Annotated in this window: 39 protein-coding genes, 3 tRNA genes and 1 pseudogene; 19 read left to right on the top strand and 24 right to left on the bottom strand. The window is 58.9% G+C overall.

Annotation, left to right across the window (positions count from 1 at the left end):
• Nucleotides 1–373: 373 nt before the first annotated feature.
• The gene (locus ACX80Q_RS14535) at nucleotides 374–751 is read right to left on the bottom strand and encodes a phage holin family protein (protein WP_459331244.1); all 378 of its coding nucleotides are present in this window, start codon (nucleotides 749–751) and stop codon (nucleotides 374–376) included.
• Between the two features lie 295 nt (nucleotides 752–1,046).
• Nucleotides 1,047–1,129, bottom strand: a tRNA-Leu gene (locus ACX80Q_RS14530).
• Between the two features lie 387 nt (nucleotides 1,130–1,516).
• Here ACX80Q_RS14530 and ACX80Q_RS14525 point away from each other — a divergent pair.
• From ACX80Q_RS14525 to pknB, 7 genes are all read left to right on the top strand, one after another.
• Entirely contained in the window at nucleotides 1,517–2,320 is an 804-nt protein-coding gene (locus tag ACX80Q_RS14525; protein ID WP_459331243.1) for an FhaA domain-containing protein, read from the top strand.
• Nucleotides 2,317–2,802 (top strand): FHA domain-containing protein FhaB/FipA, encoded by a 486-nt coding sequence (locus tag ACX80Q_RS14520; RefSeq protein WP_459331242.1) that lies wholly within the window; start codon nucleotides 2,317–2,319, stop codon nucleotides 2,800–2,802. The genes ACX80Q_RS14525 and ACX80Q_RS14520 overlap by 4 nt, the downstream gene beginning before the upstream one ends.
• A complete protein-coding gene (locus ACX80Q_RS14515) occupies nucleotides 2,799–4,520 on the top strand; it encodes a PP2C family protein-serine/threonine phosphatase (protein WP_459331241.1) in 1,722 nt (573 codons plus the stop codon). The genes ACX80Q_RS14520 and ACX80Q_RS14515 overlap by 4 nt, the downstream gene beginning before the upstream one ends.
• Nucleotides 4,517–5,911 carry an FtsW/RodA/SpoVE family cell cycle protein gene (locus tag ACX80Q_RS14510; RefSeq protein ID WP_459331240.1) on the top strand — a complete coding sequence of 465 codons (1,395 nt, stop codon included), beginning with the start codon at nucleotides 4,517–4,519 and terminating at the stop codon, nucleotides 5,909–5,911. Before ACX80Q_RS14515 ends, ACX80Q_RS14510 begins: the two co-directional genes overlap by 4 nt.
• Nucleotides 5,908–7,377, top strand: a complete 1,470-nt coding sequence (locus ACX80Q_RS14505) for a peptidoglycan D,D-transpeptidase FtsI family protein (RefSeq protein WP_459331239.1) — start codon at nucleotides 5,908–5,910, stop codon at nucleotides 7,375–7,377. Before ACX80Q_RS14510 ends, ACX80Q_RS14505 begins: the two co-directional genes overlap by 4 nt.
• On the top strand, nucleotides 7,374–9,149 hold the full coding sequence (locus tag ACX80Q_RS14500; protein WP_459331238.1) for a protein kinase domain-containing protein: 1,776 nt from the start codon (nucleotides 7,374–7,376) through the stop codon (nucleotides 9,147–9,149). Before ACX80Q_RS14505 ends, ACX80Q_RS14500 begins: the two co-directional genes overlap by 4 nt.
• Before the next feature lie 69 nt (nucleotides 9,150–9,218).
• Nucleotides 9,219–11,108: a Stk1 family PASTA domain-containing Ser/Thr kinase gene (gene pknB, locus ACX80Q_RS14495; RefSeq protein ID WP_459331237.1), complete on the top strand. Its 1,890-nt coding sequence runs from the start codon at nucleotides 9,219–9,221 to the stop codon at nucleotides 11,106–11,108.
• A gap of 35 nt (nucleotides 11,109–11,143) precedes the next feature.
• On the opposite strand, the gene ACX80Q_RS14490 is transcribed toward pknB, so the two are convergent.
• The 3 genes from ACX80Q_RS14490 to ACX80Q_RS14480 are packed head-to-tail and all read right to left on the bottom strand — an operon-like array spanning nucleotide 11,144 to nucleotide 12,799.
• Nucleotides 11,144–11,782: an anthranilate synthase component II gene (locus tag ACX80Q_RS14490; protein ID WP_459331236.1), complete on the bottom strand. Its 639-nt coding sequence runs from the start codon at nucleotides 11,780–11,782 to the stop codon at nucleotides 11,144–11,146.
• A gap of 1 nt (nucleotide 11,783) precedes the next feature.
• The gene (locus ACX80Q_RS14485) at nucleotides 11,784–11,948 is read right to left on the bottom strand and encodes a hypothetical protein (RefSeq protein WP_459331235.1); all 165 of its coding nucleotides are present in this window, start codon (nucleotides 11,946–11,948) and stop codon (nucleotides 11,784–11,786) included.
• Nucleotides 11,948–12,799, bottom strand: a complete 852-nt coding sequence (locus ACX80Q_RS14480; RefSeq protein WP_459331234.1) for a class E sortase — start codon at nucleotides 12,797–12,799, stop codon at nucleotides 11,948–11,950. The genes ACX80Q_RS14485 and ACX80Q_RS14480 overlap by 1 nt, the downstream gene beginning before the upstream one ends.
• Before the next feature lie 193 nt (nucleotides 12,800–12,992).
• Here ACX80Q_RS14480 and ACX80Q_RS14475 point away from each other — a divergent pair, with 193 nt between their 5' ends.
• Complete coding sequence (locus ACX80Q_RS14475) at nucleotides 12,993–13,247, top strand: cell division protein CrgA (protein WP_459331233.1); 255 nt, start codon at nucleotides 12,993–12,995, stop codon at nucleotides 13,245–13,247.
• 3 nt (nucleotides 13,248–13,250) lie between these two features.
• Here ACX80Q_RS14475 and ACX80Q_RS14470 read toward each other — a convergent pair whose 3' ends face one another.
• Entirely contained in the window at nucleotides 13,251–13,523 is a 273-nt protein-coding gene (locus ACX80Q_RS14470; RefSeq protein WP_459331232.1) for a hypothetical protein, read from the bottom strand.
• Between the two features lie 417 nt (nucleotides 13,524–13,940).
• Nucleotides 13,941–16,604: a helix-turn-helix transcriptional regulator gene (locus ACX80Q_RS14465; RefSeq protein ID WP_459331231.1), complete on the bottom strand. Its 2,664-nt coding sequence runs from the start codon at nucleotides 16,602–16,604 to the stop codon at nucleotides 13,941–13,943.
• A 545-nt stretch (nucleotides 16,605–17,149) separates the two neighbouring features.
• On the opposite strand from ACX80Q_RS14465, the gene ACX80Q_RS14460 reads away from it, so the two are divergent.
• Nucleotides 17,150–17,698 carry a flavin reductase family protein gene (locus ACX80Q_RS14460; protein WP_459331230.1) on the top strand — a complete coding sequence of 183 codons (549 nt, stop codon included), beginning with the start codon at nucleotides 17,150–17,152 and terminating at the stop codon, nucleotides 17,696–17,698.
• A 69-nt stretch (nucleotides 17,699–17,767) separates the two neighbouring features.
• Here ACX80Q_RS14460 and ACX80Q_RS14455 read toward each other — a convergent pair whose 3' ends face one another.
• Nucleotides 17,768–18,472, bottom strand: a complete 705-nt coding sequence (locus tag ACX80Q_RS14455) for a rhomboid family intramembrane serine protease (RefSeq protein ID WP_459331229.1) — start codon at nucleotides 18,470–18,472, stop codon at nucleotides 17,768–17,770.
• 244 nt (nucleotides 18,473–18,716) lie between these two features.
• The gene (locus ACX80Q_RS14450) at nucleotides 18,717–19,259 is read right to left on the bottom strand and encodes a peptidylprolyl isomerase (RefSeq protein WP_459331228.1); all 543 of its coding nucleotides are present in this window, start codon (nucleotides 19,257–19,259) and stop codon (nucleotides 18,717–18,719) included.
• Between the two features lie 139 nt (nucleotides 19,260–19,398).
• On the opposite strand from ACX80Q_RS14450, the gene ACX80Q_RS14445 reads away from it, so the two are divergent.
• Nucleotides 19,399–20,409, top strand: a complete 1,011-nt coding sequence (locus tag ACX80Q_RS14445) for a hypothetical protein (RefSeq protein ID WP_459331227.1) — start codon at nucleotides 19,399–19,401, stop codon at nucleotides 20,407–20,409.
• Nucleotides 20,410–20,506: 97 nt separating this feature from the next.
• Here the strand turns inward: ACX80Q_RS14445 and ACX80Q_RS14440 are convergent, their stop codons facing one another.
• From ACX80Q_RS14440 to dnaA, 12 genes are all read right to left on the bottom strand, one after another.
• Nucleotides 20,507–21,379, bottom strand: a complete 873-nt coding sequence (locus tag ACX80Q_RS14440; RefSeq protein WP_459331226.1) for a DMT family transporter — start codon at nucleotides 21,377–21,379, stop codon at nucleotides 20,507–20,509.
• A 74-nt stretch (nucleotides 21,380–21,453) separates the two neighbouring features.
• Nucleotides 21,454–21,529: transfer RNA gene (locus ACX80Q_RS14435), tRNA-Ala, on the bottom strand.
• 40 nt (nucleotides 21,530–21,569) lie between these two features.
• A complete protein-coding gene (locus ACX80Q_RS14430) occupies nucleotides 21,570–21,689 on the bottom strand; it encodes a DLW-39 family protein (RefSeq protein WP_459331225.1) in 120 nt (39 codons plus the stop codon).
• Nucleotides 21,690–21,725: 36 nt separating this feature from the next.
• Nucleotides 21,726–21,799: transfer RNA gene (locus ACX80Q_RS14425), tRNA-Ile, on the bottom strand.
• Between the two features lie 120 nt (nucleotides 21,800–21,919).
• Entirely contained in the window at nucleotides 21,920–22,468 is a 549-nt protein-coding gene (locus ACX80Q_RS14420) for a DUF3566 domain-containing protein (protein ID WP_459331224.1), read from the bottom strand.
• Complete coding sequence (gene gyrA / locus ACX80Q_RS14415) at nucleotides 22,465–25,110, bottom strand: DNA gyrase subunit A (protein WP_459331223.1); 2,646 nt, start codon at nucleotides 25,108–25,110, stop codon at nucleotides 22,465–22,467. Before gyrA ends, ACX80Q_RS14420 begins: the two co-directional genes overlap by 4 nt.
• A 69-nt stretch (nucleotides 25,111–25,179) precedes the next feature.
• Nucleotides 25,180–27,147, bottom strand: a complete 1,968-nt coding sequence (gene gyrB / locus ACX80Q_RS14410; protein ID WP_459331246.1) for a DNA topoisomerase (ATP-hydrolyzing) subunit B — start codon at nucleotides 27,145–27,147, stop codon at nucleotides 25,180–25,182.
• A 444-nt stretch (nucleotides 27,148–27,591) separates the two neighbouring features.
• Nucleotides 27,592–28,182, bottom strand: a complete 591-nt coding sequence (locus tag ACX80Q_RS14405) for a DUF721 domain-containing protein (protein ID WP_459331222.1) — start codon at nucleotides 28,180–28,182, stop codon at nucleotides 27,592–27,594.
• Nucleotides 28,175–29,395: a DNA replication/repair protein RecF gene (gene recF / locus ACX80Q_RS14400; RefSeq protein WP_459331221.1), complete on the bottom strand. Its 1,221-nt coding sequence runs from the start codon at nucleotides 29,393–29,395 to the stop codon at nucleotides 28,175–28,177. Before recF ends, ACX80Q_RS14405 begins: the two co-directional genes overlap by 8 nt.
• A gap of 21 nt (nucleotides 29,396–29,416) precedes the next feature.
• Complete coding sequence (gnd, locus tag ACX80Q_RS14395; RefSeq protein WP_459331220.1) at nucleotides 29,417–30,304, bottom strand: phosphogluconate dehydrogenase (NAD(+)-dependent, decarboxylating); 888 nt, start codon at nucleotides 30,302–30,304, stop codon at nucleotides 29,417–29,419.
• Nucleotides 30,305–30,357: 53 nt separating this feature from the next.
• Nucleotides 30,358–31,482, bottom strand: coding sequence for a DNA polymerase III subunit beta (gene dnaN, locus ACX80Q_RS14390; protein ID WP_459331219.1), 1,125 nt, complete (start codon nucleotides 31,480–31,482; stop codon nucleotides 30,358–30,360).
• 461 nt (nucleotides 31,483–31,943) lie between these two features.
• Complete coding sequence (dnaA, locus tag ACX80Q_RS14385; protein ID WP_459331218.1) at nucleotides 31,944–33,380, bottom strand: chromosomal replication initiator protein DnaA; 1,437 nt, start codon at nucleotides 33,378–33,380, stop codon at nucleotides 31,944–31,946.
• A 566-nt stretch (nucleotides 33,381–33,946) separates the two neighbouring features.
• Between dnaA and rpmH the strand changes: the two genes are divergently transcribed.
• From rpmH to ACX80Q_RS14340, 9 genes and pseudogenes are all read left to right on the top strand, one after another.
• Complete coding sequence (rpmH, locus tag ACX80Q_RS14380) at nucleotides 33,947–34,084, top strand: 50S ribosomal protein L34 (RefSeq protein WP_044569795.1); 138 nt, start codon at nucleotides 33,947–33,949, stop codon at nucleotides 34,082–34,084.
• Between the two features lie 55 nt (nucleotides 34,085–34,139).
• On the top strand, nucleotides 34,140–34,565 hold the full coding sequence (gene rnpA, locus ACX80Q_RS14375) for a ribonuclease P protein component (RefSeq protein WP_459331217.1): 426 nt from the start codon (nucleotides 34,140–34,142) through the stop codon (nucleotides 34,563–34,565).
• Nucleotides 34,562–34,957: a membrane protein insertion efficiency factor YidD gene (yidD, locus tag ACX80Q_RS14370; RefSeq protein WP_459331216.1), complete on the top strand. Its 396-nt coding sequence runs from the start codon at nucleotides 34,562–34,564 to the stop codon at nucleotides 34,955–34,957. The genes rnpA and yidD overlap by 4 nt, the downstream gene beginning before the upstream one ends.
• 18 nt (nucleotides 34,958–34,975) lie before the next feature.
• On the top strand, nucleotides 34,976–35,938 hold the full coding sequence (gene yidC, locus ACX80Q_RS14365) for a membrane protein insertase YidC (RefSeq protein ID WP_459331215.1): 963 nt from the start codon (nucleotides 34,976–34,978) through the stop codon (nucleotides 35,936–35,938).
• Nucleotides 35,938–36,474, top strand: a complete 537-nt coding sequence (locus tag ACX80Q_RS14360) for a Jag family protein (RefSeq protein ID WP_459331214.1) — start codon at nucleotides 35,938–35,940, stop codon at nucleotides 36,472–36,474. The genes yidC and ACX80Q_RS14360 overlap by 1 nt, the downstream gene beginning before the upstream one ends.
• Nucleotides 36,475–36,558: 84 nt before the next feature.
• Nucleotides 36,559–37,197: a 16S rRNA (guanine(527)-N(7))-methyltransferase RsmG gene (gene rsmG, locus ACX80Q_RS14355; RefSeq protein ID WP_459331213.1), complete on the top strand. Its 639-nt coding sequence runs from the start codon at nucleotides 36,559–36,561 to the stop codon at nucleotides 37,195–37,197.
• A gap of 116 nt (nucleotides 37,198–37,313) precedes the next feature.
• Nucleotides 37,314–38,327, top strand: coding sequence for a ParA family protein (locus ACX80Q_RS14350; protein WP_459331245.1), 1,014 nt, complete (start codon nucleotides 37,314–37,316; stop codon nucleotides 38,325–38,327).
• Nucleotides 38,328–38,413: 86 nt separating this feature from the next.
• The gene (locus tag ACX80Q_RS14345) at nucleotides 38,414–39,424 is read left to right on the top strand and encodes a ParB/RepB/Spo0J family partition protein (protein ID WP_459331212.1); all 1,011 of its coding nucleotides are present in this window, start codon (nucleotides 38,414–38,416) and stop codon (nucleotides 39,422–39,424) included.
• A gap of 2,718 nt (nucleotides 39,425–42,142) precedes the next feature.
• Nucleotides 42,143–43,147: pseudogene (locus ACX80Q_RS14340) on the top strand (IS256 family transposase).
• A 1,348-nt stretch (nucleotides 43,148–44,495) separates the two neighbouring features.
• Here the strand turns inward: ACX80Q_RS14340 and ACX80Q_RS14335 are convergent.
• The 3 genes from ACX80Q_RS14335 to ACX80Q_RS14325 form a co-directional block, all read right to left on the bottom strand.
• Nucleotides 44,496–44,678 (bottom strand): hypothetical protein, encoded by a 183-nt coding sequence (locus tag ACX80Q_RS14335; protein ID WP_459331211.1) that lies wholly within the window; start codon nucleotides 44,676–44,678, stop codon nucleotides 44,496–44,498.
• 665 nt (nucleotides 44,679–45,343) lie between these two features.
• A complete protein-coding gene (locus ACX80Q_RS14330; protein ID WP_459331210.1) occupies nucleotides 45,344–45,541 on the bottom strand; it encodes a hypothetical protein in 198 nt (65 codons plus the stop codon).
• Nucleotides 45,542–46,232: 691 nt separating this feature from the next.
• Complete coding sequence (locus tag ACX80Q_RS14325) at nucleotides 46,233–48,290, bottom strand: HNH endonuclease signature motif containing protein (protein ID WP_459331209.1); 2,058 nt, start codon at nucleotides 48,288–48,290, stop codon at nucleotides 46,233–46,235.
• Nucleotides 48,291–48,644 lie beyond the last annotated feature (354 nt).

Genomic DNA, 48,644 nt, shown 5'->3' with positions numbered 1-48,644 from the left:
GCGGCAACAACCAACCAAATAACCAATTCAATATAAATAAATTGGTATCAATAAAACTTGGCACACTATTGAGTTCTCAAACAACAACCACACCCAGCCAACACACCCGAACTCAAACTCGTCCGCAATGATCAGTGCCGAGGCAACTTTTCAAGCTTACCCACAATGATTCCGAAAAGCAAATCCACCAAACAGCGAACCAACCAATCAAAACACCACAAAACACCGGCAAAACCGGGACCTTGTTGGGGGTTTTTCGTTCCCCCAACGAGCGGGGCAACTCGAAAAACAATACACACCTTTTGGCGAACACGCAAACCACAGAACCCCTCCAGCCAAGCAGCCCAGCGAAGCAACCGCCGGAGAGAGCCCTCTAACTGGCTGCGGATTCCTTCAGCACGTACTTGGGCACCAGGACCGCACAAAGACCTGTCACTGCCCAGATGATGACAGCAGCGATAATCCAGGTAAAGAATCCGCGGACGTTGATGCCGCCAAAGCCGAAGTTGGCAATGAGGAGCGCCAGAAAGGTTGAGATCAACGATGCAATACCGGCAAGCGCTGGCGTGTACTTAGTGGCCAGCTTGGCCACGAGCCCCACCAGCAAGGACTGCGCAATGGTGAAGACGATGATGGCCGTGAGGAACCCCGAGAACCGCAGATGGAACCCCGGCAGGAACAACGCTGCAAGAATAATGGCCACGGCCGAACTGCCCAGCTGGACGCCAATGCCTATCAATAGTTTCTTCATTCCCCGAGCCTAGTGGCTGAGCGGCGCGAAGGGGAGGGTTCGCGCCAGGCTAAGACTGTTGCAGCCCTAAGACTGTTGCTGCCCTCAGATGGGTGGCACCACCCATCCAGCCCTGGCTACACTGCACTCATTCATGGCGCAGGGGTGGAGTCGATGCCCGCACGTGGAACTGCCTCTTGCGTGCACCTATATAAGGCCGCCTATATAGTGCGGTGTGGATCGGGGCGGGAACAGGGCACAACAAAAAATCCCCAGCGGAACCATTGGTTCCACCGGGGATTCTTTATCAAAAACGTGCGCGAGGGGGGATTTGAACCCCCACGCCCTTTCGGACACTGGCACCTGAAGCCAGCGCGTCTGCCGTTCCGCCACTCGCGCGTTTTTCGCAGTCCCTCAAATGTTTTTCAACATTCAGTGGAACAGCGAGATCAAGCATATAGGAGACTTTCGGAAATAACAAAACGAGCATCCCTACGCGGGTCCAGGCGCCGCTACGCGTGGAGTTGACGGCCCCAGATTTCCCTATTTCTAGGGTTTTTTGCTGACTTTTCCGGCAGGAGCCCTGACCCCTACCCTGGTAGGAAATCCGCCACATCCTCCGCCAGCAATGGGGATATTCCAAGACTCGCGCAGTAGTATCAAGCTTGAACCAGGTTGACCGCGCTGCGGGCAGCTCGGCATCCGCGCCCTTACAACGCGCTGATATCGGCCAAGTTTGCTGCCGCCGCACTGCGTCGGCAAGACAGAAAAAGGAGAGGAGAGCACATGGGATTGTTTGACAACGTTGAAAAGGGCATTGAAAAGGCAGTTCGTGGCGCCTTCTCCCTCGGCTCGAAGCAGCTGCAGCCCGTGGAGATGGCCAGTGCCCTTCGCAGGGAACTCGACGACAAGGCAATGACCTTGGATGCGGGACGAACTTTGGCCCCCAACGTATTTAACATTCAATTGGGCGATGCAGATTTTGAACGGGCCCGCGCCTGGGGCGTGACCCTTGCCGAGGAATTGTGTGACGTGGTCATTAACCACTCACGCAGTCAGGGCTATGTGTTGCAGGGGCCCGTCCGGGTCGCCTTCAACCATCTTCCCGAGCTCCGTGCGGGACAATTTGAGGTCCTTTCCGCGACGGAGAAGGAATACGGCGCCCCGAGTGTTCCTGCAGCCAGCCCGTCCCGACCGCCGGCAAGGCCCAGCCAGAATCCGGCCTCGGCACAGCCTGCTGCTGCTGCGCCTGTGTACCAACGCCAGCCAGCGCCGTCGCCCGTCCAGGGGCAACCAGTTTTGGACATTGACGGCCAGCGGTACTCCCTCAATGCCAAGTCCATTATTTTGGGCAGGTCAACTGATGCAGACATCTTGATCGATGACACCGGCGTCTCACGCAAGCATTTGGAGATCCGCACCCAAGGCAGCGCCACAACGGCCGTTGATCTGGGTTCAACCAACGGCAGCTACGTTGACGGACGCCGCGTCAACGGAACGGCGCCGCTGCATGACGGATCCACCATCACCATGGGGCACACCCAAATAACTTTCCGTATCTTGCCAGCCCGAGGCGGTATTCAAGGATGAACGATCTCAGTCTTGTAGTCACCATCATGCGGTTCGGCTTCCTAGTCTTGATGTGGATCATGGTGTTTGCCGTGGTGGCGGCCATGCGACGCGATCTGGTGATTGGGCGTAAAGCCAAAGTTGGTGCCCCCACTGCCCGCCAGGCACGGAAACATCCGGAGCTGGTTCAGGATGCCCCACCAGCAAAGATTCAGGCCCGCCAATTGGTGGTCACCGAAGGGCCTTTGGCCGGCACCACCTTGGAACTGGACGGCACGCCCATCTTGTTGGGCAGGGCGCAGGAAGCCACCTTGGTGTTGGAGGATGACTACGCTTCAGGGCGCCATGCGCGCCTGTTTCCGCAGGGCACACGCTGGTTCATTGAAGATCTGGGTTCCACGAATGGGACCTATTTGGGCGGCACCGCGCTGACACGCGCACTCCCTGTGGAACTCGGGGTTCCGGTGCGGATCGGCAAAACGGTCATCGAATTGAGGCCATGAGTATGGCCAAACACCCACTGATTCTGCGCTATGCCGCCCGATCACATGTGGGCATGGTTCGAGCCAAGAATGACGACTCTGCGTATGCAGGCAAGTACTTGGCCGTAGTTGCCGACGGCATGGGCGGTCACGCCGGCGGCGATGTGGCCAGCGCCTCCACCGTCCTGGACTTGATCCATCTCGATCACAACCACCACGACGGCGATGCTGGCAGCCATCTTGCCGACGAGATCCAAAGCGCCAACTCGCTGCTCTCAGAGCTTGTCCACGTCAATCCCAAACTTGCCGGCATGGGCACCACGGTCACTGCCCTGCTGCTGTCCGGTGACCGTCTGGCGTACGCGCACATTGGCGATTCCCGCGCCTACCGGCTCAAGGATGGCGCCTTCGAGCAGATGAGCACCGACCACACCTTTGTGCAGCGCATGATCGATGAGGGGCGCATGACCGAGGCCGAGGCCGAGGTGCACCCTCACAAGAACGTGCTGATGCGCGTGCTGGGCGATGTCGATGCATCCCCTGAATTGGATTTAAAGTACTTCGACGTCACGGTCGGTGAGCGTTGGCTCCTGTGCTCTGACGGGCTGAACTTTGTTCGCCACGAAATGGTCGAAGAGGTCATCAAGCACACCAAGTCACTGGCCACAGCGGCGGATACCTTGATCGAGCTGACCCTGGCGGCCGGTTCCCCGGACAACGTCACTGTGGTGGTCTTCGACGTTGTTGAAAGCGTTTCAAACACCACCGACACTGCAGCACTGTCCACGGTTGGCGCCACGGCTGCCAACGATGAGGCAGCGCCGGCATCGGCGGGGGATGACACTGACCTAGACGACGCCGGCGACTCACCTGAGCAACAACCGGCAGCCCTGGCGCAAAGCCAGGAAGCTGACGATTCCACGGCCCTTGAGGCCCCCGGTGAGGCAGGCATCGGCGCGTCTTCCACAGGCACGGGCATGGAAGAGGCAGCCGGCACAAAATCCGGAACCAGCACCGATGATGCGGTTGCGCTTGACACACATATCCGGGCCGCGGCAATCCGGCGGGAACTGGCCCTGCGCGAGCATGAGTTGGTGGGCGCGGCAGTGACGGCCAATGCAGAGGGCAAGATCCCGCATCTTCCGCGGCAGCCAGCCACCCAACGCGCCGCAACTGTTCTCACGCACAAAACCAACACAGCTCCGGTTCTTGTTGAGGACACGGAAGTCTCCTTGCCGCGGCTCCGTCAACGTCCATGGGTTTGGGCCATTATCGGCGCACTTACGGCGCTGGCCATCGTGGCAGGCTCCTGGGCCGCCTATGCATGGACACAAACACAGTACTTTGTTGGCGAATCCAACGGCAATGTGGCCATCTTCCAGGGCGTCTCCCAGTCATTGGGCCCCATTCAGCTCTCACACCTGTACCGGGAAACCGGCGTTAATGTTGATTCCTTGCCGAGCTATTCGCAACAGCTGGTTGCGCAGACAGTGCCAGCCTCCACCTTGGACAGCGCCGAACAAATCATCAGCGATCTGCAGTTGGGTACTGGTACCAGCACACCCCCGTGCAATCTTGCGCCAACGTCCGCGCCCGCAAGCAGCTCCGCACCATCAACCGCAACAGCCACGCCAACATCCAGCCCGTCTGCCTCCGCTAAACCAAGTGGGACAGCAACTCCACAAGCGGGCACTACGGCAACCGCGCAAGTCACGTGCATACCCGGAGGTGGACAATGAGCCAACTGCTGACCGTGGCAAAGCCGCGACGCAACACCGAACTGCTCCTGCTGATCCTGGCGCTGGGCCTTGCAACCATGGCCAACGCCCTGGTGAACCTCAATCTGGGCCGCACCTTTGACAACGACTTCTACACCCAAATCGCCATTCTTGCCGTGCTCTCCATCGGTTTCCACATAACCCTGCGCATCAAGGCCAAATATGCCGATCCGGTAATATTGCCTGTGGTGGTTGCCCTGAACGGCATTGGGTTGGCAGTCATTCACCGCCTAGACATCACCTCGGGAGACACCGCGGGTCAGCGCCAGTGGATGTGGACGAGCCTTGCCGTGGTTGCTGCGATGGCTGTGATCTGGTTCCTCCGCGATCACCGGATCCTGCGCCGGTACACCTACATCTCCCTGCTGGCCTCGGTGGTTTTGCTAGTTTTGCCACTCATTCCAGGTATCAGTGCCGGCAACGTCAACGGCGCCACCGTGTGGATCGCCATTGGCCCCTTCACCTTTCAGCCAGGTGAAATTGCGAAGATCACCCTGGCTATATTCTTCGCCGGGTACTTATCTTCCAACAGGGATCTGATCCTGTTGGCAGGCAAAAAGATCGGCAAACTCCAGTTGCCCCGGACCAGGGACTTGGCACCCATGATCGTGGCCTGGCTGGCCAGTGTGGGTGTGTTGGTCTTCCAGCGGGACCTTGGCTCTTCAATCCTCTTCTTTGGCTTGTTCATGGTCATGATCTATGTGGCCACGAGCCGCATCAGTTGGATCTTGATCGGCCTGGCCCTGATCGCCGTGGGTGGCGTTGCCGCCTACCAGATTTTCCCCCACGTGACCCGGCGCATCGATGTATGGGTCCACGCCCTGGACCCCGAGTACATTGGCGCCCCTGGCGGCAGTTTCCAGGTGGTCGAAGGACTTTTCGGGATGGCCAACGGCGGCCTTATGGGGACCGGCTTTGGCCAGGGTTCACCCGACACCGTGCCCCTTGCCAACAGCGACATGATCATTGCCAGTATTGGTGAGGAGCTTGGCTTGGTTGGCCTGTTCGCCGTCCTGTGCCTCTATGCACTGTTCATTTCCCGCGGCTTCCGTGCCGCCCTGGGAACCCGCGACGCCTTTGGCAAGCTGCTCGCCGTGGGGCTGTCCTTTGCCGTTGCCCTGCAGTGCTTCATCATCATTGGCGGCGTCACGCGCCTCATCCCCTTGACTGGGCTGACAACACCGTTCCTGGCAGCCGGCGGTTCCTCACTCCTGGCCAACTGGATCATCGTGGCGCTCATACTCAAGATTTCCGACGCCGCCCGCCGCCCCATAGACGTCTCCCATACGCCCGTAACAACGGCGCCCGGGCAACAAGAAAACGATACGAAACTGGAGGTGACTAAACCATGAATCAAGCCATACGCAATTCCTGGATAGTAGCCATCACCTTGTTTGCCTTGCTTTTTGGCTCCATCTCCTACGTGCAATTCTTCGCCGTGGACTCACTCAACGCGAACCCCAACAACAACCGGCAATTGCTCAAGACTTTTTGCGGCGACCGCGGACCCATCCTTGTTGACGGACAAGCTATTGCCGAGTCGGTTCCCACCAACACCGATTGCAAGTTCCAGCGCAAATACAACGACCCTCAGCTGTATGCGGGTCTCACGGGCTTCTTCAGCAGGTTCTCCGGACAGTCCGGCATTGAATACGCCATGCGAGACCAGCTCACGGGCACCTCGGACGACGCCTTGTTTGACCGCATCGCACAGACCTTCACGGGCAAGCAGCCCCAGGGCCGCTCCGTGGAGTTGACCATTGACGCGAAGATTCAAAAGCTTGCCTATGACATGATTCCCGATGATGTGGCCGGGTCCATTGTGGTCATGAACCCGAAGACGGGCGCCATCATTGCCATGGTGTCCAAGCCTTCCTATGACACCAACCTGCTGGCCAGCCACGACCGGAAGGCCGTCGATGCCGCCATGGCTTCATTGGTGGGAGTTCCAGGAATCAATCTGTATGGTTCCAAGGCCTACACAGGCCTGTATTCGCCAGGCTCCGTCTTCAAGCTCGTTGACACCGCTGCCGCACTGGAGTCCGGGAAATACAACAAGGACAGCATCCTGCCCAATCCTTCCCCCATGACGTTCCCCGGCATCAACTACACCCTCCCAAACTATGCAAACGGCCAGTGTGCAATACGTGACAAGGCGTCCTTCGCCTTTGCCCTGGAGAACTCCTGCAACACACCCTTTGCCAGCATTGCGCTGGATCTGGGCCAGGATGCCCTCACCGCCCAGGCTGACAAGTTTGGCTTCAATGACGGAACCTTGAGCTTCCCCGATAGAGTTGTTGAAAGCCGCTTCCCGGGGAGCGAGGGCATCCTTGATGATCCCTCTTTGGCCCAGAGCGCCATCGGCCAGAAGGACGTTCTCGCATCCCCCCTGCAAATTGCCATGATGACAGCAGCGATTGCCAATGGCGGCCAGCAAATGGCACCCAACCTGGTGGAAACAGTCCGTACCCCTGATCTCAAAACCGTTTCAAGCCTGACACCTGAGGTCCTGCGACAGTCCACCACACCGGAAATTGCAGCGCAGATCACCGACTGGATGGTCAGTGTTGTTGACAATGGCATTGCCTCGGCTGCTGCGGTTCCCGGCGTTCAAGTTGCCGCCAAAACGGGAACCGCTGAACTCGGTGTGGATGAATCCGGCACCATGTTGAACAACGCATGGTTTACCGGCTTCGCTCCAGCGAATGATCCCGAAGTGGTGGTGTCGATCGTCATGCCTGGGGTCGACGTTGCCACCGGAGCACAATTAACTAGTCCAAACGCAAGCAAACTCTTCAAGGCGGTGTTGAATAAGTGAGGCCTATTTCTGGTATCACCTTAGGCGGCAGGTTCCAACTCACATCACGCATTGCCATTGGCGGTATGGGCGAGGTTTGGAAGGCACAGGACTTGGTCCTGGGCCGTATCGTGGCCATCAAAATTCTCAAGGACGAATACACCGGGGACCCCGGTTTTCGGGCCAGGTTCCGGGCAGAGGCCAAGCACACGGCCCTGCTGAACCATGAGGGAATCGCCAATGTCTTTGACTACGGCGAAGAAGATGGTTCCGCCTACCTGGTGATGGAACTGGTTCCGGGCGAGCCATTGTCAGCCTTGATCGAACGTGAGCACGTGCTCTCCGCCGATTGGACGCTGTCCATGATTGCCCAGACCGCCCGCGCCCTGGCAGTGGCACATGCCCAAGGCCTGGTCCACCGCGACGTCAAGCCCGGCAACTTGCTCATCACCCCCGACGGCCGGGTCAAGATCACCGACTTTGGCATTGCACGCCTGGCAGACCAGGTGCCCTTAACGCAGACCGGTCAGGTCATGGGCACAGCCCAGTACCTGGCTCCGGAGCAGGCAACGGGCCAGATCGCCACGGGGTCCTCGGACATATATGCCCTTGGCGTTATTGGATACGAATGCATCACCGGCCACCGCCCCTTCTCTGGTGAATCGCAGATTGCCATTGCTTTGGCGCAGGTCAACGACGCGCCGCCCCCGCTGCCGGACACGCTGCCCACACCAGTACGCGCCCTGCTGATGTCCATGCTCGCCAAGGAACCCAGCAACCGGCCCGCCAATGCGCTGAAACTGGCGGAGGCTGCCGAGGCGATCCGTGCCGGCGACATTCCGGCTGCCCATGCCGCAGTCCCGGGCATGCTGCTGTTTGAATCCACCACGGGCCCCATCACGGCACCTGTTGACATCAACGCAACGGCACCCACAACCGTGGTTTCCAGCATTGCCGAGCCCAGCACCACTGCCCTGCCCGTTCTCGGCGACGACAGCCAAGACACCGCCGCGCATCAGACTCGTGCTGAGATCCTCGGTGCCGAACGTGCCTGGGCGGCCGAGGGTGAAGACCATGACCTCGCCTTGGACGAGGAAGAGCCGCAGGAGCCGGCCAAGAGGGGCCGCAGTCCCTGGACGTGGCCGCTCATTGGTTTGATTGCCCTGTTGGTGTTTGCAGTGGGTGCCCTGCTGCTCCAGGGCGCTGGGTTCTTTGGCGGAGATCCTGCGCCGTCCGAAAGTAAGGCCCCAACCACGGCTACCCGCACGACGACCGCCCCGCCCACTACTTCGCAGGCGCCCGAGCCTACACAGGAGTCTGCCGCCCCCACCACTGAGGCGCCCCAGCAATTCGACGTCGTCAGCAATATGTTGGTTGGCAAGACTTTCGGCGAGGTCGAATCAATCCTGAAGAATGCTGGAATGAGTGTCGTGAGCGTTGAGGAGTTCAGCGATTCAGTGCCCGCGGGACAAGTCGTCTCCGTGAGCCCAACCGGGCTCCAAAATGTTGGCTCCTCTATCAATGTCACAGTGTCGAAGGGGCCGGAGACAGCGACTGTCCCATCCTCTGTTGGCCAGGAAGGGAACGCCTACGACGCCGCCTTGGTCGCCGCCGGCTTCATCCCGGCGCGTGTGGAAGAGGCGTCTTCAACTGTTGCTGCGGGGAACGTTATTCGCACCAATCCGACGGCTGGGACGCGGGCACCTGCCGGCTCGGTCGTCACCTACGTTGTCTCCACCGGCCCTGCCGCTGAAGCCACCACCTCGCCACCGGCGGACGGTAAGAAGCCATAGTTTCACAGAGCCAGCTTCTCCCCACTCTCATTCACCACCCCTTCTCAGTGAAAGGACAACCAGAGACTCATGAGTGTTCCGCGCGTCCTGAATGACAGGTATGAGGTTGGGGAGTTGCTGGGCCGTGGCGGCATGGCCGATGTTTACATGGCGCATGACATCCGTCTGGGTCGCACAGTTGCCATCAAGCTGCTGCGTGCCGACGTGGCAAGGGATTCACACCTACAGGCCCGCTTCCGGCGGGAAGCCCAGGCCGTGGCCGGGCTCAACCACCCCTCCATAGTTGCTGTCTACGACACTGGTGAGCACGTCACCGCCGATCAAACGCGCGACTCTGCTCACCTGCCTTACATTGTCATGGAGTACGTCCGGGGCAAGACGCTGCGGGATTTGATCCGCAGCAAGGACATCAGCATTGATGCGGCGATCGACTACACCCTCGGTGTGCTGGCTGCCCTGGACTACAGCCACCGCGCCGGCATTGTGCACCGTGACATCAAGCCGGCGAATGTCATGGTCACCCAGGACGAGCACGGCTTGTTGGGCCAGGTCAAGGTCATGGACTTTGGCATCGCCCGGACTCTCTCCGACTCCGCAGCAACCATGACACAAACACAAACGGTCATGGGCACGGCCCAATACTTATCGCCCGAGCAGGCGCGCGGCGAAAGCGTTGACGCCCGCAGTGATCTGTACTCCGCCGCCTGCCTGCTCTATGAAATGCTGGCGGGGCGCCCACCGTTCACTGGTGATTCACCGGTTTCTGTGGCATACCAGCACGTGCGTGAACAACCGCCCGTTCCGAGCTCCTTCAACCCGGAGCTGACGGCCGCGCTGGATGCTGTGCTCATGCGTGCCCTGCAAAAGGACCGCAACCACAGATTCCAGGATGCAGCGTCCTTCCGCCGGGCCCTTCGCGCCGCCCGCACAGGGGTCATGCCCACTCCCGGGCCCGGCGTGGACCACTCAGTTGTGCCCGTTGCTCTGCCTGCCCCGGCGGCACTTGTGAGCCCCACCGTTCCGGACGACGACGGTCCTGCCACCCGTGCCATGGCGAAGGTCATGGCGGGGGGAGCCTTGACAACGCCTGACACCTCGGAAGAGGACGTGGAAGACGTCGCCCCAGCCCTGAAACGGCGTCGCAGGGCCTGGATGGCAACGCTGTTTGTCTTGTTGGCCATTGTGCTGGGCGGCGGCGCTGTGCTGGGCTACAACCTACTCAACCCCCGGCCTGTGGCCGTGCAACAGCTTCAGATTCCCTCCCTGGCCGGTTTCAGCAAGGACGACGCCATGACCCAGTTGATTGATTTGGGTGTGGAGCCGCACAGTACCGAGGAATTCTCCGCCACCACCGCGTCTGGGGATGTGACCCGCACCGACCCGGGCAGCGGGGCTTTGGTCAACCCCAAGTCTAGGGTGGAAGTTTTTGTGTCCAAGGGCCCCTCGGCAGTCACCATACCGAAGGATCTGGCGGGAAAGACTGAGTCCGAGGTACGTGACAACCTCGCCGCATTGAACCTGAAGTTCAATTCCAATGACTTCGTCACGGACCCCACCATTGCAGCGAACCTTGTGGTCACCACCGACCCGGCGCCTGGGGCCGAAGTGGCTGTGGGTACCACCGTCACGTTGAAGATCTCCAACGGGCAGGTGATCATGCCTTCGCTGTTCGACCTCACCAAGGATCCGGAAAAGGTCAAGGAAGCTGTCGAGGCAGCACTTAAGAAGGCTTCCCCCTACCTGGAAGCTGAGTGGCAAGAGGCTGAAAACTCTGTTGTCACCCCGGGGATGGTGACAGACCAGTCGGTACCGGCTGGCAGCAAGGTGGCACAACGCACAACCGTTGTCATCACCGTGGCAAAAGCTCCCGAACCGGCCACCCCATCACCGAGTGCCACGCCAAGCCCCACACCGCAGACCCCGCTGAAAACCAGCGAGCCAGCCCCTCCCGAACCCTAAGGGCATAGCTTCGGGCCCATCCGTGCAACTCCGGACTAGCTGTTGATAAGCGGGCTCAGGGTTGCTGCTTTTGCGGCGGCCCCTGCCAAACCCAATGCTTCGAGCCAATTACCCAGCATGAGGTAGCCGCCCTGGGTGAGGACGGATTCGGGGTGGAACTGCACCCCGCACAACGGTGCGTTTCTGTGCGCCAAGCCCATGATCACGCCGTCGGCCGTCTCAGCAGTAATTTCCAGCACGTCCGGGATGGTCTCCCGCACTGCCGAGAGTGAGTGGTAGCGGGTGGCTGTCACGGGGCTGGGAAGCCCGGCAAAGACGCTGCTGCCGTGGTGGAGCACCTCGCTGGTCTTGCCGTGCATGAGCTGTTCGGCGTGGGTCACCACACCGCCATAAGCCTCGGCAAGCGCCTGGTGGCCCAGGCATACGCCCAGCATGGGCTTGGCGCTCCCGCCGCACCACTTGATCAGCTCGATGCACACACCAGCCTCGGCGGGGGTGCCCGGGCCGGGGGAGACCAAAACGCCGTCGCGCGCGGAGGCCAGTTCAATGGCTTCAGCCAGGGTGACGTCATCGTTGCGCACAACAGTGGTTTCTGCTCCCAGCTGCTGCAGGTAGCCCACCAGGGTGTAAACAAAGCTGTCGTAGTTGTCTATGACAAGGATTCGTGTGGCCATCTTAGGGTCCGCCGCCAATCGTGGAGTCGGTGAGTGGGTTGAACTGTGACAACCAGGGGAAGGCATACTGCATCAGTACAAACACGGCGGCCGTGACGAACAGCACGGCGGTGATGATACGGAACCACAGGGGCCCCGGAAGGTGTCTAAAAATCCAGCCGTACATTAGGGGCCTTTCTGGTTCGCGGCAACTTGTGCGGCAATCGCTGCGGGCGGGCCAGCGCTGGCCGGCTGCCACGATTCAAGGATTGAGTAGGCAATAATGCGTTCCTCGGCACCAAACCTGGGATTGCAGCTGGTCATGGTCATGAACCGCTCCGTGGCCTTGGCCTCAGGCTGGGTGGGTACCGGCAACAGGACATCGCCACGGCTGGGCATCACAATCTGGTTGTTGCGGAACACATAGGTGTAGTAGCCGTCTTTGGTTTGGACGTAAATCTTGTCGCCGGGGACAAGGGTGTGGATCGCGTCCAACACAGCGCCGTGAGTTTGCCTGTGGCCGGCCACGGCAAAGTTGCCAACACCGCCTGGCATGGTTGAGCTGTCGTACCGGCCCAGGCCCAGGGTGTCCAGCTGTGCCTGGCCCACACCTTCCACGAGCGGACGGCTGTAATTTTCGCCAAAACGCGGAATATAGGTGATGCCGAAGACTGTGCTGGGCAGTTCAGGGGCGGCCATGACCTTCGGTGGGCCAAAATCGGTGGGCGCGTCCGGCGCCGGGGGAGTTACCGGTCCTTGAAACTCCTGCGAAAACTGCGACACGGCCGCTTGCTGGGCCGAGTTGGCTTCGATGTTGGTCCACCACAATTCCCACACAACAAACAGCAGCAAAATGATGCCGCAGGTGATCAGAAGTTCGCCAATGATCTGAACCAGGGTGCGGAAGAAGCCTTGCTTGGGGCGCTGGGCGCGTTGGCGGCGGGCCGTACGTTTGCGCTGATGCCGCACGTTCTCGTTGCCGGAGATCAACTCATCGACACCCACGGCGGAATCGACGTGGCCTGGCGATCGAACCACGCGGGTCTCCTGACTGAAGTTGAGCGGCAATGTCATGCAATCCGCGGCTGCACTAAATACAGCTAGAATTACGTCAACAATACCGGCAGTTCGCCGCCTTGGAATAATTTGCCCAGCAACATCACGGCTACAAGAACTGCCGCCCACCCACCACGGTGGCCGATTCAATCGACCACCACGTCAAGGAGCTCCTGTGCCCGAGTCAAAATCGCGTCCCCGCCCCACAAAAGGGCCGGCCACCACGCCTTCCAGCAAGACACAGAAGCCCAACGCCGTATGGTTCCTGCCGGTCATGGTCACGCTGATGTTGCTCGGTTTGGTGTGGATCATCACCTACTACATCTCCGACGGCGCCCTGCCCATTCCGAACATCAAGAACTGGAACATTGGCATTGGATTCGGCATTGCCTTGGCGGGGTTCATGATGACCACCCGCTGGCGCAGCTAGCCCCTAAATATTCTCTTCTTCCCCGTGGTCGCTTTGAATGTAGCGGCCCTTGGGGTCTTCTGCGGCACGGCCTGGAACATCTCCGGCCGTGCCGTAGTCAGCTTCAATGAATTGCCCGCGCTCCGCACCGTCGTCGGCACCCTCCGAGCCTGCTGGGCCGTAGTCTCCTTCCACGTAGCGGCCGTCGGTCTCCCCAGCCTTGTGGCCCTTCTCGGAACCGGCCAAGCCGTAGTCCCCTTCCACGTAGCTTCCGCTCTCAGCTTCTTGCTCAGACATGCTGCAGCCCTGCTTTCCACGGCACCGCGCCTGACTGGTTCGGGTGTCAATGCCGTCCTGCTTCTGAGTCTAGGCGGATTACAAACCTGTGCACAGGGCACCAAGCCCTTGGTGGCCGAACAAGGGCCCCTGCCGGGGGCGGCAGTGGCCCTTGCGCCTTTCGGCCCGGCGGTCCAGCTGGGGGACCAGACAGCCGTTGCATCTCCACCGCTCAGCGAGCCCTGGAGAACACCTCCCCGCATCGCAGGGGATTCGTCGGCACAGGGAGACCCGCCGAAGAATCCTCGCCCACAGGACGTGTCTGTTCATGCTAGGACGGCCTTTGGTAGAAAACTCGAGTGGTGACCACTCTAATTTTGGGCAGGCACCACTCTATTGTGGCGGGGATCGCCAAGTATGGCGGAGCGGAACAACGGTCTATGAGTAGAAAACGTCCGAGTCTTGCTCGGAAATTTCCAGTCCACCGTTAATTTTGGCGGCCAATTGCTCCCTTGACTGAATATCCAATTTGATGAACGTCCTGTAGAGGTGCCCTTCAATGGTGCGCAGTGAAACATTCAGCCTGGCCGCAATGGAATTGTTCGATTCCCCCTGAGCCACCAGGAGTGCTATCTGGTGCTCACGGCGGGTCATTTGAGGTTGGTCGATCGCCTGAAAAACCGGTGACACGAGCCCTGGCATTTTTTCACGCATGGCCACGACCTTGCTGGCGGTCTTGCGGCTCTTGTGAACCTTGCCGTGATCATTGAACTTCTTCAGGGCCAGGGTGGCCAGTTCAACGGCAATGAGTTCAAATCCATAGCTCATGGCAGTATTGCTTGCCCGGTCCAGGCCTGCCGGTTCCTGTGACCGCATGGCGCTGGACCATTCTTCGAAGAACGCCTTGCTGCCCGATTCCAACAGGCCCGCCACCTCTGAGAGCCTTTGCACCGCAGCGGCATCACCCACACGCACCATGAGGGATAGCACCGTCAGCTCAATGCCGAGAAAGCCCCGATTGGCGCATTCTCGTTGCAGGTGCCGCAGCCGGGCCAGGCCCAACTCGGATTGACCTGACATGAATTGGGCTGCCGCAGCGTACGCTGCCCCTTCCAAGTAGTAGAACTTGTTGCTGCGCCGATTGAGCGCTGCCAACTGTTCCAGCCGTTTTTGCGAACCGGGAATGTCTCCACGCATCGCAAGACAATAAGCCAACAGCCCGAGTGCCGTGTGCAGCACGGACCAGGGATCGTAGTCAGTCAAGGCCCCCACTGCAGCGTTCAACGCAACAATGGCTTCCTCCACGTGGCCGCGGCGGCACTGCATCATGGCGGCAGCAAGGTCACGCAGCCCGCCGGAAAACAGCATGAGGTCAGGATTGGTGAAAGTCGACGGCTCCAGCGCCCCGCGAACATGCTCCCAAGCGCCGTCGTATATGAAGACGGCAACAGATCTGGCGTAGGCCAGAAGGGCAATATCTGGTCGGGGGAATCCCTCTGGGCGGTTCAGCTCGGCGATGACTTCCATGGCAGTGCGCACCGCCGAACTCATCCGGCCAGTGGCGCTGAGAATCTCGCACATCAATGATTTCAAGGCTGCTTGATCGCTGACGTTGGCTGTCAGCGGATGCCGCAACAACGCCTCAATATTCTCACTGGCTTCCCTGCTGTCCCCTACCGCCACATCCCTTAGGGCGCACAGGATCAGCACCTCAATATCCGCCCGGGAACAGGTGTCCGACAGGACCACCGGTGAAAACCGGTTCTCAAAAAGTTTCAGGGCGCCAGCAAAAATGGCCTCGTAACCCAAGTGGGACAGGTGACTCAGATGGACAGCGCGCAATGCGCTGGCGCCAACATCCGGCGTTGGTGCCAGATCCAGGGCCTGCAGGGCAAGCGACCGTGCAACATCTGTTTGGTTTTGGTTCAGTTGGGCAACGGAGTGCTGCGCCAACAGCGCCGCGGCGTGGTCGCTACCCACCTTGATCGCGCAAAATTGTAGAGCATCCAAGGGGCGCATGAGCTGGTTGGCCCGGGTGGCCGCCAACAGGATTCGATCATCGCCGACAGGTACTCCGCAGTCCAGGGCCCACCTGGTGAAGTTGATGATGGATTCCGGATTGTCATGCTCATCCGGGGGATAGTACTTGGAAACCTCGGCGAGCAGCCGGCGGCTGCTTCCCACCGGAACCGTCGCCCGGATGGGTGCCGCCGTGGCGGCACGAGACAGGCACATGGTCAAACAAGCCCCGGGCACAATCACCACCAGTTCTCGCTGCTGAATATCATCCACCGCTTCGGGGCTGGTCAGGTCAAGGAGCACATCCAACGGCAGTGGGCCACCCAACGCCAGAATTTCTATGATGCGCCGGGATTGCGCAGGCAAGTGGTCCAGGTCCATCTGCAGGTATTCCCACGATTCCGAGCCCAGCCGATCGCCCGGGTGATCCAAAATCCATACATTGTTGACTTTTCGCAGCGAGCCCTCCTCCTGGGCGCCAGCCACGAGGCCGTTCAAAACCAGTGGATTCCCGCCTGAGCGGCTGGTTAGATAGTCGGCAGTTGGGCGCGCCACTTTGCCGCCCAGCAGTCCCTCCAGGAAGTCCTGTACGTCCTCGGGCTTGAGCGGCGCCAGCTCAAAGCGGGACAGGTGCCCGTCACGCCATAGTTCACGCAAATGGCTCTGGTGGCTGCCGTGCTGGTCCACCAGGATCAATTTTGCGCTCGAGGACATGACCACTTGAAGAATGATGGCTGTGCTCTGGGAATCCAGGTGTTCGGCATTGTCAACCATCAACAACACCTGGCCGGTTCCCTTTGCCGAGTCATGGATCTGGTCCATGAATCCATTCAGGACCTCGTAGTAGTCACTGCTGCGGACCACGCTTGTGCCCACCCTGGCATTGACGGCACCAAAAGGTATGGCAGCTAGGGATTTGCTGGCGGAGAGCCTGATTGTTACAACGTCCGGGCCTAGGGCGGCCAAAAGTTGGCCGAGCATCCAGGTTTTTCCCGTGCCTCTTGAACCCACTATGAGGACGCCTTTGGAGGTGCTGTCCGTGAGTAGCTCAACGATTTCCCCAACATTTGCCCCGCGGGCCACGCATCCCCATTTCTTGAACTAAGACCAGCGCTCCCAGCCGAGGCATGACAACACCGCTGCCGTCGCTGGAAACACGTCCAGCCGAGACCGCTACAACTTTCCTTAGTCTAAGTACGTGGTGGTGATTGTGTCGATGGGGGAGCCTTATTGGTCCATCGAAACGAAATATAAGTCACTATCCCCAAGGTTATCCACACTGTGGGTAACTTTTTCCCACAACCCACAGACTTATCCACTGCCGCTGAAAACTCATGCGAACTATCCACAGCCCGTCTTCGAAGCTGTGGTTATCCCTAGTTGTTCACAAGGTTATCCACAGAAGTGGATAACTTTTGGGTGGTTTGGCCTGGAAGTGAGAAAAACTGCCGCAGCAAAGTAATCCACAGCTGTGGAATTACATGTGTGTAACTTATACCCAGTGTGTAAAACCATGGGGATAACTACGTGTTCGATTAGTTTAAAACTACTCGAACTACAGCTCTGTAAGTTATGCCCAGTTGTGGACAGCTCTGTGGACAACTGTGGATACGTGCAACCATTGAGCCATGGAACTAGCCGATCCCCTTGATATCCACAGAGTTTTCCCACAGCACCCTGGACAAGATCAGATTGACGAGTACCGCCGGCTCAGTGCTGAACAAGCTGGTGGTGTGGCCATTATCAGCACCTCCGTGCGCAACCGCGACGTTGCTGCAACGGTGAGTTCTTTCATGTCAGTGTCCTATGACCCTCCGACATTGCTGGTGAGCCTCTATGCGGACTCCCGGATTGCCTTGGCAGTGTTGGAGTCTGGATCCTGGGCGTTGTCGTTGTTGACCGCCGAGCAGAAAGGCCACGCAAACTGGCTCGCCAGCCCGGGAACACCCACAGAGGGCTTGCTCAAACAGATTGATTTTAGGCGCGGCCCACTCACGGGCAACGCGGTGATTGCCGGGGCGCTGGCGTACTTTGAGGTGGAAACCACTGCGGTCCATGAGGCGGCCACCCACGTCTTGGTGGTGGGACAGGTGGTTTCCATGGGTGAAGATGCCCCCTGGAGCAAGGAGTTGTCTCCGCTGCTGCACTACGGCGGGGACTACCGCAGACTCAAGTAGTCCTCCTTAAATGCCCCGGGCCGGGTATGGAAGTCCATACCCGGCCCGAATTACCTCTGGAGGCTAGCCCTAAATGAAGATAGGGAACGTGGACACCTTGTACAGTGTCAGCCCAATCAGCAGCACCAGGACGGCGCCGATGCCGCCCCACTGGATAAGGTTACGGTTCTTCGCCGGAGCGTAGGCAATGGCGACGGCGCACAGGGCACCGGCGATCAACCCGCCCAGGTGAGCCTGCCAGGCGATGCCCGGAATGATGAACCCAATGGCGGCGTTGATGAGCAGCAAAACAACTATTTGCCGAAGGTCACCGCCACGCTTCTTCTGCACCACAAACAGAGCCCCAAACAGGCCAAACACGGCTCCGGAGGCACCAACCACAACAGTGTCCAGCGGAGAGAGCAGCAGCACGCCCACCGAACCGGCAAAGGCGCTCACAAGGTACAGGGCCACATAGCGGGCCCGGCCAAAGGCAGGTTCCAGGGCGTTGCCGAGTATCCACAGGGCATACATGTTGAAGGCGATGTGCATGATGTTGCTTGAATGCAGGAATGCGCTGGTGACCATCCGCCACGGTTCGGATTCGGTCAAGAATGGTGCATAGGCAAAATTCTGGAAGACAAAGCCGTTGGGAATGGCCCAATCCAGGGCGAAGGCCACAACGCAGATGGCCATCATGGTGATGGTGGCCACCGGGCGACCGGTGCGCACCACGCCACCGAAAATGGTCCGCCGGGATGGGGTCGACTTGGCGGATTCCCGCACGCAGTCCACGCATTGAACTCCCACGGCCGCGCTGCGCTGACATTCTGGGCAGGTTGGCCGCCCACAACGCTGGCAGCTCACATAGGAGACCCGATCCGGGTGGCGCGGGCATACGGGAGCTTCGGACGGGGCGCCCGGAAGCGGGAAGGCAGAACTCATGGATTGGGTCCTAACGAGAAAAACAAGGAAGGCCTCAGCCGCCGGATCCCCTATGGGATCCGGCGGCCAAAGCCATGGATGCTACGAGCTTGTATTAGAGCTGTTCAACTGTGATGGAGTTGATGACAACATCTTCACGCGGCTTGTCGCCGGCGCCTGTTGCCACGCCTTCAATGGCGTCAACAACAGCCCGTGAGGCAACATCCGTGACGTCACCGAAGATGGTGTGCTTGCCCTGGAGCCAGCTGGTGTTCACCGTGGTGATGAAGAACTGTGAACCGTTGGTGCCACGGCCGCCCTGAGTGCCGGCATTTGCCATGGCGAACTTGTAGGGGTCGTTGAAGTTCAGATCGGGGTTGATCTCGTCGTCGAACTGGAAGCCGGGGCCGCCAATTCCGCGACCCAAGGGGTCTCCACCCTGGATCATGAAGTCCTTGATGATGCGGTGGAAGATGGTGCCGTTGTAGAGGGGGGCGTTGGTCTTCTCGCCCGTGGCCGGGTGGGTCCACTCGATGGTTCCGGTCGCCAGACCAACAAAGTTGGCCACTGTCTTGGGCGCGTGGTTACCAAAGAGGTTCACCTCGATATCGCCAAGGCTTGTGCTGATAGTTGCTTTTGCGGTTGGGATAGCAGTCATGGCGATATTCTGCCACGATATGCTGGGGATTTTCTTGGTTGACTGGCGCATTCCGCGTCAGGCGAACTGTCTAGGGATAGCAAGCTGGCAGCGGGGGACGTAGGCTAAGCCTTGAAACAGCTGAATATCTGGAGGAAACGTGAAGAAGGTTGACCGCTTTACCCAAGGCTTGGAAGATTCGCTCACAACTGGTGTTGACAATGCCATCGAGTGGGCTTCCCCGCATGTGGAAAATGCCAAGGACTGGACAACTCCGCGCGTGGAGGCTGCCTTGAACTGGGCTGTTCCGCGCATAGAGCGGGGCATTGAACAAGCTTCCCCCATGGTTCAGGATGGTCTTCGCAAGGCTGCCCAATACACGGCCGACGGCGTTGCTGCCGTAACGCCGAAACTCCAGGAAGGCCTCGAGAAGCTTGCCCCGCGCATTTCCGAAGCCGTTGACGGGGCAACCCCACATATTCAGGACGCCTTGGATAAGACCGCTCCGGCCATCACCTCGGCCAAGGACAAAGTGGTGGATGACTTCATTCCCATGGTTTCGTCCAAGCTGGGTGTGGCAGCCCAAGCCGTTGGTTCGGCGCTGGACAGTTCAGTGGTGACCCACCAGGTGGAGATTGCTGCCGCCAAGCTCACGGGAAACAAGAAGGCCCTGGCAAAGGCCGAGAAGGCCGCCGCCGAGGCAAGCAGGAAGCTTGCCGCCGAGTTGCAAAAAGCCGGCAAGACCAAGAAGAAGAGTGGCAAGGGCTGGATTGTGGTGGGCATTATTGTTGCCGCCACTGCCGCTGGTGCTGCCGCGTGGAAGGCGTCAAAACCGGTGGCCGACCCGTGGAAGACCCCGGCACCCGTGGTGCCCGCTGCTGTTCCCAGCTCAGTGCCGGCGCCGGTCCCTGCTGACCGCGACGCTGCCAAGGCCGTGGACAACACTGTTGATGACGTTGTGGAGAAGATCACCGAAGACGTCAAGAACGCAACCGAGACCGTGAAAGACAAAGCGTCTGAGGTGGTTGAGGATGCCAAGGACACTGGCGCCGACGCCGTTGCCAAGGTCAAGGACGCGGCCGCTAATGCCGTGTCCACGGCCAAGCATGCTGTCACGGATGCGTTGGGCGAGGAAGCTCCCAAGCCGAAACCCAAAGGGCCGAAGAACTAGAGTGCAGCACGTGCAGTAGGCACAACAAAAACAGCGGGGGCCCGGATCTTTGGATCCGGGCCCCCGCTGTTTAATGTGTGTCTCATGGGTGGTTGGGTCAGGAATCGCCCTTAATGCCACTGCGGCCCTGGCGCAGAATTACCACTGCCAGGCCCGCCAAAATCAAACCAAGGCCCAAATAGGTGCCCGGTGGCAGGGCTTCGGCGAGGAAGATGGCAGCGAGAATCGCTGCGCCCGGGATCTCCACCAGGATCATCATGGACACCACCAATGGGGAAATGGTGGCCAGCAGGTAGTTAAAGATGGTGTGCCCAAAAAGTTGCGCCGCCACTGTGACGCCCACGATGCCCCACCAGGCCTCGGCGGGGATGTCCAGCAGCGGCTGACCGAACGCCAGGCACATCAGCAGCAGGATCACCGAGCACAGCGCGTAGCACACGCTGGAGTAGACGCCCGTGGACAGGCTTTTGCGGGCCTTGGACCCTGCCAGGGTGTAGACGGCTGCCAAGGCGCCGCCAACAAGCGCCAGAACGTCTCCCACTAGGGCCTCACGGGAAACTCCCATGTCGAAGCCGGTGATGACCACGACGCCCAGCAGGGCGGCACTCAGACCCAACAGGATGGGGCGTGGCGGCTTTGAACCCCTGATCCACTGAAAGAGGGCTATCCACGCCGCTTGAAGGCACACCAGGGCCGTTGCGGCCGCCACGCTTGTCATCTTCACCGATGTGACAAAGCAGGCGAAGTGGAGCGCCAGGGCCGTTGCGGCAATGGCGGTGTACTTGAATTCCTGGCGGGTCAGTGCTTTGACGAACCCGGGATTCTTTATAAGCGCCGGGGTGCCTAGAGCGAATGCGCCCAAAACGTTGCGCCACAGGGCGATGGTCAGTGCGGGGGCTGCTGTGGCCGCCATGATGGGTCCGGAGGCGGAGACGCCCAGAATTCCAACAATGGCCAAGAAAAATATCACCCTTCAAGCGTAGGGGCTTGACCACCTAACTTAAGACAAAACAACCCCGGTCCTAAGACCGGGGTTGTTTCCCATGGTGGAGGCACGGGGACTCGAACCCCGAACCCCCTGCTTGCAAAGCAGGTGCGCTACCAATTGCGCCATGCCCCCATGAGGCTTGTTCAGTATATCTGTTGCAAGTTCAAAAAATTCAATTTACTGAATCAGTTGCCTTGCTCCAGGTTGCCTTCGCAACTTTGGATTCCTGCCACTTCTTATTCAGGACGGCGGCTGCACTGAGAGCTGCGACCAAGATCAACAACTTCTTCACAACTTACCATCCTTGCCTAAGAACCTTTAGGTTCCGTGGGCGCACCAGGACTTGAACCTGGGACCTCTTCGTTATCAGCGAAGCGCTCTAACCGCCTGAGCTATGCGCCCTTCCGGCCCTGTTCGGGCCGAGACAAAACTTTACCGCACACTTTCCTAAAATCCCAAATCGGCGGATCCTGGGCCTGCCCGGACCCGCCGATTCAAGGAAGTTTGGTGCTTTTCTACATGCTAGTCATCGGTCAAGGTGACGCCGATGCCGCCCACCAGGGTGGCGGAGATGTTGTACAAGAAGGCAGAGAGCACCGAAAGAGTTGTCAGCAGCAGCACGTTCACCACAGCCACAATGGTGGAGAATGACGCAACCTGGCCCAGCGACACAATCGTCAGCAGGTCGATGGGGGTGCCACCCTCCTTGCCCTGGATGTCATTGATGAAGGAGTTGACCGTGTCAAACAACCCAATAGTGTCCAGCACTGTCCACAACACAATGGACGCCACTACTGTGACAATGCCTAGCGCAACGGACAGCAGGAATGCCATCTTCAGCACCGACCAAGGCTCAATCTTGCTCACCAAAAGGCGTGCCCTGCGGGCTTTCGCCTTGGGTGCGGGCTTGACTAGCGCCGGCGCCGTTTTAGGCGCAGGCCGCGGTGCCGGGCGCTTTGCCGCAGCGCTGGTGGTGGTTGCCGGAGCAACGCCTGGCCGCTGCGGAGGGCGCGCCGGGGCGCCTACCCTCGGGGCGGAACCAGGCCGCGGAATCGGGTTATTGGCGCTCAATCGGTACCTCCAGTTGTTCCGTCTTCGTCGCTTAACGGTACTTCATCAAGCTGGGGCTTTCCCTCGAGAGCCCCCTCAACGGATCCTTCAGGGACGTCCGTTTGTACCGACTCATCCTCGTCATCAAGGCCCCGCTCACTGTTTCGCGCTACCTCAATGATGCGGTCATTCTTATCCGGTTTGGCGAAGATTACACCCATGGTGTCACGGCCCTTGGCGGGCACTTCCGAGACGTTGGAGCGCACCACCTTGCCGCCGCTCATCACCACCAAAACTTCATCGTCCTCTTGAACAATCAAGGCGCCAACGAGGTCTCCGCGGTCTTCAGCAAGCTTGGCAACCTTGATGCCCAAGCCGCCGCGACCCTGCAGACGGTACTCACTGACGGCCGTGCGCTTGGCATAGCCACCCTCTGTGACAATAAACACATAAGAGTCTTCGGTGACCACGTCGGCGGCAAGAAGCTCATCGAAGTCACGGAACTTCATGCCCGTGACACCCGATGTTGCCCTTCCCATGGGCCGCAGGGCCTCATTGCTGGCCGTGAACCTGATGGACTGGCCCTTGCGGGACACCAACAGCAGATCGTCGCTGTCTGACACCAACTGGGCTGAGACCAGTTCGTCGCCGTCACGCAGGTTGATGGCAATGACACCTGCCGAACGGTTGGTGTCGTAGTCCTCCAGGGACGTCTTCTTGACCAGGCCGTTCTTGGTGGCCAGCACCAGGTACGGGGACTGCTGGTAGTCCTTGAGCTCCATGACCTGGGCGATTTTCTCGTCAGGCTGGAAGGCCAGCAGGTTCGCCACGTGCTGGCCCTTGGCGTCTCGGCCGGCTTCAGCGAGTTCGTACGCCTTGGCCCGGTACACGCGGCCGAGGTTCGTGAAGAACAGCAGCCAGTGGTGGGTGGTGGTGACAAAGAAGTGCTCGACGACGTCGTCGCCCCGCAGTGCCGCGCCCTTGACGCCCTTCCCGCCGCGGTGCTGCGTGCGGTAGTTGTCGCTGCGGGTGCGCTTGACGTAGCCGCCGCGGGTGATGGTGACAACCATTTCCTCTTCGGGAATGAGGTCTTCCATGCTCATGTTGGGGTCGTAGCCCATCATGATTTCCGTGCGACGGTCATCGCCGAACCGGGCCGTGATTTCCGCCAGCTCGTCGCTGACAATACCGCGCTGCACATCCGGGTCAGCCAAGATGCGGTTGAACTCGGTGATCATGAGTTCCAGCGTGTTGTGGCGGTCGGTGATCTTCTGGTGTTCCAGGGCGGCCAGACGACGCAACTGCATGTCCAGGATGGCCTTGGCCTGAATCTCATCGATGTCCAACAGTTGAATCAAGCCGTCGCGGGCCTCTTCGGTTGTTGAGGAACGCCGGATGAGGGCAATGACCTCGTCCAGTTCGTTGAGGGCCTTCAAGAGTCCGCGCAGAATATGAGCTTCTTCTTCCGCCTTGCGGAGGCGGAAACGCGTGCGGCGAACAATGACGTCCATCTGGTGCGTCACCCAGTGACGGATGAAGGCATCCAGTGGCAAGGTGCGCGGAACGCCGTCGACAATCGCCAACATGTTGGCGCTGAAGTTTTCCTGCAGCTGAGTGTGCTTGTAGAGGTTGTTCAACACAACCTTGGCGACTGCGTCACGCTTGAGGACAACCACCAATCGCTGTCCCGTACGTCCGGAAGTCTCGTCGCGGAGGTCGGCGATGCCAGAAATCTTGCCGTCCTTGACCAGATCGGCAATCTTGACGGCCAAGTTATCGGGGTTGGCTTGGAATGGCAGCTCGGTGACTACCAGGCAGGTTCGTCCCTGGATCTCCTCGACATTGACAACAGCTCGCATCGTGATCGATCCGCGGCCTGTGCGGTAAGCATCTTCAATGCCCTTACGGCCAAGAATCTGAGCTCCGGTGGGGAAATCTGGGCCCTTGATGCGCTCGATGAGTGCTTCAAGAAGCTCCTCACGGCCCACAGTGGGGTTCGCAAGGTACCACTGGACACCCTCGGCAACCTCACGCAGGTTGTGCGGCGGAATGTTCGTGGCCATACCAACAGCAATACCGGAGGATCCGTTGACCAAAAGGTTCGGGAACCTTGCCGGCAGAATCTTCGGCTCTTGGTTTTTACCATCGTAGTTGTCCTGGAAATCGACCGTTTCTTCGTCGATGTCGCGGACCATTTCCATGGCGAGCGGCGCCATCTTGGTCTCGGTGTAACGGGGTGCTGCTGCGCCGTCGTTTCCGGGCGAGCCGAAGTTGCCCTGACCCAAGGCCAGCGGGTAGCGCATGGTCCAGTCCTGGATCAAACGAACCAAGGCATCATAAATGGAGCTGTCGCCGTGCGGGTGGTACTGGCCCATGACCTCGCCAACAACGCGTGCGCACTTGTTGAAGGAGCGCTCGGGGCGGTAGCCGCCGTCGAACATGGCGTACAGGACGCGGCGGTGCACGGGCTTGAGTCCGTCACGGACGTCAGGGAGCGCGCGTCCCACAATGACTGCCATGGCGTAGTCCAGATAGGAGCGTTTCATCTCCTCCTGGAGATCGATTTGCTCGATCTTGTCGTGCATTACATTGCCTTCAAGGACGTCATTTCCCGTGGCAACCACGGTGGTTTCGTCGGGATTCTGAGGTGTTTCGTCACTCATAGTTCTTTATATTCCATTCCCAATATATGTCTGGTTCGCACTATAACTAGGGGGCAATATCTTGCCTGGCTAGATGTCGAGGAACCGCACGTCCTTGGCGTTTTGCTGGATGAAGTTGCGTCGTGATTCCACGTCTTCTCCCATGAGGGTGGAGAAAACTTGGTCAACCTCTGCTGCATCTTCCATGGTGACTTGGAGCAGGGTCCGGTGTTCCGGGTCCATGGTGGTGTCCCACAGCTCGGTGTAGTCCATTTCGCCCAGACCCTTGTAGCGCTGGATGCCGTTTTCCTTGGGGATGCGGCGTCCCGCTGCGGCGCCCGCGGCCAAGGCTGCGTCACGTTGCTTGTCGGTGAAGACATAATCGTGCGGCGCGTTGGACCACTTGATGCGGTACAGCGGCGGCTGAGCCAGATATACGTAACCGTTTTCAATCAACGGACGCATGTAGCGGAACAACAACGTCAGCAAAAGAGTGGTGATGTGCTGGCCATCAACATCGGCATCAGCCATCAGCACGATCTTGTGATAGCGGGCCTTGTTGACGTCAAAGTCCTCACCAATGCCGGCGCCGAAGGCCGTGATCATGGCCTGGACTTCCGCATTGCCCAGCGCGCGGTCAAGCCTGGCACGCTCCACGTTGAGGATCTTGCCTCGCAGCGGCAGGATCGCCTGGGTGGTTGGGTTCCGGCCGCGTACGGCCGAACCACCAGCCGAGTCACCCTCCACGATGTAAATTTCCGACAGGGCCGGATCCTTGGACTGGCAGTCCTTGAGTTTTCCAGGCATTCCTCCGGATTCCAGGAGACCCTTGCGGCGGGTGCTTTCCCTTGCCTTGCGGGCAGCAAGACGGGCTTGCGAGGCCTGGATGGACTTGCGAATGATGTCCTTGGCGGGCCCGGGGTTGCGCTCAAGCCAGTCGCCCAAACCATCGGTGACAACGCGCTGAACGAAGCCCTTGACCTCGGAATTGCCAAGCTTGGTCTTGGTCTGGCCCTCAAACTGCGGCTCAGACAATTTCACGGAAATGACAGCCGTCAGGCCTTCACGGATGTCATCCCCTGTGAGGTTTTCATCCTTTTCCCTGAAGATCTTTTTCTCGCGAGCGTACCGGTTGATCAGCGACGTCATGGCGGCACGGAAACCCTCTTCGTGGGTTCCACCCTCATGGGTGTTGATCGTGTTGGCGTACGTGTGCACGCTCTCCGAATAGGCGGTGGTCCATTGCAAGGCAAGTTCCACGGCCATGCTGCGGGAGGAATCCTCGGTTTCAAAGGCGATGACATCCTCGTGGATGACATCGACCTTCTTGGAGGAGTTCAGGTGCTTGACGTAGTCAAGCAGACCATCCTTGTACTGGTAGGTCACCTCACGCTTGCCCGTGGTGATGTCCTTGCCCTCGGGAATGGCGTCAAGGTCGGGGTCTTCGTCATTGACGTCATTGCTGGGGCGCTCATCAGTCAGCGAAATCTTCAGGCCCTTGTTCAGGAACGCCATCTGCTGGAACCGGGCACGCAGGGTCTCGAAATCAAACTCGACGGACTCAAAAATGGTGGGGTCCGGGTAGAACGTCTGCGTGGTGCCTGTTTCGGTGGTGGTCTCACCCTTGACCAGGGTGCCCTGGGGCTTGCCACCGTCGGCAAAACTCATGCGCCATACAAATCCCTGACGGCGAATTTCAGTATTCACCTGCCGCGAAAGAGCGTTAACCACGGAAATGCCCACACCATGGAGACCACCGGAGACCGCGTAGCCGCCGCCGCCGAACTTGCCGCCGGCGTGCAGGATGGTCATGACCACTTCAACCGTGGGCTTGCCCTCGGTGGGGTGGATGTCCACAGGGATTCCGCGGCCATTATCGATCACACGCACACCGCCATCGGCCGTGAGGGTGATGTCAATGTGGTCGCAATAGCCGGCCAGGGCTTCATCCACCGAGTTGTCCACCACTTCATAGACCAGGTGGTGCAGACCGCGCGGGCCAGTGGATCCGATGTACATGCCGGGACGTTTGCGGACGGCTTCCAAGCCCTCCAGCACTGTGATGTCACTGGCATCATAGTGACCGGTGTCTGCTGGCTTTTCGGTTGTTGAAACCTCGCTAGGCTGCGTGTTTTCCGACTCTGGATTCACGGCACTATCCGAATTGTTCGTCGTCACAGGCGCGTTCGACCCCTCTTATTGTTCAGCTCGATTGCCAACGTTGAGACAGGGCACGACTTTCACTTGCCCGTGCATCGAGTCCTCGTTGAAGGCAGATAAATACCGCTCTCAACGAAACCAAAAACGGACCACAGCGCCGCAGAGAGACGGTTATGGTGCAATTCTACCTTGAGAATGGTGTATATGCGCCCTCAACGTGCCCTAGGCGGGGAGAAAAGCGCCTTAGAACGCAATTGTTATTGGCTCTTTAAGGAGATGTACACCGTGAGGGGTTTGAATCGCCCTGCAGAGCCGTGGCTGCTTCCACTGCCTCGTCCGGATCTACCCGTAAGTGTCCCGGGGACCTCGTCCCTTGACAGTACGGAATCCCTTTCGCCAATTTGGTGCGGCAGGCCCCAACACAAGAATCTTTGTCACCACCCCGCGGCCAAGATCGGCATCAAATTTGGCCAACAATGACGAGGACAGCAACCGCAATTGGGTGGCCCAACTGGTGGAGTCGCACCTGACATGAAGTGTTGTCGCCTCAAAACTCTCCGGCTGGCAGTGAGCTGCAATCTCCGGTCCCACCAAGGTGTCCCACTGGGCCATGACCGAGCCTACTGCCAGTGGTGAACTCCAGCCCCGGTCCGAGACCAACCGGCTGACAACGTTTCCCAGACCAAGAGGATCCCTGCCACCACCATATTTTGCGTCGAGAAATGGCTGCCGTTTTGCCTTGGGCGTGGTTTTTTCGCCCAATCTACTTCTGGGAATCCGCAATTCACCACGACTCTTGGCGATGGTGCGCATTCGGTTCAGCGCTGCCTGGGCCGCGTCCACTTCCGTGACATGATCGGTGGCTGCAGCAAGTTTGCTGCGTTTTTTTCCCGTGGGATCACTGCTGGTGGGGCCGCCGGGAACCTCACTCATGAGGAAGAACACCGCCGGGTATCACTTGGATCTTGGAACCGGCCAGCTCCTCGGGAATGTCCTGTGCCACGGCAGCAGTCACCAGCACCTGTTCGGCTGTGGCAACCATGACGGCCAATTTTTTTCGCCGGTGGGCGTCGAGTTCGGCAAAAACATCGTCAAGGATCAGTATGGGCTGGTTTCCGGCAACATGTTTGTCCTCATCAAGCACATGGAACGACGCCAGCCGCAGCGCCAAGGCAATGGACCAAGATTCACCGTGGGACGCGTAGCCGCGGGCAGGGGCCTGGCCCAGAAGCAGGTCCAACTCATCACGGTGCGGACCCACCAATGACATGCCGCGGTCAAGTTCACGGGAACGGGACCTCGCCAGCTCGGCGCCGTACATGTCCGTGAGCTCTTCCACACTGAAAAGGGAAAGATCTATTTCTTCGTTTTCCCCGGAATCATCGGTGACGCCGAAAGCTGTGGGGGAGGCGCCGTCGTGGGCTGAAGAATCCGTCAAACTGCTGATGTAGTTCGCCCGCAAGAGCTTGGAGCCGTCAGTCAGCTGGGCATAGGCCTCGGCCATGTGGGGGCGAAGCCGGTTGAGCAGGTCCAGCCTGGCAGCCAACAAATTCGCGGCAACAACTGCCAGGTGCTGATCCCAAACGTCCAATGTTGCGAGCTGCACCTCCGGCACACCCGAACGCGAGAAATGGGCAGCCCGGGCCGATTTCAACAGGGCGTTGCGCTGTTTGAGCACCCTGTCATAGTCGCTGCGTGTGGCTGCGTGCTTGGGCAGCAAAACGACCAACAATTCGTCCAGGAACCTGCGCCGGTTTCCGGGATCACCCTTGACCAGGGCTAAGTCCTCCGGGGCGAACAAGACTGTCCGGCAAATGCCTAGGATATCGCGGGACCTGATGGGGTTGGCCCGGTTGATTCGCGCACGATTTGCCCGTGAGGCATTAATCTCAATCTCAACCATGACCTTTTGCTCAGCGCGGACCAGCTGGGCCCGGATGAGGGCCCGTTCTGTGCCGAAGCGCAAAAGTGGCCCGTCCTGGCTCACCCGGTGTGAGGAAAGGGTTGAAAGATAGCCAATCGCTTCCACCAGATTGGTTTTGCCAAGTCCGTTGGAGCCAACAAGCACAGTAACGCCGGGGCTGAGCGTTAGATCCACCTGGGCGTAACTGCGGTAGTCGGTGAGGGAAAGATGTTCAAGATACATTGAGCTGAGATTTATCCACTGTTAGGAACCCGCAGGTTTTGTGGCGTGACCACCAAATTGGTGGCGCAAGGCCGAGACCATCTTCATGGCCGGTGAGTTGTCTTCACGCGAGGAGAAGCGGGCAAAAAGCGCCGCTGTGATGGCAGGTGCCGGGACAGCATTGGCAATGGCTTCCTCAACGGTCCACCTGCCTTCACCGGAATCCTCAACGTAGTCATCGATGGACTCCAGCCCCGGGTCCTCATCCAAGGCCTTGACCATGAGGTCCAGCAGCCAGGAACGAACAACTGTTCCTTTTTGCCAGGCACGGAAAGTGCCCGGCAAGTCTTCGATGATTTCCTTTTTCGCCAACAACTCATAGCCCTCGGCATAGGCCTGCATGAGGCCGTATTCGATGCCATTGTGAACCATCTTGGCGTAGTGGCCGGCACCGACGTCACCCACATGAACAAAGCTGTCGGCCCGTTCACCTTCGGGACGGAGCACATCAAGGACGGGAAGTGCCCGGGCAACGTTTTCCTTGGACCCGCCAGCCATGAGGCCATAGCCATTCTCCAGGCCCCAAACGCCACCGGACACGCCAACATCCATGAAGCCGATGTTCTTTTCAGCGAGCATGGCACCATGCTTTTGGTCCTCGGTAAACCGTGAGTTTCCGCCGTCGACCAGCAAATCACCAGCTTCCAGCAGCTCCGACAATTCGCTAATCACGGAGGAGGTGATGTCCCCGGAAGGAACCATGACCCAAATGAGCCTGGGAGCAGGAACAGCAGCCACCAACTCAGCCATGGAGGCTACGTCGGTGACTGCTGGATTCCTGTCAAAACCTGTCACCTCAATCTGCGCTGCACGCAGGCGGGCCCTCATGTTGAAGCCCATTTTTCCTAGTCCAACAAGTCCAATATGCACGTTCGTCTCTCTTCCGTGTTTGGTAGCTCTTGGTGCGGCAGCGTTGTTGAGGCTTACTGGTTGGGCAACCTCACCGGCATGACCAGGTAGCGGTATTCATCACGGCGTTCACCGTCAATGTCATCCTGCGCGCTAAGCATGGCGGGTTTGGGTGCGGAGGTGAATGAGAACCTGACGTACTTGCTGTCAAAGGCACTCAAACCTTCGCTGAGGTAGTGCGGGTTGAAAGCAACTGTAATGTCCTCACCCACCAACGTGGCTTCAAGATTTTCAGAAGCCTGGGCATCCTCGCCGGTTCCGGCATCAAGTGTCAGTTGGCCATCCGTGAAGATCAAGCGAACAGGGGTGTTGCGCTCGGCTACCAGGGATACGCGGCGAACCGCTTCCGCAAGTGCATGGGTCTCAACCGTTGCATGGATGGGAGTGTCGTTGGGGAACAGTGAGCGGATCTTGGGGTAGTCGCCATCAACCAACAATGACGTGGTGCGTCGACCGCCACTTTCGAAACCGATGAGCTCGCTGTTCTGAGACAGGGCAATGTTGATGTTTCCAGAGCTGCCCAAGGTCTTTGCAACCTCGCTGAGGGTTTTGGCCTTCACCAAAGCCCCCGTCGAGATGTTGGGGGAACTGGGGTTCCACCGAATCTCACGCAGGGCCAAGCGGTACCTGTCTGTTGCCAGCAACGTGATGAGGTCGCCTTCAATTTCCATTTTCACGCCGGTGAGAATGGGCAAGGTGTCGTCCTTGCTCGAGGCAATGATGACCTGGGAAACAGCCTGGGCGAAGGCTTCGCCGTCAACCGTGCCACTGACTTCGGGAAGTGCCGGCAACTCCGGGTAGTCGCCCACTGGCATGGTGGCCAAATGGAAGCGGCTGCTGCGGCAGGTCAGGGTGACTTTGTTGCCATCGGTTTCGACCTCAACAGGTGCGGCCGGCAGGCTGCGGCAGATATCGGCCAACAAACGGCCCGAAACCAGGATGGTTCCTTCTTCAGAAATATCTGCAGGGATCTGCAGGCGTGCCGAGATCTCATAGTCAAAACTGGCCAGGCTCAAGGTTCCGGCTTCTGCCTTCAACAACAGCCCCGACAATACGGGAACCGGTGGGCGTGGTGACAAGGATCGTGCGGCCCAGCTGACTGCTTCGGTCAGAACATCCCGTTCGACTCGGAACTTCACGGAAGGGTGCCGCCTTTCATGGTGCGAAAAATTTTGGTGAACCGTTGATGGACCAGACCTGTGAAGGGACTGGTGACACCACTGGAATTACATACTTTCCAACAGCTTAGCCCCTTGGTGGGCCCATGTGGGCATTGGACTTTCCCTCAACGAGGGAGCTGACCGGGGCAAAGGTAAATGTTGTTTGAAACGAATGAATCTTGTAGTTAGAAGTGTTAATAAGTCCTGTGGATACTGTGGATAACTGCCCCTGGCCACGCCGTCTAGGCGATGTTGCCTGTGCACAGCTTGTGAGGCTCCACCGCTTTGAGCTGTGGGCGGCGGTGGAGAACTTTGTGGCCCGATTTAATGATCCACAGCTGCCCTGGGGGTTATCCGCAGGAAGGGGGTGGTTGTGCACTTAACCATCCACAGGGTTATCCACAGCTGTTAATTTTAGGATTTTTTCTCCGCTTCGCGGATTAGCCCTCGCGTTGCTGCTGTTTGATCTTGTTTGTCAGCTCGGTCACCTGGTTGTAGATGGCGCGGCGTTCGGCCATCAATTCCCGGATCTTCCGGTCTGCGTGGATCACTGTGGTGTGGTCGCGGCCACCGAATTCCTGACCAATTTTGGGAAGGGACATATCGGTCAGTTCCCGGCAGAGGTACATGGCGATCTGGCGGGCCGTCACCAGCGAGCGGGTTCGGGACTTGCTGCAGAGTTCTTCGAGGGAGATGTTGAAGTAGGCGGCCGTCTGCCCCAGGATCGCGGCAGAGGTGACTTCCTGAGCGCCGTCGTCGGTAATCAGGTCCTTGAGAACCAGCTCAGCCAAGCCCACATCCACCGGTTGGCGGTTGAGGCTGGCGAAGGCAGTGACGCGGATGAGGGCGCCTTCAAGCTCACGAATATTGGTGGAGATCTTCGAGGCGATGTATTCCAAAGCGTCATCGGGGGCGGAAAGCCCCTCACCAATGGCCTTCTTGCGCAGAATTGCGATGCGGGTTTCCAGCTCCGGGGGCTGAACATCAGTCAGCAGGCCCCACTCAAAACGTGAACGCATCCGCTCCTCAAAGCCCTGCAAGCGCTTGGGAGGCAGATCGGAGGTGATAACCACCTGCTTGTTGTGGTTGTGCAGGGCGTTAAAGGTGTGGAAGAACTCTTCCTGGGTGGCGTCCTTGTTGGCCAGGAACTGGATGTCATCAATCAGCAGGATGTCCACGTTGCGGTAAAGCTGCTTGAAGCTGGCACCCTCGTCATCGCGGATCGAGTTGATGAAGTCATTGGTGAACTCTTCTGAGTTGACGTAGCGAACCCGAATGCCTGTGTAAAGCCGGCGTGCATAGTGGCCAATTGCGTGGAGCAGGTGGGTCTTACCCAAACCCGAATCACCGTAAATGAACAACGGGTTGTAGGCCTTGGCCGGAGCCTCGGCAACTGCTACAGCGGCCGCGTGGGCAAAACGGTTGGAGGAACCAATGACGAAGGAATCAAAGACGTACTTCGGGTTGAGCCGGCCAAACTCCTGTGAGGTGCTGGGCAGAGTGGGTGCCGGCTTGGAGACCTGCTCGGTCCGTTCGGTGTGTGTGGGGTGTTCGGTGCGCACGGCAACCGGGGCAGCAACGGGCTCCTCTTCCTTGACCGGAGGCACCAGATCGGCATTGACGCTGAAAGCACAGCTGATTTCTTCCGAGAAAACCTGGGAAAGGGCGTCGCTGAGCGCGGTGCTGAGCTGAGTTTGGAGAACCTCACGAGTCAATTCGTTGGGAACAGCCACCAGCAAGGTGTTCCCAATCAGACCCTGGGGCTGGGTGAGGACAACAAAACCACGCTGGCGCGGCGAAACGCGTTCGTCTTGCTCAAGAATCCGTATGACACGCCGCCAGGAACTACCAACGTCATTGATGTCCTCAGTGCTCATTGGCAGTTCCACCCTTACTACCGGTTGGTGAACCGGAATATTTGTTAATGACGTGCGCACTGCACGTGACTTCTATTACACATCGGCACGCTCTGGCCAAGACGTGTATGTAGCTGTTAAATCGCGGTAATCCACAGAGTTATGCACATCCGTGGATAACTTTCTACGGGCCTAGCCTAAGGGATGCATAGGCCAGAAGATAGCGGGGGAAACTGCTTGTGGATAAATGTCACAGGAGGCCGCCTCCGGGAACACAGTCCACAGTGTTTGTCCACGGGGTTATGCACAGCTGTGGATGAGGGCTGTGGGAATGGGTTAAGGTGGTTTGCTGACGGATTTGGCCGGGCCGTGAGCCCCTCAACGCCGGGCTTTGGCAAACCCTGGTTTGACTGCTGAGGCTTAAATGACCTAACGTTGTGAAGTCCCATGTGTCTGCTTTGCGCTCTTGCGTGTGCCTCTTCTAACAGAGTGGCGAATGAGCAGGCATCCATATACTTAGCGTCGACCCCTTTCTTACCTGTTAGCTACGGGCAAGGCGCATCTTTGATTGTCTTGGAGTAACTACCGTGAGCAAGCGGACTTTTCAGCCGAACAACCGCCGTCGTGCCAAGAAGCACGGCTTCCGCCTTCGCATGCGCACCCGCGCCGGCCGCGCCATTTTGGCAGCACGCCGCACCAAGGGTCGCGTAGAGCTGTCGGCCTAAACAATAACTGCTTGACGATTCGTCGGGCCTTAGTGAAGTAGCGGTTGATCGCAGGGTGCTAGCCACCAAGAATAGAATGCGGACTTCCGCCAACTTCTCACATACTGTACGTTCCGGCGTCCGCAATGGACGCCGGAACTTAGTGTTATATATGGTGTCCACTTCTCCGGATGCGCCCAGCCAAGTTGGGTTCATCGTGGCGAAGACTGTTGGGAACGCTGTGACCCGAAATCTCGTTAAACGGAGACTAAGGGAAATTGTTGTCGAGACAATTAAGCAGCATCCCCAGGGAGTCAATGTAGTGGTGCGGGCTTTGCCCGTAGCCGCCAATGCCTCCTTCAGTGACCTTGTCAAGGACTACCGCAAGGCAGTCTCAACTGTTTTCCCCCGCCTGCGGGAGAGAACAGGAGAGACTGCCCTGTTGGCACCAACACCTGCAGTGGACAAGGCCGACGAGTCTAAAGGAGAAGATGTGTTGTGACCCCGTCACCAACTGAACATCGCGCGCTCAGGCCCTTGGCCGCCGTCGCACGTTTCGTTTGGCATCTTCCCCGCAATATTCTTATCATCGTTTTGAAACTGTACCGGCGCGTCGTCTCACCCACTTATGGGCAGGTGTGCCGGTTTTTTCCGTCATGTTCGGCTTATGCTTTGGAAGCTGTGACCGTTCACGGTGCAGTCAAGGGCAGTTGGTTTGCTGCGCGCCGGATTGTGCGGTGCCACCCTTGGAACGCTGGCGGCCTTGACCCGGTTCCTTCACCGGCCAATGTTGATTGGGATGACCCTTCCACGGTGCCCCTGATTGTCCAGCTGAACCACCCGCATGTTTTTCTGGCCAAGCAACAGGAAACACAAAGCCGCAACGCGGCTTGAGGAGATTAGAAAAGAAAAATGGGCTTCTTCGATACGATTCTGTTCCCCTTCAAATGGCTTGTGTCATGGATCATGGTGCAGTTCCATGATGGCTTGACCTTCCTCGGGATGGATGCTGCCTCCGGTATCACGTGGACGCTGTCCATCATCGGCTTGGTCTTGGTCATCCGTGCCGCGTTGATTCCTGTGTTCGTCAAGCAGATCAAGGCCCAGCGCGGCATGCAGGCGCTGCAGCCGGACATGAAGAAGCTTCAGGCCAAGTACAAGGGCAAGACTGACCAGCTGTCCCGCCAGGCCATGGGCCAGGAACAGATGGCCTTGTACAAGGAACACGGTACCAACCCGTTCTCCGCGTGCCTGCCCATGTTGATTCAGATGCCGTTCTTCTTCTCCCTGTTCCAAGTGCTGTCCGGTGTGGCCAAGGCCAACGCCGACAACGTTGGCATCGGCGCCATGACCCACGACCAGGTGGTCCAGTTTGATCAGGCCACCATCTTTGGCGCCCCGCTGTCCGCTGCCTTCCTGCCGCAGCTCCAAGGTGGCGACCTCAACGTAGCTGTTGTTTGGCTCTCCATCATCATGATTCTGGCCATGATTGCCTCGCAGTTCATCACGCAGAAGCAGATCATGTCTAAGAACATGTCTGAAGAAGCCATGCAGGGCCCCTTCATGAAGCAGCAGAAGATGATGCTGTACGTTCTTCCGCTCGTGTTCGGTATTGGTGGCGTGAACTTCCCCATTGGTGTTTTGATCTACTGGACCACCACCAACATCTGGACCATGGGGCAGCAGTTCTTCGTGATCCGCCGCATGCCTACGCCCGGCTCGCCTGCCTACAAGGAGTACCAGAAGCGCCGCGAAGCCAAGGGCTTGCCGCTGTTGGGTGTCTCGAAGAAGAAGGTCGAGGAAGTTGTTGAAGAGATTCCTGAGCCCAAGGGCCAGCGCAGCCAGCCACAACGTAAGAACAGGAAGAAGAAATAATGCCTGATGAAACGCAACTTGCCACTGAAGTCATTGACGAGGCAGCAGCCCCTGCGGGCACCGGTGCAAGCCGTCTGGAAGAAGAAGGCGACATCGCCGCCGACTACCTCGAAGAACTTCTGGACATTGCCGATATCGATGGCGATATTGACATTGAAGTCCGCAACGGACGCACCTACATTTCCATCGTGACAGATGAAGAAACCGATTCACTGGCCAACCTAGTTGGCGAGGGCGGGGAAGTTTTGGATGCCTTGCAGGAACTGACGCGTTTGAGCGTTCTCTCCGCAACGGAGAACCGCTCACGCCTGGTTCTGGATATCTCCGGCTACCGTGACCGCCGCAACGTGGAATTGGCGAAGATTGCCGGCGATGCTGCTGCGGAGATCAAGGCCGGCAGCGCTTCTGTTGCACTGGAGCCGATGGGTGCCTACGAACGCAAGATTGTGCACGACGCCATTGCCGAATTGGGTTTGGAGTCAGAGTCCGAGGGTGAAGGCGCCCAGCGCCATATCGTGGTGTCAGCCGCCGAATAGGGCGTGCTGGTTTAGAAGTTTACAAATGGTCCCGGCCCCCGCCTCCAGCAGTGGGTGGGACCACGGTTAAGAGGACACAAAATAGTGGTGGAACTTACTGCACAAGAGGCCGTTGCAGCGGAACGCATTTTTGGCGATCGTTTGGATCTCGCCAAGCGCTACGTGGAGCATTTGGCAACATCGGGGATTGAGCGTGGGCTGATCGGTCCGCGTGAAGTGCCCCGCTTGTGGAGCCGCCACGTGTTGAACTGCGCTGTTGTTGCGGAACTGATTGCCGACGGCGCAAAGGTTGCCGATGTGGGCAGCGGCGCGGGACTGCCAGGACTCTGCTTGGCGATTGCCCGCCCAGACCTGTACCTGACGCTCATTGAGCCGTTGGAGCGCCGGGTGGTCTGGCTGGAGGAAGTGGTCATGGACCTGGGTCTGAACAACGTGGAGATTGTACGCTCGCGTGCCGAGGCAGCCATAGGCAAGGTGGAATGCTCAGTTGTCACAGCCCGTGCAGTTTCAGCGTTGGATACCCTGGCGCCACTGACCATCCCACTCCTGGGCGGTGAAGGTGAGCTCTTGGCGATCAAGGGGCGCAGCGCCGAAGAAGAAATTAACAAGGCGGCCAAGACTCTCAAGAAGCTTGGCGGTTACCAGACCGAAGTGTTGGTTGCCGGCCAGGATGTATTGGAAGAACCCACCACAGTGGTTCGGGTCAAGGTGAAGCGGCGCTGATCCACACTCGTGTGGGTCGGAACCGATAGGCTAGAGGTTGGCAACCATTGCCTGAGGAAAGTGAGAGTGTCAGCGTGACCAGTAGCGAAGCAGCTTCGCAACGGATCCCCCCGTTCATGACGTTGGGGTCGGCACGTTCAAATGCCTCCAATCAACCCAAATCAGTTGATTATTCATATATGGGCGCCAAGACGGATGTTTCACGTGAAACAGACCCCATTGCGGCTATTCCGCTGGACAACGAGTTTGACGACAGTAGCCCCATTGCAAGCCAGCTGGTCAGTGAAACCAAGCGACGCGAGCGACTGCTGGGGCGCAAGTTGCCGCGCCCCTCGCGCACCAGGATCTTGACCGTCGCCAACCAGAAGGGCGGCGTTGGCAAGACAACCACGACTGTCAATGTTGCGGCAGCCTTGGCATCTGCCGGCTTGCAGGTTTTGGTTATAGATATTGACCCCCAAGGAAATGCATCAACAGCCCTGGGTGTACCTCACCACGCCGACGTTGACAGCATCTATGATGTTTTGATCAACGACGTTCCCATGTCTGATGTCATTGCAGAATGCCCTGACATCGCAAATCTCTATTGCGCTCCAGCCACCATCCACCTTGCCGGCGCGGAAATTGAGCTGGTATCCCTCGTGGCGCGTGAGCAGCGACTCCGGCGCGCGATTGATGAGTATGTAAAGTACCGTGCGGCGCAAGGACAGGAACGGCTTGACTTCATTTTCATCGACTGTCCTCCGAGTTTGGGACTGCTAACGGTCAATGCCTTCTGCGCTGCCAATGAGGTGATGATCCCCATTCAGTGTGAATACTACGCGCTGGAGGGGCTGAGTCAGCTGTTGAAAAACATTGAGATGATCCAAAAGCACCTCAACTCAGATCTTGTGGTTTCGACGATTCTTTTGACAATGTACGACGGGCGAACCAATTTGGCCGCGCACGTGGCAGCCGACGTCCGTGAGCACTTCCCCAAGCAGGTCTTGCGGGCGCTGATCCCACGGTCCGTCAGGATTTCCGAGGCTCCGAGTTACCAGCAGACCGTCATGACCTACGATCCCTCATCGACCGGGGCGCTGTCCTATCTGGAGGCTGCGGCTGAGCTGGCGGAGCGTTCCACAGAATAGTGTGTCCCGCCGCTACGAACTTTGCAGATTACAATGAATTTCAACAGACCCCACTTTTTGGGGCTCATTCAACGGAGGAAGTCTCAATGACTGACAAGCGCAGGGGTCTTGGTCGCGGTTTGGGTGCTTTGATACCAAGCTCTTCCGGTGATGAGAGTGGATCCACACAGCCCACGAGGCCCGTAGACTTGTTCTTCCCGGAGCCCAAGGGACGCAAGGCCGCGGCAGCGCCAGTGCGTACTGCCAAGAAAACCTCCCCTGAGGCGGTGGAACTCGTAGAAGTTCCGGGTGCACGCTTTTTGGATCTTCCGGTTGGCCAGATCCACCCGAACCGCAAGCAGCCCAGGACCGTTTTCGATGAAGACGATATGGCTGAACTTGTTCACTCTGTACGTGAAATTGGTGTTCTTCAGCCCATTGTGGTGCGTGTATCCACCGAAGTTGGCGATCAGCCGTACGAATTGGTCATGGGTGAGCGCCGCTGGCGTGCCAGCCAGGCCGCTGGCCTGGAAACAATTCCGGTAATTGTTCGGGATACCAGTGATGACAACCTGCTCCGCGACGCACTGTTGGAGAACCTGCACCGCAGCCAACTTAATCCCTTGGAAGAAGCAGCCGCGTATCAGCAGTTGCTGGAGGATTTTGGCACCACTCACGAGCAATTGGCTGACCGGATTGGGCGTTCGCGTCCCCAGGTTTCCAATACGCTGCGACTCCTGAAGCTTCCTCCTGTTGTGCAGCGCAGGGTGGCAGCCGGGGTCTTGTCCGCTGGCCACGCGCGTGCTTTGCTTGCTTTGCCGGAAGCTGCCGCCATGGAGCAGTTGGCTCAGAAAATTGTGGCTGAAGGCATGTCTGTCAGGGCCACTGAGGAAGCTGTGCAGTTGTACCAGGCCCCGTTGAGTGGACAGAAGCCGGCGGCAAAGGCGCCTAGCCCTCGCCACGAGCGTTTGGATTTCTTGGCCAGCTCACTGTCCGACCGCCTCGACACCAACGTGAAGATTTCTCTTGGCGCCCGTAAGGGCAAGGTCAGTATCGAATTCGCGTCGGTTGAAGATCTCAATCGGATCATGGATGTCCTGAGCCCCGGCAGCAACTAGTTCTTTTATTTGACTATCGGCAGTGTTTCACGTGAAACACTGCCGATAGTCATTTAATGGACGTTCTCCAGGATTGATTCTAAGCTCGCGTTTTTTGCGAAGCTCGGGGTGGAATCTGCAACGCAGGGGGTGAATTGAGGAATGCAATTGGTGTTTCACGTGAAACCTTCCATTCTTGTGGAATGCGGCAGCGAAGCTAAGATTGCTGGTCGCCCAGTGGGCGGAATGCAAATTCCTACTGTGATGGTGACATATCCTGCAGCTACATTGTGTGGGCTGGATTCTTTAGATGGCACTCCTCAAAGGAACCTGGTTTTCCAAGAGATGAACCTTTTGCGCTTGGGTTGCTTGAGTTGGGCACCTCGCCTACCGGGGGAGGGGTATTGCTCGATCGACGAATTGCCAATTGCTTGACGGCTCGCTGTGAATCGAGGCACCTGGTGCACCGAGGAACTGCTGGTTCCTGGCCACGAGTGAGACGCCAAGCCCCGGAGTTGTCCCTGGCGGATCGGCTCCAAAGCCCGTTGTTGCTGTTGGCGGCGTGGGCCAGTCGGCCCATAGCCGGGATCCAGAACGGCCAGTTAGTGGGCAAGAACATTACGGCGGGCCCGATTGTCCATGATTGTGAGCCATGACGGGAGGGCACCAATCGTCCAATCAGCCATGAGAGCCAAGCTAAGGCCCCAGCTTCAATGACCCCACCCCGTCGTGACAATCAGGGCCATGGGACGCTAGGGCGCCACCTCAGGCGCTGGTGGGCGCGGGACAGTCCTCAGTCTCCCGTTACGGAGGTGGCAAAACTCTGCCCGTCTCCACCTGGAGGGTGTCCCGATGATTCTCGTCAAGTGGGGCTGGCCGCTCCTCTTTCGAAAGTCTGAGAATCAGTTCTGGGCAGCGCTGTGTTTCCGGAGGTGTAGTGCCACAGGCGCGTAGCCGCACCGGGTTGTGTGGTTTTCGGTGTTGGCGTATCCAGAGCGTACCGTCACGGAGCATGGCGAACATGACGTCACAGGGCCTGGGTGCGAGAGCGTGCAGGGTTTGGCTGTACTCCCGGTGTTCGGTGCGTTTCCTGTTGCAGTAGGCGCGTGAGAGTGGTTCTTCAACGCTTCGAACGCGTAGACGAGGAATGCCCGCTTCAGTGTCCTATTGTTCTAGAGTGAGGGGTGATCTCCTCGGATCGAGGTCCGGGGGTGCCACATGACCAGGCCAGCCCTCCGGTATACGAGGCTAGGTGTCCGGAACTCAACCCGGCTGTGCGTAGTTGCCTGATCATCGCGACGAGCTGGGTCATGGCGATGCCTGCTGCACAGTTGTCGGAGGTGACCACAGATTGCTCCGCTAGGGCCATGAATACCTCAACTTCCCAACGTTTCCCGGCCCGCGGCTTCGGCGATGATGTCAGCGTCACGGGCGTCGGTTTGGTTTTGCAGCGAGGTAGGTCGGCGATATGGGGCATCATCAGCCCCGGAATGTGCCTAGCCAGAATGCCCTCAGCCTGGGCCACAGCGAACGGCTGGGCACCAGTTGAGGACTGATGAACAACTAGCAGCACAGTGCCATTGCCGGCCACTGCCCGTCGATCACACGAATTCCGACCATGTCCTGAGGCAAGGCCCGGCATTTTTGGTTGCTGCGGAGCTACGCGGCGCTTTTCTGTGCTGGTCCGGTCCCCATTAGCAATCCTCCGGCGCGTATCGGACGATGGTGACAACACCCGACCGATTCGTTAACGACTGTGGGGACTTAGTCAGGCCGGGACATGCAGACCAAGAATCCCCATCCTTACTCATTTGGAAGGGCTACCATGAAGCCGACGAGGCATGGGTGAGCGGCCAGATCGGCAGGGTATTCGGCGATGAAGGTGGAGTTGAGTGTTTCACGTGAAACGTGCGGGGGCTATGGTCGCGGATACCCGACGATTGGCGGCACGCCCCAAGAGAAATGTGGAAGGTGGGCCAGGTGGGCGAGCGGTACGGCAGGCTGGCGTGGGTGCGGATATCCGATGACTTCACTTCCCCTGCCACCGCTTTTGAGTGTCCAGCGGATACGCGTTCGGTACTGTTGATGGCCACAGTTGTTTCGGGCCTTGTCCAGGCCCGCATGCTGCCGCCGCAGACCAGAACCACTGATCTGCTCCACATGTTTGGGGGCGATGTTTCAGGAGGCCTTGGCCGGTCCGCCTGGGGTCAATTGGGTGTGCGGTTCCACGCCTGCCATTTGATGGGCCCAATTTTCAATGGGCGGATTGTGGATGTCAGCGCCAGTCTTCAAGCCGTGAGAATCACTCCAAGAAGGAGTGCCCACCGACCCCATCGCTGGGTTTGGGCTAGACGACTAGCTCTGGCCGATCCCGTCAGGTAACCGAGGCCTCGGTGTGCCATGACTACAGGAAGCAACGAGCCCACCACCACTAGCCGCGACGGAGGTGGTGCAGGCACAGGGCGCTGGTCGGTCCAATAAAGAATATCTGGCAGCTGGCCTGATCCCGTGAGGTTTTCAAACGCGAGGCCAAAGAGGTGGCCAGAAATATTATGGCGGGGCAACAAGAAGTTCATCCAGTCGCTCATTCTTCGACCGCTGAACGAAAGCACTTTCGGGATGCGTCCCGTGGCGTGGTCTAGTTCCCGGCCTCGGGGTATCCGATTTCCGACGTGAAGAGCCATCGTGCGATGGTCAGTGAGAACCGATCAAAGAACTCACAGAGGACACAAACACACGATGGCTCTAGACCTGTCTGCCTTACTCGACCTGCTTGGCCAGCTTAAACTCACTGATGTATCCGACCGGCTCCGGACAGCGATGGAAACCTTGTATCAACAACTCGTTGAGCCAGGCGCCGTCGCGTTGAGCAGGCCCTCTACGCGGTCGTGCTGGAGGTAAACCTGCACCGGGTTTTCACCCGCACGGTCGACGATTCAGCCGAGGCTCTTGGTGCAGATACCGGGATTCGGCAAGTCCGAGGTCTCCCGGATCTGCGAGGAACTCGATCACGAAGTTGGCGCTTTCCGTGACTGTGGTCTCTCCAGCGGTCGCTGTCGTTTTCGGGGTTGCTGCGGACGGGCGCCGGGAAGTTCTGGGCTTTGATGCTCGTGACAGCGAGAACGACGGGTTCTGGGCGGCGTTCCTGCGCTCCATGAAAACCCGTGGACTGGACGGGGTGTGGCTGTCGATGTCCGACGCCCACTTGGGCCTTAATAGCCATCACGGTCTGTCAGGGTGCTTCATTGCAGCGCTGCCGGGTGCATGTGATGCGTAACGTACTCTCGATCGTGCCCAAAGGATCCTAGGACATGGTCGGCTCAAGCATTCAGACCGCTTTCGCCTAGCCCGGCGCCGAACACGTGGACACTCAGTTCGATGAAGCCACCAGAATGCTGCAAAAATCACATCCAAGGGTCGCGGCAATGCTCAGTGAAGCGAGGGAGACGTGCTCGCGTTCACCGGCTTCCCGGCCAGGCACTGGCGCCAGATCTGGTCTACCAATCCCATGGAGCGGGTCAACAAGGAAATCAAACGAAGCACCGATCTTGTCGGGGTCGTCCCCAACCTCGCAGCTCGGCTCCGGCTCGCCGGCGACGTCCTCGTTGAGCGACACGACGGATGGGAAGGCGGGGACCGCCGCTGCCTCTCCGGGCCTCCATGACCGAACTCAAGGCCATGGACACCACAACCACCGCCCCGGTGGAAGAAGGAAATTTGCTCCCAGAACTCACTGCAGCATGATCAAAGCACTGAACGGCACAGTGTTGAGAAAAACCCCACCACTCCACGGGACGCAACCCAAGCGCGTCTGTGGTGCCGCATCTGTAGCAGCGGACTCGAGTGTCTGTCTACGCCTGGCTGGACAATGAGTTGAGGATGCGACTGTTGCTGCGGATGGGTTCCCCCGGTACAACGACATCGCAGACTTGATTGCGGCAAGCAACCCAGTCTGATGAGGACCTGATTCTGCTCGGCGGCAGCCCATCTCCGTGAGCTCACAGCACCTTTTTCATCCGCGATGCCGAAACGATCATGGTGCAACAGATTCCGCACGTCGCCGATAGCTGACCCGGCCCGCCTGCATCCATCGTTCGGCTGTCGGCTCAGAATGCGGCACGGACCCAGGGGAGACACCACGGAAATAGACACCGCAGCTCGATAGCTCGGCACCGAGAAGTATCCCACCGTCTGGACACCCGCGTATATGCATGCGGAGCTGCCACGTTCACCTGGGGTGCACGTTCCTATTCCTTCAGGGACCCGAAGCGGACAGCTCGGGACACCTGATCTTGTTGAAGCCGTTCCGCAGTCTAAGGGAGCAGCCGCGGAGATGAACGCTCTGCGTGGTTTGCGGTTGCCGGTCCGTTTGGCCGCAAGGTTGCTGGCGCCTCGCCGAAAGCGGGTGGGTGGCGAGGGTTCCGAGCAAGACTCCTGCCCTTGGCGAGGACCCTATGGCTGGGCTCGATCCCTGCAGCGGATGCCGGAAGTCGTGCCCGGACGCAAATGGTACGTCTCAGGTCTGTGTCAGGAAGTTGCCAAGTCCAGGCCTCCCACTACACCGGCCAACCTCGGCGGACTTCGCTGTTCGAGGTGTATCGGCCTGTGAGCGTCATTGCCAAAACCCTTCGTGCTGCCAGGCGAGGCTGCTGCCGTTAAAGGCTAGGAACACGAGTCGCGGGCTGTGAGACTGGAATTTTTGTAGGATCGTCGGTAGCCGCAGTCGATGTAGAAGATGTCCCCGATTCCACTTTGCGTCGCATGTCAGGGGGAGTCTTGGCGGAGTTGACGATCTTGCTGATCCTTTCCAGGTGGCTGACTGCCGCCCTGCGCGGAGTGCCCGCGGCATCAGAGCCTGGCCGGAAGGTGCGTTGGGCGGGTGCTGTGACAAGAGGGTCGGTCAAGAATTGCGCAGGGTGAGCGCTAGATATCTGAGCCGCTTCAGTGAATCCGGCAGAAGCTCCGATGATCAGATTGGCCTAGGGCGTGTCCTCGGGGGCATCGAACAGGCCCGCGGCGGCACCGGTTGGCCAGGTGTTGCCGGTGGATCCGGCCCGCCGAAGTGCACCGGCCGCTGGCTGGCGGAGGGTGCCTAGTGTGAGGTGACTTGATGGGAGTGCATCTGGGCGGGGCCGTCGCCCAGGTGACGTGGAGAGGTGAAATAGGTGTGGCGTTCATGGGAGTCGCTCTCGCGAATTGCCTGTATGGCGCTCCCGGCTGCGAGCAGCTCAGATGGGCGGTCGTGGGCGGTGGTGGGCGGGAGGATATACCTCATTGCGGATACTGTGCTCAGGGGCAGCACCTCCTGCCGGTTGATCACTTCCATCCCAAGAATTGCCATGCCGACGGCGAGGTGTGAGACCATCTAGTGCTGGCGGCACCTTGTAGTGGCTCATTGCGGCCCCTGCAGTCTCCCTCAACCGTAGTGGGCCGCACGGGATACAGGGGAGGGTCAGATACTCCTCGTTCTCCACAGATCCATCTGAACGAGCGACAGACCCATATAGGCTGGTTGACACGGAGTTGAATGGTGTCGAAGTTTCACGTGAAACAACGAGGTTGCGGCCCAACTCCCACCAAGGACAAATACGGGTGCCCATGTTTTTTCCGTCAAGGGTGGGAAGAAGTATCGCTGAGGTCTCTTGCGTGGTTGTTCGTCGGGCAGGATTTGATGGCTTGTGGTGTGTTCACGTCAGCTAGTGGTTGTTGGTGCTAGACAGCCTTGAGCATCGGCGCCTCGCATTAGGCGCAGAGTCGGAGCATCGCGAAGAGAGCGTCGCAGCGCCGCCGGGTGCTTCCGGGCCAGGCCAGCCTCGCGTAGCTTTTTTGGTGGCGGGTATTCGATCCGCAAATCACCGGCGATCGGATCAGGGTCCAGATACGCGATACGACGCGTAACTTTTCCGGGACTGTAGCCGCCCACGATGCACTTGGCCTGAGTCACGGCGGCAGGCAGGGCACCTTCGTTGATGGCAGGTCCATAACCAGCAGCACGGCGTTCTTTCCTCCCCGGTCGATGGCGACCGCGTGGTATTTGCTCTTGCCGATGTCAAAACCACCAAAGATATCGACTTCATCGTGGTTCTTGATCAACGCAATCCTGTCAAAAGTGGTGTCCTGTGAAACTCGCGTTGGCATGGCATGGCATGGCATGGGCGGCCGCGGCAGGGCTCGGCATCTTTGGTCGTGGCTGAGCTACATGCAGTTTCCATGCGCTGTTGTGCTCCCCATTAGCGCTACCCACTAGCGATCCGCATTAGTGATCCCGTGGCGGCTATCTGATTCCGGTGGCATCTCCGGAGCATGGATAGTTGGGGGATTTACTCATGCCCAGCCCACAGGCCATCATCCCCGCTCTTCACGGCCTTGTTGCCTGAGTGCGAAGCTGCTCCCCGTGGCCTTGATGGCACCTCTAGGAATGGAGATCAAGCTCAGTGAAGGAGAGAAAACATCGAGCAGCTCCTGCACTGTGTTGGCCGGAATCTCCCGCTAGTATTTGAGTTCCGCGACTTGGTGCAATGCGGGACTCGATGATCGCCACCGCTGACGTGCCAACCGCGGCAGACAATCGGCCTCGCACCGCAATAGTGGCTGCCAGCCACGACACCCTATGCCACACGCCCGTCATCAACTGACACGCCAGGCGGACCTGCATGCCTGGCGATCAAACCCCGTCCTTCCGGCGCCCATGAATGCAAAAGTTCGAGTTGACCGAAAGTTCAAGAACTTGATCGGCTGTTCTGACGTCAAGCCCTGTTTCACGTGAAACGTGCTCTGGCGGCGTCGCGCTACATTCATTCGACTCTGGCCACCGGTGGCTGTGAAAGGGTCAGTCCTCGTGTGGTTCGTTGAGGTAGTACTGGAGGGATTGTTCAGCGAGCTGTTGATGGCCCTCGTCGGTGTCGGGGAAGGCCCAGTCTGGTGGTTCGGGCAGGGATTCGGTGCAGTAGTCTTCCTCGATGGCCACGGCGATCATTTCGTTTTCATCCAAGAGGCTGAGGTGGGCGGTGTCCTGGTACGGGGCGTCGAGGCGTTGCTGGATGTTCTTCTTGAGCCATTTGGGGTATCTGGCTGCTTGGGTTTCTAGGGGTTGGGGTGGGTGGTAGCGGCCCGACGGTGACGTCCAGCCGGGGCGGCCGTTGGCAGTCATAACTGCAGTCCAGCCGCGTAGTTTCAGCGCCCGCCGTTCCTGGCTTTGATGCTCGCGGAACTTGCCGGTGCGAGTTTTGCCATCCCTGAAGTGTTTGGCCAGGTGGTGGCGTTTGCACAGATATTCAAGGTTGCCCTTGGTGCTGCGCCCGCCCCGTTCCCAGGGCAGGAGATGATCGAGTTCCGCCAGTGACGCTTTTGCGGTGCATCCGGGGAATTGGCAGTAGTGGTCGCGCCCGCGGAGCATGAGCCGCATGGCCTTGCCCACCCGGTAGCTATCCGGGGCGAGGTCCAAGGGCTCGTTGGTGATGGGATCGGTCAAGACCCGGTAGAAACTGGAAGACCCGGCCAGTAGCCGTTTGGCGATCTCCACACTGATGGGACCGTATCCTTCCAGAACTGCTGGGGCATTGGTATGCCCCAGCAGCGACAGCGCAGGGACGCTCACCAACACCACGGCCCGGGGCAGGGGTGGCCCGTCAACCCCGCAATAGTCAGCATCAGCATCAGTGGCCAGGACCGGTTGCAGGCGTGGAGGTGAGGCGTTGGGGTGCCAATCGGGATGGTTGCGGACATCGGGATCCATAAAGCCCGGGTCCCTATAGTCGGGGTCATCGAAGACGGGTACGCAGCGGGACGGGATCCGGTAGAGGCCGTTGTCAGCATCCGGGAAGGGAGCCCCGGCGCAGGGATCAGGCTCGATGGACCGTTTGCCTGCCCCGGCAAGTAGGGCTCCTGTGTTGCCGCCGGGAGTGCCCGGGCTGCCGGCGCTGGTGGTGAAGGTGGCGTCGCCGTGGGGAGAGCTACCGGTGGGTGTGGGTGGGGTGTGGATGCTGTTCTGTGCCAGGGGCTGGTTCAGGAGCAGGGCTGCGGCGACGTCGGCCCGGAGCTGGGTCAGAGTGCGGGGTTCGTGGGGGCCTTGCGCAGATTGGGCGGTGAGGGTGCATTGGTCCCAGATGCCTTCGACAGTGGCGGCTGGGGCGTACAGGCTCAGCCAGGACATGCCGTCATGGGCGCGACTGACTCCCAGCGACCGTTTCTGGAAGGCGTTGCGGGTGCGTGCCGGGATGCTCTCGGGATGGAGATGTTCACGGAGCCGACGGGCTTTGCCCTTGAAACTGTTCAGCGAGCAATCCTGGGCCTTGCCCAGCAATAGGCCCTCATACTCAGTGACGGATTCTGCTGGCAGTCCGTTATTGCGCAGCAGCATGGTTTCCTCGGCAATGATCACGGCGTACGGCCAACCCAGTTCGCCGCTGCCCACGCGTTCATGCGTGGCAGGCAGCTCGCGAACCATGACGGTGCAATGTTCCACCAAGCCATTGGCTGCGGCCTCACTGATGCCCAGAACAGTTCCGATCTCGGCATTCGAACCAGACATGGACATATCATTTTGCCACTTGTCTAGGCCCAGGAGTCTGCGCTCTGTTGCTGCCGCCGTGGCGTAGCGCTCCAGCACCGCAGCCAGGGCCGCCGCGGTGCGGTTCGCCAAGCCGTTGAACGCAGCCACCATGCCAACGCATTCGTCCATGAGCGCCTGCACCACACCCAACTGAGACGGGGGCACCTGACCAGGTCCGCGAGCCAGGGATGGAAGGCACGGCAACGCAGACACAGCTTCCATGTCGGTAACCAGGGGTTCAATGGACGGAAGGACGATTGCAGCGACCAGTTCCGCCACAGCCACTGTGGTGGATGAATCTTCCCAGCCATCCGGGAAATTCACTGAACCGCCCATGGATACAGTATAGTCTCTATATTCTTGTAAATCAATAGTCTATTTTAAAGTTTCATACATACATTCGAGTAGTGAATCCATGGCCACGCCCTAGTTCTTGTATGGACATTCAACACCTGAGGCTGCCCGACAGTGCCGATTTCGGATGCCAAGATCCTTCGCCTGGGTCCATGGCCATGTGTTGCGGGACGCACCCGACTCGAGTCGGCGGGGTGTTTCACGTGAAACACCATTTAGGGCCGAAGATCTGAGCAAACGACAGAAATGCGGCGCAACATTCTGAAGCTTAGAATCAATCTGGGAGAAGACGGAATCGGGAGCTTAAAGGGGTGTGGACCGGACATTGTCCGGTCC

Source organism: Arthrobacter sp. HLT1-20, assembly GCF_054510895.1.
This window is presented reverse-complemented; position numbering and strand designations above follow the sequence as displayed.

Excerpts from the sequence above, each read along its gene's own strand:
- ACX80Q_RS14490 (WP_459331236.1), bottom strand. The coding sequence starts at position 11,782 with ATGGCCACACGAATCCTTGTCATAGACAACTACGACAGCTTTGTTTAC.
- gyrA (WP_459331223.1), bottom strand. The coding sequence starts at position 25,110 with ATGAGTGACGAAACACCTCAGAATCCCGACGAAACCACCGTGGTTGCC.
- ACX80Q_RS14485 (WP_459331235.1), bottom strand. The coding sequence starts at position 11,948 with ATGTACGGCTGGATTTTTAGACACCTTCCGGGGCCCCTGTGGTTCCGT.
- ACX80Q_RS14450 (WP_459331228.1), bottom strand. The coding sequence starts at position 19,259 with ATGACTGCTATCCCAACCGCAAAAGCAACTATCAGCACAAGCCTTGGC.
- ACX80Q_RS14505 (WP_459331239.1), top strand. The coding sequence starts at position 5,908 with ATGAATCAAGCCATACGCAATTCCTGGATAGTAGCCATCACCTTGTTT.
- ACX80Q_RS14345 (WP_459331212.1), top strand. The coding sequence starts at position 38,414 with ATGACTGACAAGCGCAGGGGTCTTGGTCGCGGTTTGGGTGCTTTGATA.
- recF (WP_459331221.1), bottom strand. The coding sequence starts at position 29,395 with ATGTATCTTGAACATCTTTCCCTCACCGACTACCGCAGTTACGCCCAG.
- ACX80Q_RS14405 (WP_459331222.1), bottom strand. The coding sequence starts at position 28,182 with ATGAGTGAGGTTCCCGGCGGCCCCACCAGCAGTGATCCCACGGGAAAA.
- yidC (WP_459331215.1), top strand. The coding sequence starts at position 34,976 with ATGGGCTTCTTCGATACGATTCTGTTCCCCTTCAAATGGCTTGTGTCA.
- ACX80Q_RS14335 (WP_459331211.1), bottom strand. The coding sequence starts at position 44,678 with ATGAGGTATATCCTCCCGCCCACCACCGCCCACGACCGCCCATCTGAG.
- ACX80Q_RS14535 (WP_459331244.1), bottom strand. The coding sequence starts at position 751 with ATGAAGAAACTATTGATAGGCATTGGCGTCCAGCTGGGCAGTTCGGCC.
- pknB (WP_459331237.1), top strand. The coding sequence starts at position 9,219 with ATGAGTGTTCCGCGCGTCCTGAATGACAGGTATGAGGTTGGGGAGTTG.
- ACX80Q_RS14520 (WP_459331242.1), top strand. The coding sequence starts at position 2,317 with ATGAACGATCTCAGTCTTGTAGTCACCATCATGCGGTTCGGCTTCCTA.
- ACX80Q_RS14470 (WP_459331232.1), bottom strand. The coding sequence starts at position 13,523 with ATGTCTGAGCAAGAAGCTGAGAGCGGAAGCTACGTGGAAGGGGACTAC.
- ACX80Q_RS14360 (WP_459331214.1), top strand. The coding sequence starts at position 35,938 with ATGCCTGATGAAACGCAACTTGCCACTGAAGTCATTGACGAGGCAGCA.
- dnaA (WP_459331218.1), bottom strand. The coding sequence starts at position 33,380 with ATGAGCACTGAGGACATCAATGACGTTGGTAGTTCCTGGCGGCGTGTC.
- ACX80Q_RS14325 (WP_459331209.1), bottom strand. The coding sequence starts at position 48,290 with ATGGGCGGTTCAGTGAATTTCCCGGATGGCTGGGAAGATTCATCCACC.
- ACX80Q_RS14350 (WP_459331245.1), top strand. The coding sequence starts at position 37,314 with ATGACGTTGGGGTCGGCACGTTCAAATGCCTCCAATCAACCCAAATCA.
- ACX80Q_RS14510 (WP_459331240.1), top strand. The coding sequence starts at position 4,517 with ATGAGCCAACTGCTGACCGTGGCAAAGCCGCGACGCAACACCGAACTG.
- ACX80Q_RS14330 (WP_459331210.1), bottom strand. The coding sequence starts at position 45,541 with ATGCCAACGCGAGTTTCACAGGACACCACTTTTGACAGGATTGCGTTG.
- ACX80Q_RS14525 (WP_459331243.1), top strand. The coding sequence starts at position 1,517 with ATGGGATTGTTTGACAACGTTGAAAAGGGCATTGAAAAGGCAGTTCGT.
- ACX80Q_RS14515 (WP_459331241.1), top strand. The coding sequence starts at position 2,799 with ATGAGTATGGCCAAACACCCACTGATTCTGCGCTATGCCGCCCGATCA.
- ACX80Q_RS14460 (WP_459331230.1), top strand. The coding sequence starts at position 17,150 with ATGGAACTAGCCGATCCCCTTGATATCCACAGAGTTTTCCCACAGCAC.